At 56.4% G+C, this 57,671-nt stretch carries 44 protein-coding genes and 1 pseudogene (2 of these 45 only partly in view); 19 read left to right on the forward strand and 26 right to left on the reverse strand.

Going from position 1 to position 57,671, the window contains the following annotated elements:
• The 8 genes from arnF to ACTJI7_RS11475 form a co-directional block, all read right to left on the reverse strand.
• On the reverse strand, window positions 1-100 hold the beginning of the coding sequence (gene arnF / locus ACTJI7_RS11440; RefSeq protein ID WP_440670414.1) for a 4-amino-4-deoxy-L-arabinose-phosphoundecaprenol flippase subunit ArnF. Its footprint begins 281 nt before the window's first position; the window shows 100 of its 381 coding nt (coding positions 1-100); its start codon is at window positions 98-100; the stop codon falls past the left edge of the window.
• Complete coding sequence (arnE, locus tag ACTJI7_RS11445) at window positions 97-432, reverse strand: 4-amino-4-deoxy-L-arabinose-phosphoundecaprenol flippase subunit ArnE (protein ID WP_048957393.1); 336 nt, start codon at window positions 430-432, stop codon at window positions 97-99. The genes arnF and arnE overlap by 4 nt, the downstream gene beginning before the upstream one ends.
• On the reverse strand, window positions 432-2,087 hold the full coding sequence (gene arnT, locus ACTJI7_RS11450) for a lipid IV(A) 4-amino-4-deoxy-L-arabinosyltransferase (protein WP_192979069.1): 1,656 nt from the start codon (window positions 2,085-2,087) through the stop codon (window positions 432-434). Before arnT ends, arnE begins: the two co-directional genes overlap by 1 nt.
• Window positions 2,084-2,986 carry a 4-deoxy-4-formamido-L-arabinose-phosphoundecaprenol deformylase gene (arnD, locus tag ACTJI7_RS11455; protein ID WP_045259391.1) on the reverse strand — a complete coding sequence of 301 codons (903 nt, stop codon included), beginning with the start codon at window positions 2,984-2,986 and terminating at the stop codon, window positions 2,084-2,086. The genes arnT and arnD overlap by 4 nt, the downstream gene beginning before the upstream one ends.
• Complete coding sequence (gene arnA / locus ACTJI7_RS11460) at window positions 2,983-4,965, reverse strand: bifunctional UDP-4-amino-4-deoxy-L-arabinose formyltransferase/UDP-glucuronic acid oxidase ArnA (RefSeq protein ID WP_041911877.1); 1,983 nt, start codon at window positions 4,963-4,965, stop codon at window positions 2,983-2,985. The genes arnD and arnA overlap by 4 nt, the downstream gene beginning before the upstream one ends.
• Window positions 4,962-5,945, reverse strand: coding sequence for an undecaprenyl-phosphate 4-deoxy-4-formamido-L-arabinose transferase (gene arnC, locus ACTJI7_RS11465; protein ID WP_440670435.1), 984 nt, complete (start codon window positions 5,943-5,945; stop codon window positions 4,962-4,964). Before arnC ends, arnA begins: the two co-directional genes overlap by 4 nt.
• Before the next feature lies 1 nt (window position 5,946).
• A complete protein-coding gene (gene arnB / locus ACTJI7_RS11470; protein ID WP_063155486.1) occupies window positions 5,947-7,086 on the reverse strand; it encodes a UDP-4-amino-4-deoxy-L-arabinose aminotransferase in 1,140 nt (379 codons plus the stop codon).
• A gap of 323 nt (window positions 7,087-7,409) precedes the next feature.
• Window positions 7,410-7,916 (reverse strand): phenolic acid decarboxylase, encoded by a 507-nt coding sequence (locus ACTJI7_RS11475; RefSeq protein WP_028014722.1) that lies wholly within the window; start codon window positions 7,914-7,916, stop codon window positions 7,410-7,412.
• A gap of 99 nt (window positions 7,917-8,015) precedes the next feature.
• Here ACTJI7_RS11475 and ACTJI7_RS11480 point away from each other — a divergent pair, with 99 nt between their 5' ends.
• Window positions 8,016-8,897 (forward strand): LysR family transcriptional regulator, encoded by an 882-nt coding sequence (locus ACTJI7_RS11480; RefSeq protein ID WP_063155485.1) that lies wholly within the window; start codon window positions 8,016-8,018, stop codon window positions 8,895-8,897.
• Between the two features lie 32 nt (window positions 8,898-8,929).
• Complete coding sequence (locus ACTJI7_RS11485; RefSeq protein ID WP_028014724.1) at window positions 8,930-9,724, forward strand: SDR family NAD(P)-dependent oxidoreductase; 795 nt, start codon at window positions 8,930-8,932, stop codon at window positions 9,722-9,724.
• Between the two features lie 5 nt (window positions 9,725-9,729).
• On the opposite strand, the gene ACTJI7_RS11490 is transcribed toward ACTJI7_RS11485, so the two are convergent.
• Window positions 9,730-10,257, reverse strand: coding sequence for an NlpC/P60 family protein (locus ACTJI7_RS11490; protein ID WP_028014725.1), 528 nt, complete (start codon window positions 10,255-10,257; stop codon window positions 9,730-9,732).
• Between the two features lie 240 nt (window positions 10,258-10,497).
• On the opposite strand from ACTJI7_RS11490, the gene ACTJI7_RS11495 reads away from it, so the two are divergent.
• Window positions 10,498-11,160, forward strand: a complete 663-nt coding sequence (locus tag ACTJI7_RS11495) for an HAD family hydrolase (RefSeq protein WP_028014726.1) — start codon at window positions 10,498-10,500, stop codon at window positions 11,158-11,160.
• A 60-nt stretch (window positions 11,161-11,220) separates the two neighbouring features.
• On the opposite strand, the gene ACTJI7_RS11500 is transcribed toward ACTJI7_RS11495, so the two are convergent.
• Window positions 11,221-12,246, reverse strand: coding sequence for a TerC/Alx family metal homeostasis membrane protein (locus tag ACTJI7_RS11500; RefSeq protein ID WP_028014727.1), 1,026 nt, complete (start codon window positions 12,244-12,246; stop codon window positions 11,221-11,223).
• A gap of 576 nt (window positions 12,247-12,822) precedes the next feature.
• Here ACTJI7_RS11500 and ACTJI7_RS11505 point away from each other — a divergent pair.
• The 5 genes from ACTJI7_RS11505 (at window position 12,823) to ACTJI7_RS11525 (ending at window position 19,647) form a co-directional block, all read left to right on the forward strand.
• On the forward strand, window positions 12,823-13,377 hold the full coding sequence (locus ACTJI7_RS11505; RefSeq protein ID WP_028014728.1) for a fimbrial protein: 555 nt from the start codon (window positions 12,823-12,825) through the stop codon (window positions 13,375-13,377).
• A gap of 55 nt (window positions 13,378-13,432) precedes the next feature.
• Window positions 13,433-14,116 carry a fimbrial biogenesis chaperone gene (locus tag ACTJI7_RS11510; RefSeq protein WP_041911869.1) on the forward strand — a complete coding sequence of 228 codons (684 nt, stop codon included), beginning with the start codon at window positions 13,433-13,435 and terminating at the stop codon, window positions 14,114-14,116.
• Window positions 14,117-14,153: 37 nt separating this feature from the next.
• A complete protein-coding gene (locus ACTJI7_RS11515; RefSeq protein WP_074148001.1) occupies window positions 14,154-16,661 on the forward strand; it encodes a fimbria/pilus outer membrane usher protein in 2,508 nt (835 codons plus the stop codon).
• An 11-nt stretch (window positions 16,662-16,672) separates the two neighbouring features.
• Complete coding sequence (locus tag ACTJI7_RS11520; protein ID WP_047367220.1) at window positions 16,673-17,716, forward strand: fimbrial protein; 1,044 nt, start codon at window positions 16,673-16,675, stop codon at window positions 17,714-17,716.
• Window positions 17,717-17,823: 107 nt separating this feature from the next.
• Complete coding sequence (locus ACTJI7_RS11525) at window positions 17,824-19,647, forward strand: integrin alpha (protein WP_063155484.1); 1,824 nt, start codon at window positions 17,824-17,826, stop codon at window positions 19,645-19,647.
• Window positions 19,648-19,700: 53 nt separating this feature from the next.
• On the opposite strand, the gene ACTJI7_RS11530 is transcribed toward ACTJI7_RS11525, so the two are convergent.
• Window positions 19,701-20,897, reverse strand: coding sequence for an NAD(P)/FAD-dependent oxidoreductase (locus tag ACTJI7_RS11530; protein ID WP_063155502.1), 1,197 nt, complete (start codon window positions 20,895-20,897; stop codon window positions 19,701-19,703).
• A gap of 228 nt (window positions 20,898-21,125) precedes the next feature.
• On the opposite strand from ACTJI7_RS11530, the gene pitA reads away from it, so the two are divergent.
• Window positions 21,126-22,625 (forward strand): inorganic phosphate transporter PitA, encoded by a 1,500-nt coding sequence (gene pitA, locus ACTJI7_RS11535; protein WP_063155483.1) that lies wholly within the window; start codon window positions 21,126-21,128, stop codon window positions 22,623-22,625.
• Window positions 22,626-22,678: 53 nt separating this feature from the next.
• Here the strand turns inward: pitA and uspB are convergent, their stop codons facing one another.
• On the reverse strand, window positions 22,679-23,014 hold the full coding sequence (gene uspB / locus ACTJI7_RS11540; RefSeq protein WP_003861224.1) for a universal stress protein UspB: 336 nt from the start codon (window positions 23,012-23,014) through the stop codon (window positions 22,679-22,681).
• A 283-nt stretch (window positions 23,015-23,297) separates the two neighbouring features.
• On the opposite strand from uspB, the gene uspA reads away from it, so the two are divergent.
• Window positions 23,298-23,735 (forward strand): universal stress protein UspA, encoded by a 438-nt coding sequence (gene uspA, locus ACTJI7_RS11545; RefSeq protein WP_003861223.1) that lies wholly within the window; start codon window positions 23,298-23,300, stop codon window positions 23,733-23,735.
• Window positions 23,736-23,795: 60 nt separating this feature from the next.
• Here uspA and rsmJ read toward each other — a convergent pair whose 3' ends face one another.
• Both rsmJ and prlC read right to left on the reverse strand, forming a co-directional pair.
• Window positions 23,796-24,548, reverse strand: a complete 753-nt coding sequence (gene rsmJ / locus ACTJI7_RS11550) for a 16S rRNA (guanine(1516)-N(2))-methyltransferase RsmJ (RefSeq protein WP_063155482.1) — start codon at window positions 24,546-24,548, stop codon at window positions 23,796-23,798.
• A gap of 7 nt (window positions 24,549-24,555) precedes the next feature.
• On the reverse strand, window positions 24,556-26,598 hold the full coding sequence (gene prlC / locus ACTJI7_RS11555) for an oligopeptidase A (protein ID WP_063155481.1): 2,043 nt from the start codon (window positions 26,596-26,598) through the stop codon (window positions 24,556-24,558).
• 179 nt (window positions 26,599-26,777) lie between these two features.
• Between prlC and ACTJI7_RS11560 the strand changes: the two genes are divergently transcribed.
• The 3 genes from ACTJI7_RS11560 to ACTJI7_RS11570 all read left to right on the forward strand — a co-directional run bounded on the left by ACTJI7_RS11560 (window position 26,778) and on the right by ACTJI7_RS11570 (window position 30,877).
• Window positions 26,778-27,620, forward strand: coding sequence for a 23S rRNA (adenine(2030)-N(6))-methyltransferase RlmJ (locus tag ACTJI7_RS11560; RefSeq protein WP_046889498.1), 843 nt, complete (start codon window positions 26,778-26,780; stop codon window positions 27,618-27,620).
• Window positions 27,621-27,691: 71 nt separating this feature from the next.
• Window positions 27,692-29,044 carry a glutathione-disulfide reductase gene (gorA, locus tag ACTJI7_RS11565; protein WP_440670408.1) on the forward strand — a complete coding sequence of 451 codons (1,353 nt, stop codon included), beginning with the start codon at window positions 27,692-27,694 and terminating at the stop codon, window positions 29,042-29,044.
• A 183-nt stretch (window positions 29,045-29,227) separates the two neighbouring features.
• A complete protein-coding gene (locus ACTJI7_RS11570; protein ID WP_028014741.1) occupies window positions 29,228-30,877 on the forward strand; it encodes an alpha,alpha-trehalase in 1,650 nt (549 codons plus the stop codon).
• 47 nt (window positions 30,878-30,924) lie between these two features.
• Here the strand turns inward: ACTJI7_RS11570 and ACTJI7_RS11575 are convergent, their stop codons facing one another.
• Complete coding sequence (locus tag ACTJI7_RS11575; RefSeq protein WP_063155479.1) at window positions 30,925-32,517, reverse strand: STY4199 family HEPN domain-containing protein; 1,593 nt, start codon at window positions 32,515-32,517, stop codon at window positions 30,925-30,927.
• Between the two features lie 147 nt (window positions 32,518-32,664).
• Between ACTJI7_RS11575 and ACTJI7_RS11580 the strand changes: the two genes are divergently transcribed.
• Window positions 32,665-33,204 carry a GNAT family N-acetyltransferase gene (locus ACTJI7_RS11580; protein ID WP_063155478.1) on the forward strand — a complete coding sequence of 180 codons (540 nt, stop codon included), beginning with the start codon at window positions 32,665-32,667 and terminating at the stop codon, window positions 33,202-33,204.
• A 71-nt stretch (window positions 33,205-33,275) separates the two neighbouring features.
• Complete coding sequence (locus ACTJI7_RS11585) at window positions 33,276-33,614, forward strand: lysozyme (protein ID WP_028014744.1); 339 nt, start codon at window positions 33,276-33,278, stop codon at window positions 33,612-33,614.
• Here ACTJI7_RS11585 and ACTJI7_RS11590 read toward each other — a convergent pair.
• Window positions 33,593-34,193, reverse strand: a pseudogene (locus ACTJI7_RS11590) (response regulator transcription factor). The gene ACTJI7_RS11585 and the pseudogene ACTJI7_RS11590 sit on opposite strands and share 22 nt — an antisense overlap.
• 173 nt (window positions 34,194-34,366) lie before the next feature.
• A complete protein-coding gene (locus tag ACTJI7_RS11595) occupies window positions 34,367-35,125 on the reverse strand; it encodes an SDR family NAD(P)-dependent oxidoreductase (protein WP_028014746.1) in 759 nt (252 codons plus the stop codon).
• A 119-nt stretch (window positions 35,126-35,244) separates the two neighbouring features.
• Here ACTJI7_RS11595 and ACTJI7_RS11600 point away from each other — a divergent pair, with 119 nt between their 5' ends.
• From ACTJI7_RS11600 to ACTJI7_RS11610, 3 genes are all read left to right on the forward strand, one after another.
• The gene (locus ACTJI7_RS11600) at window positions 35,245-36,144 is read left to right on the forward strand and encodes a LysR family transcriptional regulator (protein WP_028014747.1); all 900 of its coding nucleotides are present in this window, start codon (window positions 35,245-35,247) and stop codon (window positions 36,142-36,144) included.
• A 51-nt stretch (window positions 36,145-36,195) separates the two neighbouring features.
• Complete coding sequence (gene yhjD / locus ACTJI7_RS11605; protein WP_048960793.1) at window positions 36,196-37,221, forward strand: inner membrane protein YhjD; 1,026 nt, start codon at window positions 36,196-36,198, stop codon at window positions 37,219-37,221.
• A 261-nt stretch (window positions 37,222-37,482) separates the two neighbouring features.
• On the forward strand, window positions 37,483-38,805 hold the full coding sequence (locus tag ACTJI7_RS11610) for an MFS transporter (RefSeq protein ID WP_028014749.1): 1,323 nt from the start codon (window positions 37,483-37,485) through the stop codon (window positions 38,803-38,805).
• 50 nt (window positions 38,806-38,855) lie between these two features.
• Here ACTJI7_RS11610 and ACTJI7_RS11615 read toward each other — a convergent pair whose 3' ends face one another.
• Window positions 38,856-40,898 (reverse strand): AsmA family protein, encoded by a 2,043-nt coding sequence (locus ACTJI7_RS11615; protein ID WP_047367228.1) that lies wholly within the window; start codon window positions 40,896-40,898, stop codon window positions 38,856-38,858.
• 65 nt (window positions 40,899-40,963) lie between these two features.
• Entirely contained in the window at window positions 40,964-41,737 is a 774-nt protein-coding gene (gene pdeH / locus ACTJI7_RS11620; protein ID WP_041911854.1) for a cyclic-guanylate-specific phosphodiesterase, read from the reverse strand.
• Between the two features lie 229 nt (window positions 41,738-41,966).
• Here pdeH and ACTJI7_RS11625 point away from each other — a divergent pair, with 229 nt between their 5' ends.
• Window positions 41,967-42,896, forward strand: a complete 930-nt coding sequence (locus ACTJI7_RS11625; RefSeq protein ID WP_063155476.1) for a sugar kinase — start codon at window positions 41,967-41,969, stop codon at window positions 42,894-42,896.
• A gap of 47 nt (window positions 42,897-42,943) precedes the next feature.
• Here the strand turns inward: ACTJI7_RS11625 and ACTJI7_RS11630 are convergent, their stop codons facing one another.
• The 7 genes from ACTJI7_RS11630 to bcsA form a co-directional block, all read right to left on the reverse strand.
• Entirely contained in the window at window positions 42,944-44,437 is a 1,494-nt protein-coding gene (locus ACTJI7_RS11630; protein ID WP_041911852.1) for a M16 family metallopeptidase, read from the reverse strand.
• 226 nt (window positions 44,438-44,663) lie between these two features.
• The gene (locus ACTJI7_RS11635) at window positions 44,664-45,950 is read right to left on the reverse strand and encodes a dicarboxylate/amino acid:cation symporter (RefSeq protein ID WP_028014754.1); all 1,287 of its coding nucleotides are present in this window, start codon (window positions 45,948-45,950) and stop codon (window positions 44,664-44,666) included.
• 159 nt (window positions 45,951-46,109) lie between these two features.
• The gene (gene hmsP, locus ACTJI7_RS11640; protein WP_028014755.1) at window positions 46,110-48,116 is read right to left on the reverse strand and encodes a biofilm formation regulator HmsP; all 2,007 of its coding nucleotides are present in this window, start codon (window positions 48,114-48,116) and stop codon (window positions 46,110-46,112) included.
• A gap of 119 nt (window positions 48,117-48,235) precedes the next feature.
• Window positions 48,236-51,718 (reverse strand): cellulose synthase complex outer membrane protein BcsC, encoded by a 3,483-nt coding sequence (bcsC, locus tag ACTJI7_RS11645; RefSeq protein ID WP_041911851.1) that lies wholly within the window; start codon window positions 51,716-51,718, stop codon window positions 48,236-48,238.
• Window positions 51,700-52,806 (reverse strand): cellulose synthase complex periplasmic endoglucanase BcsZ, encoded by a 1,107-nt coding sequence (gene bcsZ / locus ACTJI7_RS11650; protein WP_047363559.1) that lies wholly within the window; start codon window positions 52,804-52,806, stop codon window positions 51,700-51,702. Before bcsZ ends, bcsC begins: the two co-directional genes overlap by 19 nt.
• 6 nt (window positions 52,807-52,812) lie before the next feature.
• Window positions 52,813-55,233 carry a cellulose biosynthesis cyclic di-GMP-binding regulatory protein BcsB gene (bcsB, locus tag ACTJI7_RS11655; protein ID WP_049000466.1) on the reverse strand — a complete coding sequence of 807 codons (2,421 nt, stop codon included), beginning with the start codon at window positions 55,231-55,233 and terminating at the stop codon, window positions 52,813-52,815.
• Between the two features lie 10 nt (window positions 55,234-55,243).
• A protein-coding gene (gene bcsA / locus ACTJI7_RS11660; RefSeq protein ID WP_028014759.1) for a UDP-forming cellulose synthase catalytic subunit crosses the window boundary here: on the reverse strand, window positions 55,244-57,671 show its 3' portion. The gene runs 188 nt beyond the window's last position; only the last 2,428 of its 2,616 coding nucleotides appear in the window; its start codon lies beyond the right edge, outside the window; it ends in the stop codon at window positions 55,244-55,246.

The following is a 57,671-nucleotide window of genomic DNA, read 5'->3' on the forward strand; positions in this document are numbered from 1 at the left end:
AATCGCTGACCGGCGGCAGAGCCTGCATGGCATCGCGCAGCAACAGCTGTGCGGCGCTGACTAACAGCACGCTGCATAACGCCCAGAACGCGCCTTTCACAGGCTTCCTCCCAGCACGATAATCCCCATGATAATGAACCCGACCCCCAGCCAGTGGTGCACAGCAACGTGCTCGCGCCAGAAGACCTTCGCCGCCAGCGTCACCCAGACAAAATTGAGGCTCAGCATAGGGTAAGCTACGCCGACGGGCAGGCGCTGCAGCACCATCAGCCAGACCAGCATTCCGCAGCCCAGTGCCAGCATCGCCAGGCCAAGCCACCGCATGATGTGCGCGCCACGCCGTCCGACTTTCGCCGGACGGGTAGCCTGTTTCTGGCACAGCTGTCCCGCGCAGCTCAGCAGGCTTGCCAGTATCAGCCAGGTCCAGGTCATCACTTCGGCAGATACTCCAGCAGGGCCAGACGCCCCTGGATATAGAGATTGTCCGGCTGCGGTAAATTCGCCTCTGCAATATCGTCACGTTTAGACAGCAGCATCACCAGCGACACGCTTCCCTGCTTACGATGCGTTGCCAGCCACTGCGCGAAGTCGTCTTCACTGACAAAGCGATCTTTCGCATCGGGATAATCCAGCCCGTAGCGCAGCTCGCCGCTCTGAGCAAACAGCGTGATGTCACTGCGCTTCAGCTCCCACGCCAGGCCCGCGGCCACGCCAACGTTATTGGTCAGCACAAAGCGGCTGCCCTGTAGCGGCTCGCGCACGGTATCCACCAGCGACTGCGGCTGCTTGGAATCCACCACCAGGTTCGGAATGGCAAAACCAATCAACAACGCCAGACCCGCAGGACACAGCGCCGCCAGCCACCAGCGCCGCTGGCTCTGCCGCAGCGTAAACCAGCCTACCGCGCCCCAGATGAGGAACGCCACCACCGCGCAGAAGACTTTATACAGTTCGACCGATGTCCAGACCGGATGCTTAGCCAGCCCCCACGGCGAGACCGCCAGCGCCGCCACCACGCCGATAGCGCCAAACGCCAGGTTAATGCCGCCGTTAATGCGCAACGCTTTGGCCCCTTTTTCCGCCGCGAGGCAAGCATAGCGCGCCATCAGGATAGCCAGCGGGGCAAAACAGGGCAGGATATAGGTCGGCAGCTTGCCTTTAGCGATGCTGAAAAACAGCAGCGGCATCACCACCCACCCCAGCAGGTAGAACCCGCCGCCCGCGTTTTGTCTGTCATTCCAGCCAAGACGCAGCGCGCCTGGCAACAGCGCCAGCCACGGCAGGCTGCCCGCGAGCAGGAACGGCAGGTAATACCAGAACGGAGCTTTATGCTGCGCGTCGCTCTGGGCAAAACGCTGAATATGCTCAACCCAGAAGAAGTAGCGCCAGAAATCAGGCTCGCGGTGCGCAATGGCCAGCCCCCACGGCAGAACAATCAGCACGCAGCTCAGGACCGCGAGCCAGCCAAAAATCAGCACCTCTTTCCAGCGCTTTTGGGCAATCACCCACGGCAGCACGCCGATCACCGGTACCGCCAGCGCCAGAAAGCCTTTGGTCATCACCCCCATGCCGCAGGCCAGCCCAAGCAGCACATAGCCGCCCGCTTTTCCGGCCACGGTGCGCGCCTGTGAGGCGAGCCAGAAGCTGCACATCGCCGCCACCAGCCACAGGGTGACGATGGGGTCCAGCACCGCATAGGTGCCGATGCCATACACCAGGAACAGGGTCAGGAAGATCAGGCCGGAGAAAATGGCCGTACGCTTATCCCGCCAGAGACGCCAGGCCATCCAGATCACCAGCAGCGCCGCGAGCCCGGTGGAGAAGATCGACCCGGCGCGTACGGCAAAGTTCGTGTGCCCGAACAGCCATTGTCCGATAGTGTTGATCCAGTAGCCGGCAATCGGCTTTTCAAAGTAGCGCAGCCCGAGGAAATGCGGGACAACCCAGTCACCCGATGCCAGCATTTCGCGGCTGATTTCCGCATAGCGCGTTTCATCAGGCTGCCACAGCAGGCGAATATCGACCGGAATGAAGTAATAAACGATAAACAGTGCGAAAAGCGCTACGCCATAACGGGCTGTTTTCATGGGACCGGACTCACGGTTTGTTGATAGCCAAGCCAGCCTTCCCGGCCAGCCAGTTCATTACGGACGACTTTACCCACGGGCAGAGTGCTGAGGTCGTCCGGCAGCAGCTCGCTCATCGGACAGAACGCAATGCCTTCCTGAGCGGCCATCGTCAGCAGTTCATCGAAATCATGCTGCCAGGCAATCCCTTCCACTTCGGCATGGATGGTATAGACCGGCGTTCCGGCGTCACGATGGATGCGGTCCAGAATGTAGCGATTAAATGCTTCCGCCTTCACCTCGCGCCCCACCACTTCATCCCACGTAGGAAGCGTGACCGGAATCTGCACCGTACCGTAGCGATTTTCGCCCAACAGCGGCAAAAACGGCCCGGTTCCACGACAGTCGCTATTGTAGCGAAACGCGAAATGCTCTTTGGCTTTGACCACCCGCTGGTCGGCACGCCATCCCGCCACGGCGGAGCAGCGCACGGGCTGACCGATGATGGCCTCAAGCTCCAGCATTCCACGCTCGACCTCACGGGACAGGCGCGGGATATCCCAGACGCCCGCCCACGCCTGCCAGGCGTGATGATCCCAGGCATGCAGGCCGACCTCGTGTTGCTGCGCCGCCGCGCGGATAACCGCTTCATTACCCGCGCCGATGCGTCTGCCGGGCCAGGCGGTGCCGGCCAGCAAAATATCCCAGCCGTAGAGGGATGCCGCGCGCGAGCGCAGCATTTTGAACAGAAATGCCGGTTTAACCAGACGCCATAAATGGCGTCCCATGTTGTCAGGCCCCACGCTGAAGAAAATGCTGGCACGCACGCCGTGCCTGCTCAGCAGTTCCAGCAGTCTGGGCACGCCGTCACGCGTTCCCCTGAAGGTGTCGACATCAATGCGTAAACCGACTTTTTTCATGAGGCCTGTTCCGATAGCTCCACGGTGCGCAGGAAGAAGTCGAGCGTCTCATCAATGGTCTGCTCCATCTTCACCGTCGGCGTCCAGTTCAGGCAGCGCTTCGCGTTGCGGATGCTTGGCTTACGGTGCTCGACGTCCTGGTAGCCCTTTCCGTAGTAGCTGCTGCTTTCCACTTCGCGGAAACCGGCAAACGGCGGGAAGCGATCGCGCAGCGGGTGGCGCTCAAAGCTGGCCAGCAGCATCTCTGCCAGCTCGCGAATGCTCGCCTCGTTTTCCGGGTTACCGATGTTAATGATCTCACCGTTGCAGCGGTTATCTTTGTTCTCAATGATGCGGAACAGGGCTTCGATACCGTCGCTGATGTCCGTAAAGCAGCGTTTCTGGCTCCCACCTTCAATCAGCTTGATAGGCGAGCCTTCGACCAGGTTCAGGATCAGCTGAGTGATCGCGCGGGAGCTGCCGATTCGCGCCGCGTTCAGGTTATCCAGACGTGGTCCCATCCAGTTAAACGGACGGAACAGGGTAAAGCGCAGACCCTCTTTCTCGCCGTAGGCCCAAATCACGCGGTCCAGCAGCTGCTTGGAGACAGAGTAGATCCAGCGCTGCTTGTTGATCGGCCCGACCACCAGGCTGGAGGCATCCTCATCGAAGTTTTTGTCGGTACACATGCCGTACACTTCAGAGGTGGACGGGAAGATGATGCGCTTGTCGTATTTCACGCAGTCGCGGATGATCTTCAGGTTCTCTTCGAAATCCAGCTCGAACACGCGCAGCGGGTTACGGGTGTACTCGATTGGCGTGGCGATGGCGACCAGCGGCAGCACCACATCGCATTTTTTAATGTGATATTCGATCCACTCAGAGTGAATGCTGATATCCCCTTCCACAAAGTGGAAGCGCGGGTTGTTGAGGAAACGGCTGATGGCGTCAGAGCCAATATCCAGACCGTAAATCTCGTAGTTATCGTCTTTGAGCAGACGTTCGGTCAGGTGGTTCCCGATAAAGCCGTTCACGCCGAGGATCAGCACGCGCGTGCGGCGCTTGATGGCAACCACCGGCGCGCTGGTGATCAGCGCCCCGGCCACCAGACCCAGAGACTGCGCCAGCTGCGTGCCCTGAACGTACAGGCCGTTGTCGGTCTGCCCGGTGACGATCTCCAGCGCCTGCTCGCCGCAGCTCACAATCAGCGGGGAGACGGAGACGACGGTGCCCGGCTTAGCGGCCGGGATATCGTCACGCACGCGGGATTTCCAGACGATAAATTTGCTTACGCCCGCAAAGCTGTACGCGCCCGGCCACGGGTCGGTCACGGCGCGCACCAGGTTGTGCAGCTGGCGGGCGGGTTTATTCCAGTCCAGGCGACCATCTTCCGGCGCGCGGCGGCCAAAGCAGCTGGCCTTGCTTTCGTCCTGCTCGGTTTCGCTGAAGGTGCCGTTGAGGATGGCTGGCAGCGCGTCACGCAGCAGGCTTTGCGCCGCGGTGCAGAGTTTATGATGCAGCTCAAGCGCGGTTTCATCCGCGTCGATTGCCACGCGCTGCTGGGCGACGATGGCCCCGGCATCCGCGCGGCGCACCATGCGGTGCAGCGTCACGCCCGTTTCCGTTTCGCCGTTGACCAGCACCCAGTTCAGCGGCGCGCGTCCACGGTAGGCGGGCAGCAGAGAGCCGTGAAGGTTAAACGCCCCTTTTGCGGCCAGGCCTAAGATCTCGTCGCAGATCAGGTTGCGATAGTAGAACGAGAAAATGACATCAGGCGCGAGCGCGCGGATGCGATCCACCCACAGCGGGTGGTTGACGTCGTCCGGGGCATACACCGGAATACCGCGCTCGGCGGCGATACGCGCCACGGAGCCGAAGAAGTGATTCTCCCCCGCCGCGTCCGGATGGGTAAAGATTGCAGCAATGTCATAGCCCGCTTCCAGCAGGGCCAGCGTGCCCGCGCACCCCATATCGTGATAGGCAAATACAACGGCTTTCATGGGTGGTTTTCCTCTTGAGATGCTTTGTGTTCCTGACGGACAACACGTTGAATAAAGTAGCGCGGACGTGCGCGAACATCGTTATAGATACGGCCTATGTATTCACCGAGCAGGCCCATTCCGACGAACTGGGCGCCGATGAACATAAACAGCACGGCAAAAAGCATGAAGACCCCTTCCGCCGCCCACTGCGGGCCAAAGACCAGCCTCAGCACCACCAGCAGGACGGACAGCGTAAAACCGGCCAGGGCGATGATGCTGCCGAACACGCTCAGCAGGCGCAGCGGCGTGGTGGTCAGGCAGGTGACGAGGTCGTACATCAGGTTGATGAGACGCATAAAGCTATACTTCGATTCCCCGTGCTCGCGCTCGGCGTGCAGGACCGGAATTTCCGTTGCCTTGCGGGCAAAGGTGTTGGCGAGGATCGGAATAAAGGTGCTGCGCTCATGGCAGTGCAGCATGGCGTCGACAATATGGCGGCGGTAGGCGCGCAGCATGCAGCCGTAATCGCCCATTGCTTTACCGGTGGTGCGCTGAATAAGACGGTTGATGGTGCGCGAGGCCAGCTTGCGGAACAGGCTGTCCTGACGGTTCTGACGCACCGTGCCGACCACGTCATAGCCTTCGTCGGCTTTCGCCACCAGGCGCGGGATCTCCTCCGGCGGGTTTTGCAGATCCGCGTCCAGGGTGATAATCAGATCGCCCGTAACGTGGCTGAACCCGGCCATAATGGCGGAGTGCTGGCCATAATTACGGTTGAGCAGCACGGCGATAATATGGCTGCCTTCGGCCTGGGCGGCTTCGGTCAGCATCAGCGCGGAATCATCACTGCTGCCGTCGTCCACCAGCAGAATTTCATAGGCTTTGCCCAGCGTATCGCAGGCGGCCGTGGTGCGGCGGATCAGCTCGGGCAGGCTCTCCTGCTCGTTATAAACTGGGATGACCACAGAAACTTTTTGTACAGGCGGTGCGCTGAACATATCAATGTCCTGCAAGCTGATGGAGCGCGGTAATGACGCGGGTTGTGTCGTCATGAGTCATGTCCGGGAAAAGAGGGAGAGAACAAATACGCGCGCTGTTCCATTCCGAATTCGGAAGCGATACATCAGGAAAACGCTCGCGGTAGTATTTTTGGGTGTGCGCCGCGCGGAAATGAAGGCCGGTGCCGATGCCTTGCTCCTTCAGCGCCGCCATCAGGTTGTCGCGTGAGATCCCGCAGCGCGCTTCATCAACGCGAATAATAAACAGGTGCCAGGCGTGAACGTGCGGCCATGACGGAATGCTCAGCGGCAGGAACGGCGTATCGGCAAGCTCGCGCAGGTAGCGTTGCGCGATTGCCTCGCGGCGTAGGTTGGCCTCTTTCAGCTTACCCAGCTGTACCAGCGCCAGCGCGGCGTTGATATCTGCGAGGTTGTACTTAAAGCCCGGGGAGATCACTTCGGCCTGCGGCGCGCGGCCGTGCGTCTGGCGGTCATAGGCATCCACGCCCAGGCCGTGGAATTTCAGGCTGCGGATCCGCGCGGCAAGCCGGGCGTTATCCGTGACGACTAAACCACCTTCCGCGCAGGTCATGTTTTTGATGGCGTGGAAGGAAAAAATCGCCGTGCCTTTCCAGCCCACGTGACGGTTCTTGTAGTACGTTCCGGCGGCATGGGCCGCGTCTTCAATCACCGGAATACCGTGACGCTCACCGACGGCATGAATGGTGTCGATATCACACGGCGCGCCGGCGTAATGCACGGGAATAATCGCTTTGGTACGCGGGGTAATGGCGGCTTCAACCGCTTCCGGCGTCACCATCAATGTCTCGTTGTCCACATCGATCATGACCGGCGTGGCGCCCAGCAGCACGATCATATTCAGCGTGGAGACCCAGGTTTGGGAGGGGGTAATGACCTCATCGCCCGGACCAATATCCAGCGCCATCAGCGTGACGTGCATGCCCGCCGTCGCCGAGCAGACGGCAATCGCGTGCTGGTTCCCCGTCAGCTGACAAAATGCCGCTTCAAGTTCCTGATTTTTAGGCCCTGTGGTGATCCAGCCGGAGGTTAAAACCTCCTGCAACGCCGCTAATTCCTCACTACCCATCGACGGGCGGGAAAAAGGCAAAAAATCACTCATCATTAATTTCCTTGCAATAAGAATGGCACGCGCTTGATATTAACCAATTACTTTTTCGTTTATTTCAACGAACCATAAACTCATATCAAGGTATCGTTCATTTCTTAGGGAAAAATTAAGATGCGTAATTTAGTTGTAACTAAATCAATATTAATTCATTTGTAAACAATAGCTTATGTAATTATGAATTATTTATTTCGTGATCAGACTCAATTTTTACAAAATGTTATTTTAAACCGAACATCAACAAACAAAAAAAAACCCGGTTATTTCTGTAAAAGCAGAAATAACCGGGAACTTTTCTTTTTAGTTAATTGTCGCGCTTATTTTAAGTTATCGGGAAAGTTTTTCGGTAACTCGCTGGCTGCACAGGCAATCACGCTTTCGTTGTTCGCACCGCAGTCGCGTACAAAGGTGATGGTGGCAAATTCGTCAATCACTTCTGTTGGATATGCCGGCCCCGCATCGCGATAGCTGTTCATCAGCGGAATATGGTCGTTCTGGAAGCAGACGGTTTTTTCCGGGTTGTTCATGACCCAGCGCGGGAAGAAGATGGTGCCGTGGAACAGTTTGTCGCCCAGGTTCACAATCAGGCTAACGTCCGTACCGGTTGGCTCGGTCCAGGAGATTTTATAGATGCTCTCCCCTACCCGCACGATGTAAGCCTGCTGATCTTTAACCCAACGGTTCGCCACCAGACCGCTGTGAATACGGTAGTCGAGAGTAGTCTCGTTTTTGACGTAAATTTCGTAATTCCAGCCGTTGTCATAGGTATAAACCAGATGTTTGCCAACGAAGCCGCTTAAGTCGTGTTTGTCGAATGTGTTCATAAGATGTCTCCTTCGTTTTGATAAGACGATCTTAAGCCTTCAAAAAATGAATGAATAACGCTATGTTTTAATCAAATTCATCCAAATTTTAGATAAATTATGCACAAGACGACGCTGGAACAGTGGGCCTTACTGGAAAAAGTGGTGGATGCGGGCAGCTTTGCCAAAGCTGCGGAAGAAACCCACCGCAGTCAGTCCTCGGTGAGCTATAACCTGTCGCTGCTGCAGGAGCGGCTGGGCGTGGCGCTGCTGGCGCCGGAGGGGCGCAGGGCGGTATTGACCCCGGCCGGAGAACTGCTTCTCGGCCAGGTGAAACCGCTGCTGAAAGCGTTTTCGTATGTCGAGACGCGCGCGGCGACACTTCGTAACGGGATGCGCACGCGGCTGGACCTGGTGGTGGACTCGATTTTCCCACGCCGCCGCCTGTTCGCCATTCTGCGTCAGTTCCAGCAGCAGTATCCGCAAACTCAGGTCCGCCTCACGGAGGTGCTGGAAAATACCCGCGCCGATGCCATGAACAACGAGGCCGATGTGATGGTTTTAACCCGCCGCCAGGACATTACCGGGCTCGGCGAATGGCTTATGAACATTGACTTTGTCGCCGTGGCGCATCACCGGCATCCCCTCTTTAGCCTCGACGCGCCGCTGAATGATGAGATGCTGCGCCCGTGGCCGCTAATCCAGATTGCGGACAGCCAGAACGCCGCGCGGGCTGCAGGCGAGTCGTGGACGTTCTCGACCATCGACGCTGCCATAGAGGCGGTCGTCTCGCAGGTCGGCTACGGCTGGCTGCCAGAGGAACGCATTCAGCCCCAGCTGGAGCAAGGCGTACTGAAAATCCTCCCGCTGAGCCACGGTGTTCGTCGGGCCACGCCGCTGCATCTGATCGTGAAGCGCACCCTCGCCCCACTGGATGAGCAGGTTGAAACCCTGCTGCGCCTTTTTAGCCAGGAGCCGTCATCATCACCTGCTACGCTTTAAGGTCCGAACGTTAAAACGATAAGGAGCTGATGATGAAAATCGACTTTGCAGGGAAAGTGGCCCTGGTCACCGCCTCAACCGGCGGGATCGGGTTTGCCATTGCCAGAGGCCTGGCAGAAAGCGGCGCGGAAGTGATCGTTAATGGCCGCAGCACCGACTCGGTGAACAAAGGTATTCAGCAGCTGCAGCAGGTTGTGCCTGGCGTGCAGGTGCGTGCAGCCATTGCCGATCTCAGCACCGCGGAAGGGGTTGAATCGCTGCTGAAGGTCGCGAGCGACGTCGATATTCTGGTGAACAACGCCGGGATTTACGGCCCGCAGGATTTCTATGGCACCGACGATGAAACCTGGGAGCGCTACTGGCAGACCAACGTGATGTCCGGCGTGCGCCTCTCCCGCGCCCTGCTGCCGGGCATGGTGAAAAAAGGCTGGGGCCGCGTGGTGTTTATCTCCTCCGAGTCAGCCTGCAATATCCCGGCAGACATGATCCACTACGGGGTGACCAAAACGGCACAGCTTTCGCTGGCGCGCGGGCTGGCGAAGTTCGTGGCGGGAAGCGGCGTGACGGTGAACAGCGTGCTGCCGGGCCCGACGATGTCCGACGGTTTCGCTGAAATGATGAAAGATGAGATCGAGAAAACCGGTAAATCGCTGGAGCAGCTGGCGAAAGAATTTGTCATGACCAACCGCCCCAGCTCGGTTATCCAGCGCGCCGCCACCGTTGAAGAGGTGGCTAATATGGTGATTTATGTCTGTTCGACGCAGGCCTCCGCCACCTCAGGCGCGGCATTGCGCGTCGATGGTGGCGTGGTGGATGACATTATTTAATGTCGTCAGGCGGCGCTGCCCGCGACACGACGGGCGGTAATGTAACGATCCTGCCAGTAGTCATCAGTCAGGGTTGAGACCGTTACGCCCTGGCTGCTGGAGGCATGAATAAACTGGCTGTTACCGATATACACGCCAACGTGCCTGCGGTTCGGGCCCGTCTGGAAGAAGACCAAATCTCCCGCCTTCAGACGGTATTGCGCTACCTGTACACCGCGATGGATCTGCTCGCTCGTCGTGCGCGGCAGATAAAGATGCGCCGCATCGCTGAACAGATGCTGCATAAGCGCGGAGCAATCCACTCCGCGGTGCGTGGTGCCGCCCCACTGATAGTGAGTCCCTTTCCATTTCTGGTATTGATCCAGTATCCGGGAGCGGAGTGGGCCTGTCTCCTGGTGAAGCAGGGCCGACTTCACCGGCGATTCCGCAAATGTGCTATCGGCGGAGATCATCGATGCGGGCAACTGAAAACTCAGTGCGGAAAACGAAGCAAAACTTAACGTGAGGATTGAAATAAGCGATCTGAATGTCATATCTAAACAGGAGCTAAGAATGAATTTTTCCTTACCTGTGGAGGCCAACGTTCCCCCGAAATATCTTTCGATGTGGCGATAATATAGACTGCTCACTTTTTCACCAATCATTATTGAGGCCAAAATTGGACTCACTTTCAGATCGCAAGATTGAGAAAAAAAAGGGTGGTGATGTAAGGACTGTTCAGATAAAGCAGGTAAACTGATCGACAGAATGTGTAATTCAGCTAAGACGTATTTATGACCAATATGATTGCCGACGAGACGGTGGCGAAATCCAGCGTGCTCTCTGTCTTTGACTTTGACGGGACGCTCACGCACCACGACAGCTTTATCCCTTTCCTGCGTTTTGCCTTTGGGAAACGCTACTTTGCGGGTCGTCTGGTGCGCATGGCGCTGCCCACGCTCCACTGCGTGCGCCGCAAGCTGACGCGTGATGAGCTGAAGGAAGTGCTGATTAAAACGTTCCTGACGGGCGTGGACGAACACTGGCTACGCCAGCAGGCGGAAGCCTTTTGCGAAAAATACTGGAACAAGCTGATGCGCCCCGAAGGGGTTCTGGCGGTGGCAGCTGAGGTGAATTCCGGCGCGGAAGTGACGATCTGCTCTGCGTCGCCGGCGCTGGTGCTCCAGCCGTGGGCGGACAGGCTCGGCATTAAGCTGATTGGCACGCAGCTGGAAGTGAAGGACGGCAAGCTGACGGGACGCATTACGGGCAATAACTGCCGCTGCGCCCAGAAAGTGGCAAGGCTGGAGAAGGTGTATGGCGATCTGAACGACTATCATCTGCGAGCCTGGGGCGACACCCGCGGCGACCACGAACTGCTGGCCGCGGCGCAGGATCCACACTGGCGGCACTTCCATCACCCGCGCAAGCGTCGGAATTCACCGATTAAGGGTTAGGTGCGGTCTGTTGCCCTCACCCCAGCCCTCTCCCACAGGGAGAGGGAGAAAAGCGGTGCATCAGGCCTCACGTTTCCCCGGGAACATCACGCTCGCAATAATCCCCAGCGCCAGCACACCTAACACCACAAACAGGCTGGCCGTCGCGCCAATGCTGTAACCGTGGTGCCAGAAGTGATCGGTCGCATTCAGACCCAGCTTGAACGCCACGAAGAACAGCAGCAGCACCACCGCTTTCTCCAGGTGCACCAGATACTGCTTGAGTGCTTCCAGCACAAAATAGAGGGTACGCAGGCCGAGAATGGCGAACATCATGGCGCTGTAGATAATCAGCGGCTCGCGGCTTACCGCAATAATCGCCGGTACGGAGTCAAACGCGAACATCACGTCAGAGAGTTCCACCACCGCCACGCAGAGCAGCAGCGGCGTTGCATAGCGCTTCGCCTTCTTCACGCGGCCAACCGTTACGTCCTGGTTTTCCGGCTTTTCAAGCTCCGCATCCACCTCTTTCTGCGTCAGGATAAACGCGTTGCTGCTGATTTTGGGCCAGACGGGATAGAAGCGTTTCACCAGGCGATAGGCAAGGTGACCCGAGTAATCTTCCACTTCGTCACTCTCTTCATTGCGCTTGAGCATCATCACCGCCGTCCAGCCGACGACCAGCGCAAAAATAACCTCCACGTACGGCCCCAGGCTCAGCAGGCTGGTGCCGATCGCCACGAAAATACCGCGGAAGACAATCGCCCCCAGCACGCCCCAGTAGAGCACACGGTGACGGTACTTATCCGGCACGCCGAACCAGGCAAAGATCGCCATCATCACGAACAGGTTATCGATGGAGAGCACCTCTTCCAGCGCGTAACCGGTGAGGAACAGGCTCGCCATCTCGGCGCCGTGGTGGATGTACAGAAAACCGGCGAAGGCCATCGCCATCGAGAACCAGAAAACGGACCACATGGCCGCACTTTTCAGCGAAACAGGTTTATCGTGACGGTGCATGAAGAGGTCGATAAACATCGCCCCAACGGCCATCACCACAAAGACAACAACGGTTTCAGTCGGGAAACCGAGATGAGCAGAAGCCATGAATCTATCCTTAACCTTCATCTGCGCGCTGGCAGAGGCAACGTTTGCAACAAAAAAAAGAAAACGCCCGTATCACCGGGCAAGAGAATAATAATAACACTTCTTGACGCCAGCCCGGCAATGTAAATGTGATGTTAAAAGCGCCAGGATTCCCCTTACATCTTCCGGGAAGGCAACGTGTTCTTCCGGAGATTATTCTTTCATTATTATGAAAGTTTTATTATCTGAGCTGAACCTGACATACGGCAAGTAGTAAATAAGCCGTAAAATTCTCACACTGAATTGCTGATAAAACCCTGATAAAAACAACCTAACTCATTGATTTTAAAACAACCAAAGACAAATCATGACGTTCTCACTTTATTTTTTTTAAACGCTTGTTAACCTGACCCAGAAAAATATTCAGACTTCTTGTGATGGAAGTTTTTCACATGGACTGATAAGCGATGATGAATATCCACCTTAATGTTTCATATTAGCGGAATATCCACATCCCGTGACCACAACAACGCTTTCGAGTGACTAACCCGAAATAATACTGTTCTACCTTTTACACACTGAGGAATATTTTAAAAAATGAATAAATCCGTTATTACCATGGGATTTTTATTGGCTGCAATTGCCAGTCCTTCCAGCCATGCAGCGCCAGGTAAAGGCGCAGGGACGATTGAATTCACGGGTATGATTACCGCGAGCACCTGTGATGTCGATATTAACGGTCAGGGCGGGAACCCAACGATCGATATGGGTACCATCTCGTCTTCAGCATTTAAAGAAAAAGGTGACGTTGCGGGTATTCACCGTATCCAGATAGAACTGTCTAACTGCGATACCGCCGTCCTTAAATCAGCCGGAGCACGATTTGGCGGTGCCTATGATGCTAATGATAATAATCTGCTCGCGCTTAAAACCGGTGGCGACGCCGCAACGGGTTTGGGTATTGAATTCCTGAATGAAGATGGAACATCGTTAAAACTGGGCGACAACCCGAATAAATTTGTTCCTATTACCGGTGATGGCACCACGGGGGCAGCCACCCTGCTGTATTCAGCCCGTTATAAATCATCCCTGGATGCTGTGACCGCCGGTAAGGCAGATGCGGTTGCGGATTACACCATTATCTATAAATAAATCATTCAACTCAGTTCCGGGCAATGAATAACAGCCCGGAACGCAAGGACGTTTTATGTTAAGGAAACGCTATCTGACGCTGCTGGCTCTGCTCTTTGGCTCTTGTATGTCACACGCCAGTGTGACCTTATCCAATACGCGAGTGGTATATCATGCGGACAAGAAAGAGAGCAATATTACAGTCAGAAATAATACTGCCAGCCCGTTCCTGGTACAAAGCTGGGTACAGGGCAAAGATTCACAGGGCACCAAAGCCCCGTTTATTGTGACGCCACCGCTTTTTCGCATGGATGCAGGTAAGTCCAACGCGCTACGTATTATCTATAACGGCGCGCCTTTACCGCAGGATCGCGAGTCGCTTTTCTGGATCAACGTAAAATCGATCCCCTCCTCTTCCAGAGAGGACATTAATAAACTGCAGATAGCGGTAAATACCCGAATCAAATTATTTTATCGTCCGTCAAATTTAATGGATGAACCCACGGATATTAGTAAGAATGTGCAATGGTCTGTTAAAAATAACGAACTCATTGTACGCAACAACTCGTCTTATTACATTTCCTTTGCGGAGGTGAAGATCAATAACAAAGCATGGTCAGAGATTGACATGCTCGCGCCTAAAAGCAGCACAACATTCACGCTCAGGAACACGCTTTTGAAAAACAATGCCACCGTACAATGGAAATATATCAATGATTACGGCGGCAACAGCCAGTTAATCACACAAAAAATAGAATAACGATTTTAAAACAATAACCTCACAGGGGTATTTTTTCATGACTATATTTTGGGGCATTCGTCCAGCGCTTTGCTTTGCCTGGATATTACCCAGCGCATTATACGCCAGTGATTACTTCGACCCGGCCTTTCTGGAAACGGGTGGCGCGCCGCGTACCGCCGTCGATCTTTCTCTCTTTGAGAACAAAGAGAGCCAGACACCCGGCGTTTATCGTGTTGACCTGTTTCTTAACAATAAAATGTTCGACACGCGCGATGTCACGTTTCGACTCGAAGAGAACGCGCAGCATAAAAATATCCTCGCACCGTGCCTCAGCGAGGAGACGCTCCAGTCGTTTGGTGTTAAAACGGCGGCATTCCCGTTGCTCCGGGACGATACTCAGGGCTGCGCGAATCTGTCGGCGATCCCTCTCGCAAGCAGCGAATTTGACTTCAGCGAGCAGGCGTTAAGGCTCAGCATTCCCCAGGCGGCCCTGGACAGCCACGCTCACGGCTACATCGATCCTGCGCGTCGGGAACAGGGTATTCCGGGCCTGATGCTCAGCTACAACTACAGCGGCGCCACGTGGACCTCGCACAACGGGACGGGAACCGATAGCCAGTACCTCAGCCTGCGTCCGGGACTGAACGTTGGACCCTGGCGTTTACGCAATTTCTCGACCTGGAGTAACAGCCAGGGACAAGCTGGGCGCTGGGAATCGGTTTATACCTATCTGCAGCGTGATATCAGCGCCCTAAATAGCCAGCTGATTGTCGGGGATAACAGTTCTACCGCAGAAGTCTTTGATAGCACCCCGTTTCGCGGCGTTCAGCTTTACTCGGATGAACAGATGCTTCCGGGCAGCCTGCGAGGCTATGCGCCGGTGATCCGCGGTATTGCTCGTACTAATGCCCAGATCACTATTTTTCAGAACGGCTACAGCATTTATCAAAGCTATGTCCCGCCCGGTGAATTTGTCATCAACGATCTTTACCTCGGCAGCAGCGGCGAGCTGAAAGTTGTGGTGAAAGAGGCGGATGGCAGCGAACAAGTCTCTTTAGTGCCTTACGCGTCGTTAGCGGTTATGCAGCGGGAAGGGCAATACAAATATGAAGTCATTAGCGGCAGCTATCGTTCCAGCAGCAGCGATGCTGAGAATGCCCTGTTTTCACAAGGGAGCCTGATTTACGGTCTGCCGTGGGAAACCTCGATATACGGAGGCATGCAGGCTGCCAGCCAATATCAGTCCCTGCTTTTTGGCATGGGTAAAAACATGGGCGATTTTGGTGCACTGTCATTTGATATTACCCAGGCCTGGGCCACCACTAAACAGGCAGAAAAAAACCGGGGACAGTCGCTACGCCTGCGCTATAACAAAAATTTGCTGTCTACCGGCACTAACGTTGCGATTGCGGGCTATCGCTACTCGACGTCCGATTTCTACACGCTCGGTGAAACCCTGAGCAGCTATCACTCGCAACCCTCGCGCCTGGATCGACGCCGTAGCCGTACAGAACTGACGCTAAACCAAAACCTGGGAGAAAACCTCGGCTATCTCTCCGCCATGCTGGTCAGCGAGGACTACCACACGAGCCAAAAACGCACGACCTCCGCCACGCTGGGCTATGGCAACAGCTGGAACGGGATCAGCTATAGCCTGAATTACAACCACTATCTGAACGTGACAAAAGAGGATAACCAGCGTCTCTATAATCAGGACAATCTGTTCAGCCTGAGCGTGAGCGTCCCTCTGGACAAATGGCTCCGCTCCACGCGTGCCGGTTACACCTTCTCTGCGGCGGAAAAACGCTCGCCAGGCCACAGTGTTTCCCTGAGCGGCAGCGCCCTTGAGGACAATAACCTGAACTGGAGCGTACAGCAGAATATCAACCCAGGGAGCCAGGCAAACAGCAGCGATGCCTCGCTTAGCTATAACGGACGCTATGCGCAGGTTGGCGCCGGGTATGGCTATAGCCGGGACGCGCAGCGGCTGAATTACAGCCTGCGCGGGGGCGTGCTGGTTCATCCTCATGGCGTCACGCTGGCGCAGTCGCTGGGTGAAACGGTCGCTCTGGTTGAAGCGCCGGATGCCGCAGGTGTCAGCGTCCGTAACCACACTGGCGTGCGCACCGACCCCTGGGGCTATGCGGTGGTGCCTTACCTGACACCTTATCAGGAGAGCAATATCCAGCTGCGTCCCGATACATTACCTGACGATGTCGAGCTGGAAAGTAACAGCCATAAAGTCGTTCCTACCCGGGGGGCTATCGTTCGGGCACGTTTCACCACGGCGGTGGGTAAACGCCTGATGATGACGCTGAAAGATGCGCAGGGCAAACCCGTTCCGTTCGGTGCCATTGTTTCTCAGAATACCACCACAAGCATTGTGGGTGATGAAGGCAGCGTATTCCTCACCGGGATGGCAGAAAAAGGGACGTTAGACGTGAGCTGGGGTAAGAAATCCGATCAGCGTTGCCAGGTTCACTATCAGCTTTCTGGCCAGGAACCCACGATTAGCGGAATTGTGCAGTTAACGCAGACCTGCAAATCATCCGTTAATAAATAAAGGAATTAAAAATGAAAAAATTAACGTTACTCGCGTGCCTGGCAGCAGGGGGATTGATGGGCGCGCCAGCTTATGCTGATGTTGTAGGAAGCTGCTGGCCGACATCAACCGTATCTGGCCAGGCGCACAAGTTTGATATTATCGAAAACCTTACTGCTGACGACGTACCCGGCACAACCCAATCCACATGGAATAATAAAGGTAATTTTAATGGTATCTGCCTCTGTCAGGACTCCAGCGTGCCAGAAAGTATCTTATTTCGATTTACCAGTACGAAACTGGGCACAGGAGGCGGCAAACGTAACGCAGACTTTATCTATTATCCTCTGGATGCGGAAAAGGGTATTAATATCGGTATAAATGTCGTTCTTGGTGGCGAGGATGAATTGCGGTATATCCCGGTTGATTTGAGTAATACCGCCGGCGTTGATAATGGACGTCCTGCGACAAATAACTGTGATGATAAAAACGACCATACTCTGTTCGCAACCGGCTCCAGCGGGACTGTCTCTCTGGAATTAACTAAACCGCTTCCTTCAGGCCGCATTGATATTCCTATGCAGGAATTAGTGACCATTTTTGCCAAAAAACAGACGGGGAGTTATGACACCTCCAGACCTTTTGTCACACTTAATTTCCAACTGTCAATTGATATTCCACCACAATGCATGATTAATGACGGGCAAACCATCAAGGTCCCGTTTGGCAGTATTACCGCGAATGAATTTAAGCCCGAGGCCACCGGTAAGCAAAAAAGCGTGGATATTCGTGTGACTTGCAAAAATCCTGAAGATGAAAGCAAGGTGAGTATTAAGTTCCGCGCGTCCGATTTTAATGGCTCTGGTTTTATCAAGACCCATAATGATGAAGGTGAGCGCAATGATTTAGGGATAAAACTTGAACACAACGGGAATAAAATTGATGGCAGCAGTTCGGCCGTACCAACGCAGGAGGGGAATGTCACTATTATAGCAACACCTGTCCAACAAGGAGAAAAGTCTCCACAACCGGGAAAATTTGAAGCCACATCCACGCTGGATTTCGAGTTTAAATAAAGAAAAAACTTAATACAGCGTAGAAACCTCTTATTTCCCGGCAACACATAGCGCTATACAAATGAGTTGCCGGGTATGAAAAATGGATTTGTATAAGGATATATACTATGAAACTCAAAACGAAAACGCGTGTAGCGCTTTGCGTTGCAGCTTTATCAGGTACTGGCATCACGGCATCACAGGTTATCGCCAGCGATATCGAGCCTTATTCTGTCCCTGTATCTATTAAGGGTGAAAAACAAAAAGACTATTTCGGTATGACGATGACCACGATCGGTAAGTTTTCCGATAAGGACAATGGTTCGCATATCGCGGGTGAAGATATTGTCATTACGGCCCCCTGGGGGGATGGCGCAAAAGGGATCGCGTACGTCATTTTCGGGACTTCCGGTGGGAAACCCATGCAGCAAGTCAATAACGTAGGTGAATTCGATCCGCAAAACGCGCTTAAAATTATCCACAGCAATAAAGCGAATAAGCCTGGCTCAGTGACGACAAAATGGATGGGCGTCGCGGTACGTAAAATCGGTGATATTAACGGCGATGGATATGATGATTTAGTCATCGCCTCCCACTGGCATGATCAGGTCTATATTATCTGGGGCGGACCGCATCACCGTACCGGCGCGCGTCTTTCTAATCAGATTGACCTCAATGATATCGACAACGGCGACGCTCGCCTGGGTATTCGCATCCGTACGGTGAATTCTTCAGGCAATGCGAATACCGGCGGCTGGTTTGGCGCCGCGGTAGGCCCAATTAAATATAAAAATTCTGCAGTGGCTAACAAGATGGTCGATCTTGCTATCGGCGATATCGAAGGCACGGGCGGACGCGGCGGCGCCATCATTATCTACGGCGCTCAAAAGCCAGGCGATCAGTGGCGGAACATTGATATTAAGCGCAACAACCTGGGCGACTGGGAGATCCCTGCCGCGACCGGTGCCTATATTCGTCCGCAAATGACCGCCACCAACGGTCCGGATAAACCCCTTAACTACAACCTTGGGCAGCAGATCAGCGATGTCGGGGATATTAACGGCGACGGCTTCAGTGATTACCTGATCGTCGACCCGGAATCGGTCAATGAAGGCCGTAAATCAGAGAACAGCGGCACTGATGGACGCGGCACGGCCTATCTCGTCTACGGCAGCAGCTTCAACCAGGGGAATCTCGACATCGCCTCGCTAAACGCGACGCAGGCAACCCGCATTCACGGTATGGGGGCGGCTTTCCTGGGTGGTCAGTCCGGCGGAGGTGAAGGAAGTAACGATCATAGCGCGTATACGCAGGATAAGCCCAATAACGGCACCATTACGCCATTAGGTAATTTCCTGAATGCTCACGCTAACGCTTTTGCGATTAGCGCCCCTGCCGACATGGGTATTGATAAAAAACGTTCCGGGCTGGTCTGGATTATTAAAGGTAAGGCCGACGGCAGTAAGCTGCCATCGTCTCTGTTCCTCGATGCGGCGCACACCCGGCTGAACTACAACAAAACATTTAGCGTACATGATGGCTATGCTATTTACGCCGACAGGCCTGGCAGCAAGCTGGCAGGGTTCGGGAACAGCATTCTCGGTAATGTGGACTTGAACGGCGACGGTAAAAAAGACCTGGTGATCGGCGATCCGAATGCGGTGAACGGCAGCGGCACGCAGGTGGGCGCCGTGTACGTCATCAACGGCGGTAAAAGCCTGGATGACTACGCTGACGATGAAGAAGGCATGATCAATATTAATACGCTGGTGAGAGAAGGCGTTGCGAAAGTCTACTGGGGTAAAAATCAGTATGAAAAATTCGGCGCGTCCATTGCGGCCGGGAGCTTCAATGGCTTCACTCAGGACAGTCTCGCCATTGGTTCTTACCGTGATAACACCTGGACAGGTAAGGTCACCTTCCGCATTGCGGATTACGCTATACCGGATTAATGCTTACATCATCTGAATGGGCAACACCGCCGGGGAGGAGACTCCCCGGCAATTTATTGCGCATTTTGCAGCGCCTGCGCGCACGCCCAGGCGCTCGACCACGCCCACTGGAAATTGTACCCGCCGAGCCAGCCGGTTACGTCCATTACTTCGCCAATAAAGTAGAGCCCCGGCACGTTGCGCGCTTCCATCGTGCGTGAAGAAAGCTCATTCGTGTCGACACCGCCCAGCGTCACTTCCGCCGTGCGATACCCCTCGGTGCCGTTTGGCTGAACGCGCCAGTTCGTTAGCGTATCCACCAACGTCTCCTGCTCGCGGCTGTTAAGCTGCTTGAGCGACACGTCGGGGATCTGCCCCAGTCCCTGCAAACACTCCACCAGACGCTTCGGCAGCTGCATCGCCAGGGTATTTTTCAGGCTCTGATTCGGGTGCGCGGCGCGCTGTTCGTTGAGGAACGCGTCCAGATCGCTGTCCGGCACCAGATTCACCGAGACAAATTCCCCCGGCTGCCAGTAGCTGGAGATTTGCAGGACCGCCGGGCCGGAGAGACCGCGGTGGGTAAAGAGCAGGTTTTCGCGGAATACCGTCCCGTCTTCGGCAGTAATAACGGAGGGAACAGAGACGCCGGACAGCGTCTGAAGCTGCTCCAGCAGCGGCTTATGCAGCGTGAACGGCACCAGCCCGGCGCGGGTGGGCAGCACCTTCAGGCCAAACTGCTCGGCAATCTTGTAGCCGAACGGTGACGCGCCCAGCCCGGGCATCGACAGACCGCCGCTGGCGATGACCAGATTATCGGCGCTGACGGTGTCACCGTTCAGCAGCAGCGTGTAGCCCTGCTCGTCGCGGGCGACCTCCAGCACTTCAGTGCGCAGGCGCATGACCACGCCGCCCTTCTCGCACTCGGCCACCAGCATATCGACAATCTGCTGCGCGGAGTCGTCGCAGAAGAGTTGCCCGAGCGTCTTTTCATGCCACGCGATCCCGTGCTTACCCACCAGGTCGATAAAGTCCCACTGGGTGTAACGCGCCAGCGCAGATTTGCAAAAATGGCGGTTCTGGCTCAAATAGGCCGCGGGTTCGACATAAAGATTGGTGAAGTTGCAGCGCCCGCCGCCTGACATCAGGATCTTGCGGCCAGGCTTTTTTCCGTTGTCCAGCAACAGCACGCGACGACCCGCCTGTCCGGCCATCGCCGCACAAAACATACCCGCCGCACCGGCGCCAATAACCACGGCATCAAACCTTTCCACGTCAAAACCCTCTTCGTTAACTGCCTCGGATTGTAAAGTTTCCTCTGTGGTCACACCAGCGTAAAAAGATATTACAAAGCCATTCCATTGAAATTTAACGATTATCCTTTCAGGCACTTTTCCCAAATCAGGTGGTATGTCAAAAAAAGTCTATATTTCACTTTGCCCGTTGCGCATTTGTCCTGGATAATGCGCCGCGTTCATGTCCTCAAAATGGCGTAACGTCCTATGCTACATTTGTTTGCCGGCCTGGATTTACATACCGGGCTTTTACTATTGCTTGCTCTGGTTTTTGTACTGTTTTACGAAGCGATCAACGGCTTCCACGACACTGCAAACGCAGTAGCAACGGTTATCTACACTCGCGCAATGCGATCGCAGCTTGCGGTTGTTATGGCGGCGGTATTTAACTTTTTTGGTGTCCTCCTGGGCGGACTGAGCGTTGCGTATGCGATCGTGCATATGCTGCCAACGGATCTGCTGCTTAACGTGAGTTCCGGTCATGGCCTCGCCATGGTGTTCTCAATGCTGCTTGCTGCCATTATCTGGAACCTCGGTACCTGGTATTTTGGCCTGCCTGCATCCAGCTCTCACACCCTCATCGGCGCGATTATCGGTATCGGGTTAACCAACGCCCTGATGACCGGGACATCGGTTGTTGATGCGCTGAATCTGCCTAAAGTACTGGGCATTTTCGCTTCTCTCATCGTCTCCCCTATCGTGGGTCTGGTGGTTGCGGGTGGATTGATTTTCATCCTGCGTCGCTACTGGAGCAACACGAAGAAACGTGCGCGTATACACCTGACGCCAGCAGAGCGTGAGAAGAAAGACGGCAAGAAAAAGCCGCCATTCTGGACGCGTATCGCCCTGATCATTTCCGCTATCGGCGTGGCCTTCTCTCATGGCGCGAACGACGGGCAGAAAGGCATTGGTCTGGTGATGCTGGTTCTGATCGGTGTCGCACCGGCGGGCTTCGTGGTGAATATGAACGCCTCGGGTTACGAAATCACCCGTACCCGTGATGCGGTCAACAACGTTGAAACCTATTTCCAGCAGCACCCTGAGCTGCTGAAAAAAGCGACCGGCGTTGACCAACTGATCCCTTCTCCGGATGCCGGTGCCACCACCGCGCCTGGCGAATTCCACTGCCATCCGGCTAACGCGATTAACGCGCTGGAACGTGCCAAAGGTATGCTGGGCAACATCGAAAGCTACGATAAACTGGCCGTTGAACAGCGTGGTCAGCTGCGTCGTATCATGCTCTGTATCTCCGACGTGACCGATAAAGTCGCGAAGCTGCCAGAGGTGAATGGTGACGACAAGCGTCTGCTGAAGAAACTGAAAAGCGATATGCTCAATACCATTGAGTACGCGCCAATCTGGATCATCATGGCCGTCGCGCTGGCGCTGGGTATCGGTACGATGATTGGCTGGCGCCGTGTGGCGACCACCATCGGCGAGAAGATCGGTAAGAAAGGCATGACCTATGCGCAGGGTATGTCCGCGCAGATGACGGCGGCAGTGTCTATCGGTCTGGCGAGCTACACCGGTATGCCGGTATCCACCACCCACGTACTCTCCTCGTCCGTGGCAGGTACCATGATTGTTGACGGCGGCGGTCTGCAGCGCAAAACCGTGACCAACATTCTGATGGCCTGGGTGTTTACGCTTCCGGCTTCTATCCTGCTGTCAGGCGGGTTGTACTGGATTTCGCTGAAGCTGATTTGATTGGCTGAAGGCGACAAAAAGCGGGTCAGGAAACTGACCCGCTTTTTTTATGCTCAGTGCCAAATCATCAACGCAATCATACTGACCACGACCAGCCCACACAGGGCGCTGGTCAAAATGAACTGACGACGCAGACGCTCGCAGCGACGGATAAACTCTTCATCGTGATGATCGCGGTAGCGCTGGTAGTAGATATACCCCACCAGACGCATCTGCTTGCTGGGCTGTCCATGCGAGGTGAAGAACCCTCCACCGTCCACATACTGATACAGCAACGGATCGCAACCACGAAGTACCACTAACAGCGCACGTAACGATGAGAAGTAGCGCGCCATATTCACTATGCAAACTACGCATAACGCCCAAAACAATGCGACGGTGCTAATCATACATCCTCCCCGGCGTCCACCCACGAAGCAAGGCTCCTGAGCTACCGCACCCCAATGCCCTGACAGACAGTTCAGTGAAAGAATGACTAAAAGTCGATCCGGTTCGCGTTTTAATATCCGAACGGCTCATTAAATAGTGTAGGAGATCCGTTAATTTTTTTGCCACAAGGTTAATCGTTATCAACACCAAAGCTTGAAAAATATGTTTAACTGGGCCGTAATGAAAGCATCAGACGACGGCTTTCCCATTTAGTCATCGATAACTTAAGGAAGGAGTAACACTATGGCTTACAAACACATTCTTATCGCGGTAGATCTCTCCCCGGAGAGCAAAGTGCTGGTTGATAAAGCGGTATCTATGGCACGTCCCTACAACGCGAAAGTCTCCCTGATTCACGTTGATGTGAATTACTCCGACCTCTACACCGGTCTGATCGACGTCAATCTGGGCGATATGCAGAAACGCATCTCTGAAGAAACGCATCACGCGCTGAGCGAGCTCTCCACCAACGCGGGCTATCCGATCACCGAAACCCTGAGCGGCAGCGGCGACCTGGGTCAGGTGCTGGTTGATGCGATTAAGAAATACGATATGGATCTGGTGGTATGCGGTCACCATCAGGACTTCTGGAGCAAGCTGATGTCTTCAGCACGCCAGCTGATTAACACCGTTCACGTGGACATGCTGATTGTTCCGCTGCGCGACGAAGAAGACGAGTAAGTGCAAAAAAAGCGGCACTGAAAGTAGGCCGGGTAAGGCGAAGCCGCCACCCGGCTTTTTTTATTCTGGCGTACCCGAATAAATATCAAACCGATGCCCTTTCGTGGTCACCGCGTTAGTAGTCGCGACGTCCGCCAGCGGCGGCGCGTAATCCGGACGCTTCACCACGACCCGCTTCGTCGCGAGCTGACGAGCCGGCTCCAGCAGGCCGTCTGCGTCTAAATCCGGCCCCACCAGCGACTGAAATACCCGCATCTCTTTCTTCACCAGCGCGCTTTTCTGCTTATGCGGGAACATCGGGTCGAGGTAGACCACCTGCGGACGCGGGGTGATGTCCGTCAGCGCCGTCAGGCTTGACGCGTGGATAAGCTGCAAACGCTCCTGCAGCCACGGGCCGATTTCCGGGTCCGCATAGCCTCGCGTCAGCCCGTCGTCGAGCAGCGCGGCAACAACCGGATTACGCTCCAGCATCCGCACCCGGCAGCCCACCGACGCCAGCACAAACGCATCGCGTCCCAGCCCCGCCGTGGCGTCCACCACGTCCGGGAGATAGCTCCCCTTAATGCCGACCGCTTTGGCCACCGCTTCGCCGCGACCGCCGCCGAACTTACGCCGGTGCGCCATCGCGCCGCCAACGAAGTCGACAAAAATCCCGCCGAGCTTCGGTTCATCGCGCTTGCGTAATTCGAGATGTGCTGACGTCATCACCAGCGCCATCAGGTTCTCTTCATCGTGCTCCAGCCCCCAGCGGGCCGCCAGAACAGATAAGGCGCCGTCTCCGGCGCCCGTTTCATCCACTAAGCAGATCTTCACGTAACAATCAGCCTTTGATCCCGTAATGCTCAAGCATCGCATCCAACTGCGGCTCGCGGCCACGGAAGCGTTTGAATAGCACCATTGGCTCTTCAGAACCGCCGCGGGTCAGGATGTTGTCAAGGAACGACTGGCCGGTTTCGCGGTTGAAGATCCCCTCTTCCTCGAAGCGAGAGAAGGCATCCGCCGCCAGCACGTCGGCCCACAGGTAGCTGTAATAGCCCGCCGCGTAGCCGCCCGCGAAAATGTGGCTGAACGCGTGCGGGAAGCGTCCCCAGGTTGGGCCTGGAATAACGGCGACCTGCTTTTTAATCTCGGCCAGCGTTTCGAGGATTTTCGCCCCCTGCTCCGGGCTGAACTCGGCGTGCAGGCGGAAATCGAACAGGCCGAACTCCAGCTGACGCAGAATGAACATCGCCGCCTGGTAGTTTTTCGCTGCCAGCATTTTATCCAGCAGCTCTTTCGGCAGCGGTTCGCCGGTCTCATAGTGGCCGGAGATAAACGCCAGCGCGTCCGGCTCCCAGCACCAGTTTTCCATAAACTGGCTTGGCAGCTCGACCGCATCCCATGGCACCCCGCTGATACCGGCGACGCCGGCGGTTTCGATGCGGGTCAGCATGTGGTGCAGGCCGTGACCGAACTCGTGGAACAGGGTGATCACTTCGTCGTGGGTGAACAGCGCAGGTTTGCCGCTTACCGGACGGTTGAAGTTACAGGTCAGATAGGCGACCGGTTTTTGCAGGGAACCGTCTGCTTTACGCATCTGGCCCACGCAGTCGTCCATCCACGCCCCGCCGCGCTTGTTCTCACGCGCGTAGAGATCGAGGTAGAAGCTGCCGCGCAGTTCGTTTTTCTCGTCATACAGTTCGAAGAAGCGTACGTCCGGATGCCAGACGTCAATATCAGTACGCTCTTTAGCGGTAATGCCGTAAATGCGTTTCACCACTTCAAACAGGCCGTTGACGGCTTTGTTTTCCGGGAAGTACGGGCGCAGCTGTTCGTCGCTGATGCTGTAGAGGTGCTGCTTCTGTTTTTCGCTGTAGTACGCGATATCCCACGGCTGCAGCTCGTCCACGCCAAACTCCGCTTTCGCGAAGGCGCGCAGCTGGGCCAGCTCTTTCTCACCCTGAGGACGAGCACGTTTGGCCAGATCGGTCAGGAAGTCGAGCACCTGCTGCGGGTTTTCGGCCATTTTGGTGGCGAGGGATTTATCCGCGTAGCTGTCGAAGCCCAGCAGCTGAGCCAGCTCGTGACGCAGGGCGAGGATTTCCGCCATGACCGGGCTGTTGTCCCACTTACCGGCATTCGGCCCCTGATCGGAGGCGCGGGTGCTGTAGGCGCGGTACATCTCTTCACGCAGGGCCTGGTTGTCGCAGTAGGTCATCACCGGCAGATAGCTCGGGATATCCAGCGTTAACAGGAAGCCTTCCTGCTCTTTCGCTTCGGCCTGGGCTTTCGCCGCCGCCAGTGCGCTTTCCGGCATACCCGCCAGCTCTGCTTCGTTGGTAATCAGCTTCGTCCAGCCCATGGTGGCGTCAAGGACGTTGTTGCTGTACTGGTTACCCAGTTCGGACAGGCGCGCAGCGATTTCACCGTAGCGAACCTGCTTCTCTTTTGGCAGACCGATACCGGACAGCTCAAAGTCACGCAGGGCGTTATCAACCGATTTTTTCTGCGCCGTGTTCAGTGCGGCATAATGGTCGCCGTCGCGCAGGTCGCGGTAGGCTTTGTACAGCCCTTCATGCTGGCCGACCCAGGTGCTGTACTCAGAGAGCAGCGGCAGGGTTTGTTCGTAGGCTTCACGCAGTTCCGGGCTGTTTTTCACCGAGTTCAGGTGGCTCACCGGGGAGAAGATACGCCCCAGCACGTCGTCCACTTCGGCCAGCGGCTGACACAGATTCTCCCAGGTGTACGGCGCGCCCTGCGCAACCACGCTTTCTACCGCCGCGCGGCAGTTGTCCAGCGACTGGGTAACGGCTGGAACCACATGCTCAGGGAGGATTTTAGAAAACGGTGGCAACGAAAAAGGCGTCAGTAATGGATTGGTCATAAACGCTGTCCTGTTGAAATAGGTGAATGAAGCGCGCATCCGGCGCTGTGCATATTGTTTTCAGTAATGGGGTTAAGTGTAGAGGATTTCAATAGCTGCGCTTACCGGGCCTGCGGGTAATCTGTGCCGTTCTGCTGTAAACTGTGGCAAATCGTCAATTCAGCGGAATACCATTACCCATGCTCAGTTATCGCCACAGCTTCCACGCTGGCAACCATGCCGACGTCCTCAAACACACCGTTCAGAGCCTGATCATTGAATCGCTTAAAGAGAAAGAGAAGCCGTTTCTCTATCTGGACACCCATGCGGGCGCGGGCCGTTATCAGCTGAGCGGCGAGCATGCCGAGCGTACCGGCGAATATCTTGAGGGCATCGCCCGCATCTGGCAGCAGGACGACCTGCCCGCCGAGCTGGAGCCTTACATTGGCGTGGTGAATCACTTCAACCGCAACGGCCAGCTGCGCTACTACCCTGGCTCACCGCTGATTGCCCGCCAGCTGCTGCGCGAGCAGGACAGCCTCCAGCTGACCGAACTGCACCCGAGCGACTTCCCGCTGCTGCGTTCGGAATTTCAGAAAGACAGCCGCGCCCGCGTCGACAAAGCCGACGGCTACCAGCAGCTGAAAGCCAAGCTGCCGCCGGTTTCCCGTCGCGGCCTGGTGCTGATCGACCCACCGTACGAAATCAAAACCGACTATCAGGCGGTGGTGACCGGCATCAACGAAGGCTACAAACGTTTTGCGACCGGAACCTATGCCCTGTGGTACCCGGTGGTGCTGCGCGCGCAGATCAAGCGCATGATCAAAGACCTTGAGGCGACCGGCATTCGTAAAATCCTGCAGATTGAGCTGGCGGTACGCCCGGACAGCGACCAGCGCGGCATGACTGCTTCCGGCATGATCGTCATTAACCCGCCGTGGAAGCTCGAAGCGCAGATGAACAACGTGCTGCCGTGGCTGCACAAAACGCTGGTGCCAGCCGGAACGGGCCACGCCACCGTCAGCTGGATCGTGCCGGAGTAATTGCAGCCATCGGTGGAAACTATTGATTTCAGGTATACAATCGCGGCAATTCACGATTAAGGACAAAAGCTATGACTAAGCATTATGACTACATCGCAATCGGCGGCGGCAGCGGCGGCATCGCCTCCATCAACCGCGCGGCCATGTACGGCCAGAAATGTGCGCTGATTGAAGCCAAAGCGCTGGGCGGCACCTGCGTGAACGTGGGTTGTGTACCGAAAAAGGTGATGTGGCACGCGGCGCAAATTCGTGAAGCGATCCATATGTACGGTCCGGACTACGGCTTTGACACCACCATCAACAATTTCGACTGGGACAAGCTGATCGCCAGCCGTACCGCCTACATCGACCGCATTCACACCTCGTACGACAACGTGCTGGGCAAAAATAACGTCGACGTGATTCACGGCTTCGCCCGCTTTGTGAACGCGAAAACGATCGAAGTGAACGGCGAGACGATCACCGCCGATCATATCCTGATCGCCACCGGCGGCCGCCCGAGCCACCCGAATATTCCGGGCGCGGAATACGGTATCGACTCCGACGGCTTCTTCGAGCTGCCTGCTCTGCCTGATCGCGTGGCCATTGTGGGCGCAGGTTACATCGCGGTTGAGCTGGCTGGCGTGATTAACGGCCTGGGCGCAGAAGCGCACCTGTTCGTGCGTAAACACGCACCGCTGCGCAGCTTTGACCCGCTGATCGTCGATACGCTGGTTGAAGTGATGAACACCGAAGGCCCAACCCTGCACACCAACGCCGTGCCTAAAGCGGTCATTAAAAACGCGGACGGCAGCCTGACCCTTGAGCTGGAAGATGGCCGCAGCCAGACCGTTGATTGCCTGATCTGGGCGATTGGTCGTGAACCGGCGAACGACAGCTTTAACCTGGCGGTGACTGGCGTGAAAACCGACGAAAAAGGCTACATCGTCGTCGATAAGTTCCAGAACACCAGCGTACCGGGCATTTACGCCGTCGGTGATAACACCGGTGCGGTTGAACTGACGCCGGTGGCCGTTGCGGCGGGCCGTCGTCTCTCCGAGCGCCTGTTCAATAACAAGCCGGACGAGCATCTGGACTACAGCAACATCCCGACCGTGGTCTTTAGCCACCCGCCAATCGGCACCGTCGGCTTAACCGAGCCGCAGGCGCGCGAGCAGTACGGCGACGACCAGGTGAAAGTGTATAAATCCGCGTTCACCGCGATGTATACCGCCGTCACCTCTCACCGTCAGCCGTGCCGCATGAAGCTGGTCTGCGTGGGCCCGGAAGAGAAGATTGTCGGTATCCACGGCATCGGCTTCGGCATGGATGAGATCCTGCAGGGCTTTGCGGTGGCGCTGAAGATGGGTGCGACCAAGAAAGACTTCGACAACACCGTGGCTATCCACCCGACGGCGGCGGAAGAGTTTGTCACCATGCGATAATGCAGAAGCCCCTCTCCGGAGGGGCTTTTTTTATTCACATACATAAATCGTTGCAAAACGAATGCTCCGAAAAGAGTGATCTACCGCACATATCCCTCCACATCTACCGAAGCGAATGTCTACGCTTATAGGACGCCCGGAGAAACCTGTCTTCAGAACACACAACCGGAGGTCCCTATCACCATGTTCAACCAGAAACTACAGGCTACCGAGAACATCGAATTCGAGATTGCAGAAGAGCTGCGCTACGAGACCGATCCCTGCGAGTTAAAACTGGATGAGATGATTGAGGCGGAGCCGGAACCCGAAATGATCGAGGGGCTACCCGCCTCCGATGCCCTGACGCCCGCCGATCGCTACCTTGAACTGTTCGAACACGTCCAGTCGACGCGGCTGTTTGCGGACAGCAAAACCTTCCCTGACTGCGCGCCGAAGATGGATCCGCTGGATATTCTGATCCGCTACCGTAAGGTCAGACGGCACCGGGATTTCGACCTGCGCCAGTTCGTTGAGAACCACTTTTGGCTGCCTGAAACCTACAGCACGGAATATGTCTCCGACCCCGGACTGTCGCTGAAAGAGCACATTGATAGCCTGTGGCCCGTCCTGACGCGCGAACCGCAGGACCATATTCCCTGGTCGTCCCTGCTGGCGCTGCCGCAGGCCTATATCGTGCCCGGCGGGCGATTCAGCGAGACCTACTACTGGGATTCTTACTTCTCCATGCTGGGGCTGGCGGAAAGTGGCCGTAACGATCTGCTGAAGTGCATGGCGGATAACTTCGCGTGGCTGATCGAACGCTACGGCCATATCCCTAACGGCAACCGCACCTATTATCTCAGCCGCTCGCAGCCGCCGGTCTTTGCCCTGATGGTGGAGCTGTTTGAAGAGGACGGCGTGCGCGGCGCGAAGCGCTACCTCGACCACCTCAAAATGGAGCACGCCTTCTGGATGGACGGCGCGGAGTCGCTGCTGCTTAATCAGGCCTACCGCAGCGCGGTGCGCATGCCGGACGGCTCATTGCTGAACCGATACTGGGACGACCGTGACACCCCGCGCGACGAATCGTGGATTGAGGACGTGGAAACCGCCCGCCACTCGGGCCGTCCGCCGAATGAAGTCTATCGCGATCTGCGTGCGGGAGCAGCGTCTGGCTGGGACTACTCCTCCCGCTGGCTGCGCGATCCGGCGCGGCTCGCCAGCATCCGCACGACGCAGTTTATCCCCATCGATTTGAACGCCTTCCTGTTTAAGCTGGAGAGCGCGATTGCCAATATCTCGGCGTCGAAAGGGGATAAAGAGACGGCCGAGCTGTTCCGCCAGAAGGCCACCGATCGCCGCGCGGCGGTGAACCGCTATCTGTGGGACGAGGAGAGTGGCTGTTACCGCGATTACGACTGGCGACGCGAGCAGATGGCGCTGTTTTCTGCCGCTAGCATTGTGCCGCTGTATGTTGGAATGGCGACGCACGAGCAGGCAGAACGTTTATCTGACGCGGTAAAAGCGCGTCTGCTGACGCCGGGTGGGATTCTGGCAACCGAGTACGAAACCGGCGAGCAGTGGGATAAACCCAACGGCTGGGCGCCGCTGCAGTGGATGGCGATTCAGGGGTTCAAGCAGTACGGCAACGACTCGCTGGGGGATGAAATCGCCTGGAGCTGGCTGCATACGGTGAACCACTTCTACAAGACGCACCACAAGCTGATTGAGAAGTACCACATCGCCAGCAGTACGCCGCGCGAAGGGGGCGGCGGGGAGTATCCGCTGCAGGATGGCTTCGGCTGGACGAACGGCGTGGTGCGACGGTTGATTGGCTTGTATGGGGAGCCTTGAGAGGGGTGCGATCTGGCCCCTCTCCCCTCTGGGGAGAGGGGAAAACGTTAGCGAATCACCTCATAAATGGCGGTCTGAATAGACTGCCATTTTTTCGTGGTGGCATCCGGCTGTGACTGCGCGCGTCGCATTGCCATCTCAAGATCGTGCTTCTGGCGCTTCACCACGGCCGGCACGGTGCAGAACGCTTTCAGATACTCTTTACGTATTGACGTCAGGGACTCGCCGTTTGACATGGCGTGGCTGAGCGTATTGATGAAACGACGACACGGCTTCTCTTCTGCCATGTTCTGCCGATAGCGCAGCATAAGCTCCAGAACGTCGTCATAGCCTGCCGACATCGCCTCTTCGGTCCATGACAGCTTCCAGTCCATCCCACCCTGCAAAAAGAGCAGCGCCACGCGGGTATCGTTGCGGTTAATCGCCGAACGGAAATTACTCTCGTCCCAGGTCACTCCCATGCGCGTCAGCGTCTCGCGCGAAGAAGGGGTTTCGCGCATCTCCTGCGGCGGAGCCGCCGCTTGCGCCGTATTTTCGGCCGCAGGCTGCGGTTTGCTGCTGGTCACCAGCCAGAAGCCGCCTACCACGATGGCAATCACCATCACGCCGACCGCTCCCCATAGCGCACCGGAGATAAGCTGCTCACGCTGTTCGGGCGTGCGCGGGGCGCGCTGGGTCGGCTTTTCAATCGTGTCGCGGACTTCAAACAGATCCCCACCGGTAACCCGATCCATTTTTTGCGCCTTTTCCCAGAACGCGTGCAGCTCGCTGGCATCCACCGCCATGAATCCGGCCGGGTTGACGCGCGTTCTCCCCTCTTCAAACGCGCGTTGAACCGGACGGGAGATCTGCATGTAGTAGTTATCCAGCAGCTGAATTTGCGCCGAACTTAACGTTTTCTGCACCGTAATGCTGTTGCGGATTTGCCGGATGTCGTCGAGGAAGGTTTGCAGCGTTTTGCGCGGCTCCACCAGGAGCGTCAGCATGGACGGGTCGTTAAACAGCGAGGCGTAATAGCGGCTGAACTCTTTTTTATCCACCAGCATTTGCGCCAGTTCACTGAACATCATGCCGCTCAGGACATCGTTGATTTCGCCATGCTTCAGCCAGCGCCGTACGCGGTCAGCGTTAAATAAGGTTTTAAGATGATTATTGAGCCGCAGCTGATCGGGCCAGGCCTGCTGAATGAGGCCTTTAATCATTAACTCAATTGCGCGTACCTGCTTGTGCGCCTGCTGTTGCTGGAGTTCGCTTCCCGGGGCCAGCTCGGTGCTGTAGGTCAGAAGCGGCTGCTGCAGACGAAGATGTTCCAGCGTAGTCACAAACCGCATCGCCGCAATAAGCTGGTTTTCACTGACATCCTGCCCGCTTTCGTACTGCGGGACGCGCTGCTGCAGCAGGCGCAGCTGCAGCGTAAATTCCGACATCTCGGCATCATTCAGGTTAAGCTTCTTCGCAACCGTAGCCCATCCCCCGAGGCCTAAACGCGCGCTGTCCAGCTGTTCCAGAAACCAGCGTGGATCTTTCCCCTCAGAAACATGTACATTCAGAAGAAGCAAGATTTCCACCGACGCCTGGCGAATGACCGCCAGACAGTGTTCAAACTGTTCGCGGATATGATGTGATGTGCTGAGAGTCATTGTTTTCCTTAAGCGACAGCGAAGACATCCGGAATGGGCACTAACGGCCGTTTTTCTTTTTATTTATACGCGCTTAACCATACCTGACTTTCTGTTGAAATAAAGTGACAACCCTAAAATCATTTAAAATGCTTCAGGAGAATCTTAATGCCAGTTTTAATGACCTCACGCCTGAACTGCTCGCCCCTGCAGGAGCAAGACTGGCCCTTTTTTCTGGCGTTGCAGCAACACCCCGAAGTCATGCGCTTTGTGGCGGAGAACCGCTCCGTCGCAGCGATCCGGGAGGCGTTTGATTCGCGCCTGACGCCCTGGACGCCAGGCAGCGCGCACTGGCTGTGCCTCGTCGTACGTGATGCCCTCTCACAGGCCCCGCTGGGCGTTACCGGGTATATTCATCGGGAAGAAGATTGCGCCGAAGTGGGCTTTCTTTTTGCCCCCGAGGCGCAGGGCAAAGGTTACGGCTTCGAATCCCTGCAGGCGCTTTGCGATTACGCCTTTCATCAGGGCGGTATTCGTCGGCTCACCGCCACCGTCACCGCGGGAAACGTCGCCTCCAGGCGCCTGCTGGAAAAAGCTCGCTTCCAGCTGGAAGGCGAGCTACGTGAAAGCTATTACCTTTCCGGTCGCTGGCAAAATGACTGGTTATTTGGGTTATTACGGCAGGAATACCTGAACAATAATTCCTGATCAACAGCCATTTGGCGGATATTGCTCATACCGCGATTCCTCTACAGTATCGCCATTAAGAGGAAACAAATATGAACGGTCATGCGCTAAATATATCTTCTGCCGCCATAGAATTAATAAAGAAACATCAAGGGCTTTCACTAGAGAAATATCGTGATGAAAAGGGTGTATGGGTTATCGGCTATGGGCATGTGATCCGCGAACGGGAAAATTTTCACGGCCTTATCACGCCTCTTCAGGCGGAATATTTACTCCATGAAGATATTCAGCTGTGTGAAACGCTGCTGCGGGAAAAGTGTATACATCCATTAACCCAGCAGCAGCATGACGCGCTGGTACTGATGATACTGAGTTTCGGCGTGACGTCTTCACTCCCGAAAGCGCTGCTTCAGGCCGTCGCCCGGGTGTAGTACATGGCTGCCTGGGTTCGGTTTTTTACCTCCAGCCGGCGAAAAAGCGCTTCCAGATGCGCTTTTACCGTGGCCGCACTGATGTTGAGATTGCGACCAATTTCTTTGTTTGATTCGCCCGCCGCCAGCAGCTTCAGCACCTCACGCTGACGCTCGCTTAAGGAAAGTAACGCCTGCGCTGACGATTGCTGGCTGACCCACTCAGCGGGAAAGCAGACCATCCCTCTGGACACGGAATCCAGCACGGCGGCAAACCGCTCAGGGTTGGCGTTACGGGGGATAATAGCCATCACGTTTCGCTGCATGAGTTGTTCAACCCATCGGGTCTCTTTTTTTGCCAGAACCATCATCACCCGTACCAACGGGAAGCGATGCATGATTTCATCCAGGAAAGAACTCCCCTCATCCTGAATTAAATTGCCGTCAATCATGACGATAGCAGACGGTGACGCGGATATTTGCGTCCATAAATCGTCTGCCTGACAAGCCCCCGTTATATTTATTTCAGGAATTAATTTCTGCAAACCGTACCGCTCCATGAATAAATATCGACTGCCTGTCAAACATGATTACTCGCATCGTATTTCTCCCTCTGAGAATAGCGAAGGGGGATTCTACATAGGCGCTATTTAAGAAAAAACTCAATGAATGGAGAGGTTACAAATCCGCCAGTGGTTTTTATATTTACCCGCATTTTGACACATCCATATTAAGGATTTCCTTAAGGGGTTCCCTCCCCTTAACATCAGACATCACAGAAACATACCGCCTGATACTTCAATACGTTGCGCATTCATCCAGCCAAGCTTATCGCTAAGCAACGCCGCAATGGCATCCCCGATATCGTCCGGCAAACCTACCCGCCCCAGCGCCGTCTGCGACGCCAGCATCTGGTTAAGCTGCGCGTTGTCGCGCACGCGCCCACCGCCAAAGTCGGTTTCGATCGCGCCTGGTGCGATAATATTGACGGAGATACCGCGCGCTCCAAGCTCCTTCGCCTGATAGCGGGTGAGCACTTCCATCGCCCCTTTCATGGCCGCATAGGTTCCTGAGCCTGGCTGGGTGAAGCGGGCCAGTCCGCTGGAGACATTGAGGATCCGCCCCCCGTCGTTAAGCAGAGGCAGCAGGCGCTGCGTCAGGAAGAAAGGCCCTTTGAAGTGAATGTTCAGCGCCTCATCAAACTGGGCTTCCGTCGTTTCGGTATAGGGTGCGTATAAACCCGTTCCGGCATTGTTTAATAAATAATCAAATGTTTCGCGCTGCCAGACGCTCTTCAGGATCTCCTGAAGCTGTTGAGCAAAATTTTCGAAACTGGCGATATCCCCGACGTTGAGCTTTAATGCCGCCGCCTTGACGCCTTTTTCCTGAATTTCGCGCACAACTTCCAGCGCTTCCTGCTGGCTACGATTGTAGGTCAGGATAATTCCCGTGCCGTCAGCAGCCAGCTTTAACGCAGCGTTTTTACCTAAGCCGCGGCTACCACCCGTCACTAATGCGATACGTTCAGTCATCATAAACCTCGTTTTGGCTGTTATGGAGATTGAGAAAGAGCTTATTAGGTGATAGAAGATCAATAAAGATGGGTAATAACGCTTCACTGTTTCAGTGCAAACAACAATGAGCTTCATCTATGGATAAAATTCACGCAATGCAGCTGTTTGTTCGCGTCGCGGAACTGGAGAGTTTTTCCCGCGCGGCAGAGACATTAACGCTGCCTAAAGGCAGCGTTTCCCGGCAAATTCAGGCACTGGAAAACCGGCTTGGCACCCAGCTACTGCACCGTACCACGCGCCGCGTCAGCCTGACGCAGGACGGCATGGTCTATTACGAACGGGCAAAAGATCTGCTGGCGAACCTGGATGAGCTGGACGGTATGTTTCAGCACGATCCCTCCAGCATCAGCGGAAGGCTGCGCGTGGATATGCCCGTTGGCGTTGCTCGAAATGTCGTCATCCCCAAACTGCCTGCGTTTTTACAGCAGTATCCGGGTATCGAACTGGAGCTCAGCAGCAGCGATCGTCTGGTGGATGTGGTCCGGGAAGGGTTTGATTGCGTGGTCCGCGTGGGTTCCCTGAAGGACTCAGGGCTGATAGCCCGTCCGCTGGGCAAGCTGTCGGTGATAAACTGCGCCAGCCCGGATTATCTGGCGCGTTTTGGCTACCCTGACACGCTGGACGATTTAGGCTCGCACGCCGTGATTCATTATGCCGCGATGCTGGGAAGCCGCCCTCAGGGCTTTGAATTTTATAACGGCAGCACGACGCAGTGGATAAAAACGGGCGGGGTGCTAACCGTCAACAGCACGGAAACTTACCAGGCCGCCTGCCTTGCCGGGCTGGGGATCATTCAGGCCCCGCGCGTTGGGGTGCGCGACCTGCTGCGCGCCAAGAAACTGATTGAGATCCTCCCGCAGTATCGCGCGGAACCGATGCCTGTCTCCCTGATTTACCCCCACCGGCGCAACCTCTCTCGCCGGGTTCACCTGTTTATGGAGTGGCTAACCGAACTCACAAAAGCTTACGTGGACTAGTCGCAAGCTATAATTCAATAACATCCAGCCAAACGAAAAAGGAAAAGACGCGTGACGCCGGAAAATAACCCGCAACGACCCACCCAACATTTAGATTATGAACCCATCAAGAAGATGGAAACCGAGCCGGAAGAGGCTAAAGCCCCTGGTACCGCCAGCAAGGCGCTGGGCACCGTCACCAGCCTGGCGGAGAGAATTCAGCAGTTTCCCATGGTTGCGCATCTAATACGTGCGACCGAGCGCTTTAATGACCGCATGGGGAACCAGTTCGGTGCCGCGATCACCTATTTTTCGTTCCTGTCGATGATCCCCATCCTGATGGTGTCGTTTGCTGCGGCCGGTTTTGTACTCGCGTCGCATCCAACGCTGCTGCAGGATATTTTCAATAAGATCCTGAATAACGTCAGTGACCCAACCCTCGCCACCACGCTAAAAAGCACGATTAACACCGCCGTTCAGCAGCGCACCACCGTCGGGATCGTCGGTTTGCTCATCGCCCTTTACTCCGGCGTTAACTGGATGGGCAACCTCCGCGAAGCTATTCGCGCCCAGTCGCGCGAGGTGTGGGAGCGTAAACCGCAGGATCAGGAGAAAATTTGGGTTAAATATTTCCGCGACTTTGTTTCGCTTATAGGCCTGCTTATCGCGCTCGTCGTCACGCTCTCCATTACCTCCGTGGCGGGCTCCGCGCAGCAGATGATTATTTCTGCGCTCTATCTTGATTACATCGAATGGCTGAAGCCCGCCTGGCGCGGTATCGGGCTGGCGATTTCCATCTTCGCCAACTACCTGCTGTTCTTCTGGATTTTCTGGCGCTTGCCTCGGCATCGTCCGCGTAAGAAGGCGCTACTCCGCGGCACATTGATTGCGGCGATCGGCTTTGAAGTGATTAAGATCGTGATGACCTACACCCTGCCGTCGCTGGTGAAATCCCCATCCGGCGCGGCATTTGGCTCGGTGCTGGGGCTGATGGCGTTCTTCTACTTCTTCGCGCGTTTAACCTTGTTCTGCGCGGCGTGGATTGCCACCGCCGAGTACAAAGGCGACACGCGAATGCCCGGAAAAACACACCGTTAATTCCGCTCTCGGGCTGATATTTCAGCCCGACTCATCATTTCAGCATATAAATCCAGTCCGTAACTTTTATTTAACCGAAAACCAGTTTTATCCACCAATATTTAAAAAACGTGAAGCATTTCATGGAAGCATTTTGGCTGGCCTGAACATTATCCGCTTTTTGTTGATTTTATAATCAGGAAGCGACTTTGTTACAGATTGAAATGTCGCTTTTGCTGTGCGTAATATGGCCTTTCGTTCGACAAAAAATAAGAAAATATTATGCAATCAACAGCCACAACACTCGACTCTGGTGCGGAAAACGTCCCGGTAAACTCGCGCAATAAAGTTGTCGTCGCATCGCTGATTGGCACCGCCATTGAGTTCTTCGACTTTTACATTTACGCCACCGCAGCGGTCATCGTTTTCCCGCATATTTTCTTCCCGCAGGGAGACCCGACGGCGGCGACGCTACAGTCTCTGGCGACCTTTGCTATCGCGTTTGTGGCGCGTCCGATTGGCTCCGCGCTGTTTGGACACTTCGGCGATCGTATTGGGCGTAAAGTCACCCTGGTGGCCTCGCTGCTGACAATGGGCATCTCCACCGTGGCGATCGGCCTGCTGCCGACCTACGAAACCATCGGCATTCTGGCGCCGGTCCTGCTGGCGCTGGCGCGTTTTGGTCAGGGTCTGGGGCTGGGCGGTGAATGGGGTGGCGCGGCGCTGCTGGCGACCGAGAACGCCCCGCCGCGTAAACGTGCGCTGTACGGTTCATTCCCGCAGCTTGGCGCGCCGATTGGCTTCTTCTTTGCCAACGGGACCTTCCTGCTGCTCTCCTGGCTGCTGACGGACGAACAGTTCATGAGCTGGGGCTGGCGTATTCCGTTTGTCTTCTCGGCCGTGCTGGTGCTGATTGGCCTGTATGTGCGTGTTTCCCTGCATGAGACGCCGGTGTTCGCAAAAGTAGCCGCGGCGAAAAAACAGGTAAAAGTGCCGCTGGGCACCCTGCTGACCAAACACGTGCGCGTGACCGTGCTGGGCACGTTTATCATGCTGGCGACCTACACGCTGTTCTACATCATGACGGTGTATTCCATGACCTACAGTACCGCTGCCGCACCGGTTGGGCTTGGCCTGCCGCGTAACGAAGTGCTGTGGATGCTGATGATGGCGGTGATTGGGTTTGGCGTGATGGTACCGATTGCCGGCCTGCTGGCGGATAAGTTTGGTCGTCGTGCGAGCATGATTACGATCACCACGCTGATCATTCTGTTTGCTCTGTTCGTCTTCCCGCCGCTGCTGAGTTCAGGTAGCCCGGCGCTGGTGATGGCGTACCTGCTGATTGGCCTGAGCCTGATGGGGCTGACCTTCGGCCCGATGGGTGCGCTGCTGCCGGAGCTGTTCCCGACGGAAGTGCGTTATACCGGCGCGTCGTTCTCCTATAACGTCTCGTCTATTCTGGGCGCATCCGTGGCACCGTATATCGCCACCTGGCTGCAGGCAAATTATGGTCTGTTCTACGTGGGCGTTTATCTGGCGGCCATGGCGGCGCTGACGTTGATTGCGCTGCTGCTGACGCATGAGACTAAGCATCAGGCGCTGTAAGCTAATGCCGGGTGGCGGCTACGCCTTACCCGGCAATAACAAACCGCACCTTACTTCTTCATCTGCGACAAAATCGTCCGGCATTGATTCGCCTCGCCTTCTGACGGCGAAATCAACGCCAGCAGCGCGGCGGCCGGGGTGACCAACGTCGCGAGGGCTGCGGCCACCGCGCCACGCGCAATCAGCGGCCCGGGCTTGACGCCCGCCTGCGGATTTTTGAAGGTCCCACGCACGTAAAGCGGCGAGCGCAGGGTAATAATACGAATCCCCTTACTTTCCGGATCGATGGTCAAATCCAGCTGCTCGGAGGCCATGCTGGCGGTACCGGTCACGTTAATCACCGCGTTTTCCGTGTCGAAGGCAAAAATCTGCGGACGCGCCACCCCGTTAACCAGATCCACATTCGCCGCCGCGCAGTTCACCCGCACCTCGTCATCGCCAAAGATTTGCCCGATGATAAAGTTACCGACGTTCAGCCCCAGGATCTCCATCAGGTTGCGGCTGACCAGACCGTCGTTCATTAGCAGTTTCAGGTTACCGTTGCCGCTGCCCAGCAGTGCCGCCACGGAATTCCCCACCCCGCGAATGTCCGCATCGCCGTTCATTTCACCGAGGGTTTTCTGCATCAGCTCCACGTTCGGCATCAGCTCTTTCAGCTTCAATCGACGCGCCTGGATCTCCGCCCGCCCCTGCATCGGCTTTTTATCGCCTTCCAGGTGAATGTTGGAGGAAATCGTCCCGCCCGCCATGCCAAACTTCAGCGGCTGCAGGCGCAGGTCGGCATTTTTCAGGATGATATGCGTCGAGAGATCGCTCAGCGGCAGCGTGCTGCCATGCTCAATCTTGCGCCCTTTGAAGCGCACATCTGCGTCCATCACGTCCCACTTATCGGTTTCAAAGCGATCGTAAGGCAGCACTTTTCCCGCAGGCTGAACGTCCTTTTTGACCTCTTTTGACTTTGTCCCTTTACCCGAATCCACGCCTATCAGCGGGCCAAGATCGGCCAGACGCAGCTGGCGGGATTCGACATCCCCTTCCAGTTTTGGCCGTGGTTTTCCGGTGGTGTAGGTCAGCGTGCCGTGAATATCGCTATCGCCGATGCGGCCGTTGAAATCCCGGTAGTCAAAAACGGACGATTTTTCGGTATCAATTTTGGCAACCAAATGCCCGTCCGTTTCGAACGGCGGGGTATCCGGCAGCAGTACGCCAGTCAGTTCATACAGTTCGCCAAGCGAGTCACCGGCGAACTTGAGCTGCAGGTCGACGCCCCCCATGTTCATCGGGTCGTTGACCGTCCCCACAAACGCCACGCGCGTATTCCCCGAGCGGAAATCCGCCTGCACCGGGAATGGCGTGCCTTCGCTCCGGAGCGCCAGCATGCCGCCGATTTTCCCTTTCCCGTTAAGCGGCTGGCCGTTGTAGCGCCCTTTTGCCGTCAGGCCGAAGACATAATCACCCGCTTTGGCGCTATCGCCTTTCGCTTTATTGCCCGTGACTTCGCTAAACGGCAGCGGTTTACCCAGCGGATCGACCAGGATCTCCACGTCTGCCTTGCTGACCTTATCGTCGATGGCGATCCGCCCGCGATCGAAAAGAATATTGTCCAGACGGAATGACCACGAAGAGGGCTGGGCATTCGGATCTTTTTCGCCGTCGCTGGCAAGGTTAAACGTCCAGTTATTGTTTTTTTCAGAGAGGCGGATCAGGCGCGCATCGGGCTGCTGGAGCTTGATCCACGGCAGATAGACGGTTTTGGTCAGGAGCGCTAGCGGCGCCAGCGTGGCTTCCACGCGCGGCAGATGCACCATGGTCACTTCGGGGATATCCGGCGGGTTGCCGAGAATAATGTCGTCGGCGTGGACGTGCGGCCAGGGGATCCAGCTTCGCCAGCCGGTCTCCTCTTTCTGACGCTCCCATACCACACCCAGATCGCCACGAATGGCGAAGGGACGGTTCAGCTCAGTTGAGACTTTCTGGTTGATGGTCGGCTTAAGGCGGTTCCAGTCAAACGTCGCGATAATGATGACGACGATCGCGATCAACAACAAGAAAATCCCTGTAATCCAGGAAATGACCCTGGTTGTTTTTGTCATTGTTATCCCCTTTCCTGATGACCTGTCCTGTAAAACTATAGTCCAGACAAAGGGAAACGGGGCTATCAGAGGGTCGTTCTGGCGCTTTCGAGGAGATCCATCGGCACGGGGCGAGAGAGGAAATAGCCTTGCGCCGCCGCTGCGGGAGAGTTTTGCACATCACGCCACTCTTCCAGCGTTTCCACGCCTTCAACGATCACCCCCTGGCAATAGCGATTCATCAACTGCAATAACAGCGTAAACAGATTCCGCCCTTCCGGGGTCTGGCGCAGCATGATGAACAGATCGCGAGCCACCTTGATGTAGTCATAGCGCACTTCGCTGAGGGCCGAGAAGTTCGCCATACCGGTGCCAAAGTCATCCAGCCACAGCGGGCCAAATTCACACATTGACGCAAACGAGGAATCCTGCGGCAGGCGCACGTGCTCCACCAGCTCAAAGCGCAGCCACGGCAGGGTGGCGATCAGCTCCTGCAGCTTCGCGTTCTGACGCAGTGCCAGCAGAGTTGGGCCATCCACGTTCACCGAGGCGAGGATCGTATGCTGCTCGAAAAAAGCCTGTTTCGTCGCCAGCATACGGAGCTGCTCTTCCAGCACGTCCAGACGCTGGCGAACGGCAACTTCGGCAAAATAGCGATCCGGCGCGATGCGCTGAGTAGGGTTTGAGGGATGCGTAACGACGGTCAAAATCTCAATTGCCATCAGCCGACCGTCCGTTCGATAGATCGGCTGCCAGGTGTACGCGCGCTCACATTGCAGCCAGTAGCGATGCTCCTGCAAGTTCTCAATACTTGCCTCAGGCGTAGTGCTCAGCCGCTGGATAACCTGCTCTGACTTCATTTCAGATGTCCTGTTGTTGGGATAGCCTTTCTGGACTCGTCACAGGATTATCGGCGCGATAATTGAGAACTTTATGTTCAATTCACCGTGAAAATGAAATTAAGATGACAGAAATTTGCCGGAACACGCGCTGGCTCAAATAAAATAATGGAACACCGTTTTAATATAGTTGACCATCTAATTCACTCGGCGCACACTGCTGAAAATTCTTCTGTTCAGGTTCACGACTATGTCCAAAAAAATTGCCGTGATTGGCGAATGCATGATTGAGCTGTCACAAAAAGGCGCGGAAGTCAGCCGCGGATTTGGTGGCGATACGTTAAACACCTCGGTTTACATTGCCCGTCAGGTTGCGCCTGAGGCACTCACCGTGAACTACGTCACCGCCCTTGGTACGGACAGCTTCAGCCAGCAGATGCTGGAAGCCTGGCAAAGTGAACATGTTGACACCTCGCTTATACAGCGTATGGAAAACCGCCTGCCTGGGCTTTACTACATCGAAACTGACAGCACCGGCGAACGCACGTTTTATTACTGGCGTAACGAAGCCGCGGCCAAATTCTGGCTGGAGAGCGACGCCGCTGCGGCCATCTGCGAAGAGCTGGCGACGTTTGACTATCTCTATCTGAGCGGCATTAGCCTGGCGATTTTAAGCCCGGTCAGCCGCGAAAAGCTGCTCTCGCTGCTACGCGAATGCCGCGCCAACGGCGGGAAGGTGATTTTTGATAACAACTACCGCCCGCGCCTGTGGGCCAGCCGCGAAGAGACGCAGCAGGTTTATCAGCAGATGCTGCAGTGCACGGACATCGCCTTCCTGACGCTCGATGATGAAGACGCCCTGTGGGGTGAAAAGCCGGTTGAGGACGTGATTGCCCGCACGCACGCAGCAGGCGTGAGCGAAGTGGTGGTTAAGCGCGGCGCGGAGTCGTGCCTGGTCGCGATTGCGGGTGAAGCGGTGGTTGAGGTCCCTGCGGTGAAGCTGGCCAAAGAGAAAGTGATTGATACCACTGCGGCGGGGGATTCCTTCAGCGCGGGCTACCTGGCGGTACGCCTGACGGGGGGAACGCCGGAAGCGGCGGCACAGCGTGGGCACCTGACGGCCAGCACCGTGATTCAGTATCGCGGGGCGATTATTCCGCGCGAGGCGATGCCTGTTTAGTTTCCCCTAACCCTCTCCCCAAAGGGGAGAGGGCCAGCGTGAGGGGGTTACTGCCCCTGCGGAATATCCGACGCGTCCTGGTGTAGATCATCAGCCGTTGCAGCCTGCGCCGGCTGCGACGCGGTGGCCATAATGGAATCCCAGGTCTTCTGAAGTTCCTTCATGTCATATTCCGGCTCGCCTTTCGGCTGCAGAAGGATCAACGCCATATCCTGCGACAACTGCTGACGTAAATCCTGATTCAGCATATTCACAGTCAGACCGTTCAGGAAGTCCTGACGCAGCTTCTGGTACTGCTCAGGCGCGATGTCGACAACCTGATTCTGCAGGGAGCGAATCCGCTGGCTGATCAGAATGTCGGTATCGGCGCGAGCGTAGGTGGCAAACAGTTTCTGCAGCTCCAGTTTTTTCTGGGCCAGCAGCGCGTTGAACTCCTCTTCAGAGAGCCCCTCTTTACGCACTTTTGCCAGCTCTTTCGCCACCACACCCAGGTTCGCATTCAGTTTATCGCCAGGCGATTCAACGTTAATGGCACATTGCGCACGCTGGAACAGCACGCGGCAGTCAAAGCCAAGGCCAATGTTCTTCACGTTGTTTTTGCTGAGCGTCTGCTGAACGTGCCAGAACAACGCTTCACGCGCCAGATCGGCACGCCAGTAGCGCAGCAGCGCCGCAGACTCGCGAATAGGCTGCCAGGCGTTATCCCACATCACGGAGAGCCTGTCCTGGCGCACGGTGTCCGTCATAATGCTGACAGGCTCGGCGCGCAGCGGAGAGAGCGTCGGGACAGGGGCTGGCGTTTCGCGTTTGCCCTTCAGATCGCCAAACGCTTTGTTGATCTGCTCAACCACCGCGCGGCTATCCACATTGCCGACGACGATCAGCGTCATCGCGTCCGGGGTGTACCATTTCTGGTAGAACGATTTTACCTGTTCGACGTCCACCGGCTGCTTCAGCGGCTCTGCCGGATCGTGCCCCAGCAACGTTGAGCCTTTCAGACGGTAGCGCCACCAGCCCTCTTTGGTATCCGCAGGCCAGGTCGCCACCATGTCGCCGTTGCTCAACGCATAGTTCACGGTGTCCGGCGTAATCGCCAGGTTGCCAGAGGCATCGGAGAGATAGGTAAGGGCTTCTTTAAGCAGGTCGTTACGGTTATTTGGCAGGCTCAGGTTAAACATGGTGTAGTCATAGGAGACCACAGCCGGAGGAAGGGGGCGTTTCGGATCGATGGCCTGTTGCCACAGCGAACGCACCTGTACTGCCTGCAAGCTGCCGCTCTGCGTGAGCGCCAGACGGGGAATAAAATGGCTAAAACCGGTTTGCTGAGTGCTTTCCGTAAGGGAGCCGGTATTTACGGACAGACGGATTTCAATACGATCGCTGGGACGCTGTGGAGTAGATAACACCTGCCACTGAAAACCGTTCGCTAGCGTGCCTTGTTGCCAGGCCGGGTCTGGCTGGAGCGCATCTGCCTGCACATAACTGGCTGCTGCCATCATCAGCAAACCGCCGGTTAAGAGTCGAATTTTTGTGCCCTGCATGTGAACCCCTGATCAACATTCCTGGTTAAAAAGAGTGTCTCGCGACGCGCTGCACTCTAAAAGATGACGATGAAAACACGTCGATTAGACCGCGCGTTCGGCAAAACGTCACGGTCCGAAGTGAAATATACCCAAAAAAAATCTTGTCGAATTATGACAGGTATGAACAGTTATTATGCGCAGGAGCCCGCATCCCGACAAGGGAATGCGGGCAATTGTGACAAGATTAGGAGGTTAAACCAGGATTTTTGCTATCAGACGCGCGATTATTCAGCGTATCGTTGAGCTTCTTGTGATCCAGCTCTTTCACCCATTTCGCGACCACCACCGTGGCCACGCCGTTACCCACCAGGTTGGTAAGGGCACGCGCCTCAGACATAAAGCGGTCAATACCAAGAATCAGTGCCAGACCCGCCACCGGCAGATGCCCCACCGCAGAAATGGTGGCTGCCAGCACGATAAAGCCGCTGCCCGTCACGCCCGCCGCCCCTTTAGACGACAGCAAGAGCACCACCAGCAGGGTGATTTGATGGAAAATATCCATATGGCTGTTGGTCGCCTGGGCGATAAACACGGCCGCCATCGTCAGGTATATCGAGGTACCGTCAAGGTTGAAGGAGTACCCCGTCGGGATCACCAGGCCGACCACCGATTTACGGCACCCGAGCTTTTCCATCTTGTCGAGCATACGCGGCAGCGCCGATTCTGAAGAGGAGGTCCCCAGAACAATCAGCAGCTCTTCACGGATGTAGCGGATGAATTTGAAAATGCTGAAGCCTGTCGCACGGGCGATGGAGCCCAGCACCACCACCACGAAAAGAATACAGGTGATGTAGAAGCAGATGATCAGCTGACCCAGCTGCACCAGCGTGCCAACGCCATACTTGCCGATGGTGAAGGCCATCGCACCGAAGGCACCGATCGGCGCCAGGCGCATGATCATATTGATGATGCCAAAGATGACCTGCGAGAAGCTTTCAATCACGTTGAAGATAAGCTGGCCTTTGCTGCCCAGACGGTGCAGGGCGAAGCCAAACATCACGGCAAACAGCAGCACCTGCAGAATGTTTCCGCTGGCGAAGGCGCCGATGACGCTGCCAGGGATGACGTCCAGCAGGAAGGCGACCACGCCCTGATCCTTCGCCTGTTCGGCATAGACCGCAACCGCTTTGGCATCCAGCGTAGAGGGATCAACGTTCATACCCGCGCCAGGCTGTACCACGTTGACGATGACCAGACCAATAATCAGCGCAAGGGTACTGACCACTTCAAAGTAGAGAAGCGCCACTGCACCGGTACGGCCCACCGCCTTCATGCTTTCCATGCCAGCGATGCCCGTTACCACCGTACAGAAGATCACCGGGGCGATGACCATTTTAATGAGCTTAACGAACGCGTCGCCAAGCGGTTTCATTTGCGCGCCCAGCTCCGGGTAATAGTGACCCAGCAGAATACCGATGGCGATGGCTGTCAGGACCTGGAAATAAAGACTTTTGAAGAGTGAGGTTTTCATAGGGTGTCCTTGGGAAGAAAAACCACAGGCTTTGTAAGGTTATGGTTAACCTGCGGCTCTAAAATAACACCCGTATAACAGGACAGAAATAAACCCGGTTCAAATTTGAAACACAAATGTTAAGAACTTTGAACTGGCTCGCACAAGCCAGCAACAAAATTACACTTTTGCGTTATGGTCAGCGCCAGAAAGGTATCGCTGCTCGAAGACATCCGGCGGCACCGCGGGGGCAAAAAGGTAGCCCTGGCCACTCTCGACGCCCGCCTCTGCCAGCCAGACGCGTTGCGCTTCGGTTTCAATCCCCTCGGCAATAAGATGCACCTTGAGGCTGCGCGCCATCTGGACGATGGCCTGCACCATGCTGCTGTCCTCCGGCAGCCCGTCGACAAACGATTTATCGATTTTGAGCACGTCCACCGGCAGGGCTTTCATGTGCTGAAGCTGGCGCAGCCCGGCGTACCCCATACCAAAATCGTCCAGCGCGATGCGAATGCCAGCATTGCGCAGCGGCTTCAGGATGGCCACCGCGTCGTTAGGATCGTCAATGCGCCGGCTCTCCGTCACTTCCAGCGTCAGCGTATCAGGCTTGATCCGGTAGCGGTGGATCAGCTCCAGCATCTCGGAGACCATCGTCGGATGCATAAGCTGCAGGGCAGACAAGTTGACCGACAGCGGCAGCGTTACGCCGCGCTCCTGCCAGGCGGCAAGCTGGCGGCAGGACTCCTCCAGTACCCAATAGCCAACGGTGACCATCAGGCCGCAGGATTCGATGCGCTCAATCAGCCCCTCCGGCAGCTCCCATGAGCCATCCGGCTGCTGCAGGCGGAGCAGCGCCTCGGCACTTTTCACTTCCCCCGTCTGTAAATTCACCTGCGGCTGTAGCCAGAGGGCGAACTGACGGTTATCCAGCGCGGTCAGGATATCGCTCTCTTCCGTCAGGCGCTGCTGCGCCTTTTCCATCTGCTCCGGGTCGAAGAACTGGATCTGATTTTTCCCTTTGCGCCGGGCGGTAAACGCCGCCGAGAACGCGCGGCGATACAGCTGTTCCGCCGTTAAATCACCGTAGTACATGGCGATACCGATACTGGCGCTCGGACGAAGCTGGATGCCCTGCACGGGCAGCCGCTCATTTATGACAGTGAGTACTTGCTGACCTAATGTGATGGCGTGCCACGGCTCTTTCACGCCGTTGGCAATCACCACCAGGTCGTAACCGCTGACCTGTGTCAGTACCATGCGCGGAGCAAGGACAGACTTCACCTTTTCCACCAGCGTCAGCAGCAGCATTTCACGCTGGCTCTCCTTGAGCACGCCCGCCGTGTCCTGCAGGGTTTCACAGGCAATCACCATCAGCGCCGTGGTTTGCTGCCGCGCAACGGTCTGCTCCAGCATTGCCATCAGAAACGCTTTATTAGGTAGCTCCGACACCGGGAAGCGCGTGGCGCTGTTGTTTAGCTCATCCTGATGACGCTGGATGCGCTGCTGGTTGAGGTTGTAGCTGCGCACCAGCATACCGATCTCATCGTCTTGATGCAGACGCGGCAGCTCAAGCTGGTGCCCCAGTTGATCCTGCGGCGAAAGCCCATTCAGCTCGCGGGCGATACGGCGCAGCGGGTGAACAATGAGGCGGTTTATACACCACGTCAGCGCTACGCTGATGATCAGGGTCATAAGTAAGCAAGTGGTCACTAACGTAACCACCCAACTCATGACGAATTTATACATCCGGTACGAGTCCGCCTGCAGAACCAGGTAGGCCAGTGGCTGCGGATTGGCAGGACGTTCCAGCGAATAGAGAGGCAGAGAAATTTGCACCGGCAGCTCAAACAGGCGCATCACCATCATCGGGACGGGACGCTCCGGGATAAAACTCATCCGCAACGCCTGGAACTGGTTGGGTAAGACGACATCGGCGCGGCTAACGACCCCGGCAGGCTGAATGCGCTTTAAGATGGTTTCCGCTTCGGGAATGTCCCCTTTCAGGATCGAGGCGGAGAGCGGGCCGCGCACCGAGCGGGCGATACTTTCTAACTGCGAAGCCGTGTTATAGCGATTCTGCTGTACGGAATGAAACAGCAAAATTACGCAGAAGAGCAGTACAAACAGCATAGTGACGGCAGAGACCATCGCCATTTGTTTGATCGTTAAGGAACGGCTGACACGCAAAATGACTCTCCACAAAACTCGAAGCGCAGGGCGCGCCAGGGTGTAAACCTGGCGCGCCTGAGTATACCCGATTGCCGCGCTATTAAGAGAGACTTACAAATGGATTAAGGAAAATCCGATTACCAGTCCGCATAAGGAATAAGCGGCTGCGGCGGTAAGTCCATATCGCCCTGCCAGCCTGCAGCAGAGTAGCGCACATAAATTAGCGCATGGCTTGGGGTGTAATCTTTCGCTTCCTGAATATCCACGCCCATACCCACAAACCAGTTGGAGGTGACCCGGCGTTCGATAATTGCCCGCGCGGTATAACCCGTCCCGGAGGAGGAGCTGCCGGTTTCCATCGCGCCACGGTCGGTATAGCGGCCTGGCTCATCGGTCGGGATCAGGCTCTGGATCGGGTAACGCAGCTCGTCTTTGGTTTTGGAGTGGGACCAGGACACCGAGCCACCCAGCTCCCAGGACCAGTTTTCCGTACGCTTACGCCAGGTCACCGGCAGCGCGAAGGAGACATACTCCTGCGGGCTGTAGTAGCCGCCCTGACCGAGGGAATAGCCGCTCAGATCCTTATCGTAGTGCCAGAGCATATTGGAGACGCCGACCGTCAGGCGCTCGTTGTTTTTATTAATGAGCTTGTAGTAATAACCCGTCATCCAGCGGACGCGCCAGTTATCTTCCACATTTTTACCGGTCAGCGTTTCCGCGTTCAGGCTTGACCAGACGCCGTTCGCCTCGCCTTTGTCATAGCTGATGCTTACCCCGCCGCCCGTCGCGCGCACGCCGCCCCAGGTGGTGCCGGTATTGGTATCTTTTTGCCCGGCGAACGCCAGCAGAGAGCTGGAGATAGGCCGACGATGGGCGTTGACGGTATAGCCGATGGGGCCTAAATCGCTGCTGTAGCTGATACCGCCCACCACGTCGACGACGTCAAAGCCCATTGGCGTGGTACCAATATCCATCGCCCAGGTTTTATTCTGCCAGCCAACGGCGACGCTGGCGCCGCTGTCGCTCTGGCTGGTGTTGCCGCTACACGGCGTGTCGTAGCAGGTCCCCCATTTAGGGTCGTAGGTTCCGTTATTGTTATCAAAGGTGCCAGCGTCCATGTTGACCAGATCGCTTCTGAAGAACATGCGCCCGTCAGAGAGCGGGGCGTCCACCTGGAGCATGGTGGTATGCGCTTTCAGGTCAGAATAGCCACCCGTGCCGCTGGAGCCCCAGTAGTCGTGCTGCAGCGTGACGTTAACATCCTGCTGACGGTACAAATCACCGGCGTCACTGCGCACGCCGCGCTTCAGCCAGTCATCTTTTTCATCGTTACGCGTCAGACGGGTGAAACTGTCATTGTCCACCGGACGCGTCGTGGTGATGCCGGACGACACCATCGCATCTTTATACGTCTCCAGCGCCTGCTGCGGCTGGCCGTTTTGCGTCTGGAAGCGGGCAGCATCACGCAGCACCAGCGCGCTTTCCATGGAGGCGGGCTGCGATTTAGCCTGCGGAATGATTTTGCTGAAGGTCTGTTCTGCAGCAGCGGAATCGCCCAGACCTGCCTGCGCCATCGCGATCCGGCGCTGCATATTGAGCGACAGCGGCTGGCCGTTTTGCGCGGCGGGCAGTTTCGCGAGCTCCGCACGGGCGGCATCTTTGTTACCTTCCGCGCTGTAAATTTCGGTCAGACCGAGGATCGCGTCTTCGTTCTGCGGCTCACGCTGCAGGACGGCGCTGTACGTCGTTTTCGCCGCGTTCAGATCTCCACGCTGCTGCGCCCAGTCCGCCAACGTCAGGTCGATGCGGGTGGAGGCAGGCTGTTGACGCAGAAGATTTTCCGCCTCCTGCTCTTTGCCGCTGTCGCGCAGGCGGTTGGCGGTTTCCAGCACCTGATTGCTTTGCAGACGGTCGGCAAGTTCCTGAATGTTGCCGTTCCACTGGCTGCGCGGCAGGGTATTCAGATGCGCCAGCGCGGCCCGGTCCTGATCGTTTCCGGACAGGTAGAGCCCGTTGGCATACACCTGCTCCGGGTCAGACGGTTTCTGGCTGGCAAGCTGGCGCATCAGGGTATCCGCCTGGCTGCGCTGGCCCGCGCTGTAGAGATCGCGCGAGAGACGATACGTTATCCAGACGTCACCGGGCGAGAGTGCCAGACGGCGACGCTGAATTTCTGCCGCCTGAGCGTATTTCCCCTGACTCTCCAGCTGTTCTGCCTGGGCGGAAAGCTGCTCGTTAGTCAGGCTACGCTCAATATCATCAATACTCCGGCGCTGGCTGGCGGAGAGAGACTGGATAAACTGCGAGGCTTTCTCCGGGGACTGCGCTCGGTAAACATTGGCAAGGCCTCGAACCGCATTGCTGTTGCTGCTGTCCATACGTAACGCCTGGCGGTAATAACGCTCCGCCGCGTCGTTATCTTTACGCGCGGCGGCAGCATCTCCCAGCCCCAGCACCGCATAGCTGTCGGTATTGTCGACGTTGCGCGCCTGCTGATAGTAACGCTCCGCCTGCGCCGGGTTATTCGCCTTCAGCGCCGCATCCCCCTGCTGGATCAGCAGCCAGTAGCGGTTAACCTTCAGCAAGCTGTCCCATTTACCGCGGTTATCGCTCTGCGGATCGAGGGCAATCGCCTTTTCAAACTGTGCCACCGCGCGGGCGCGGTCGCCTTTCTGGGAATAGGCCTGCCCCAGAGCCCCCACCGCTTCACTGTCGGCATGGTTGGCGCTGACGGCTTTTTGCAGCTCCGCCACCGCCTTACTCCCCTGCCCGGCATCCACTGCCGCCAGCCCTTCCGCTTTCGCGCGGAACGCCGGGTCAGCGAGCTGCTTTTGCTGCGCCTCAAGCTGGGCGCGCGCCGCCGCGACGCTATCGCCGTCGCTGAAGACGGTCAGGTATTTTTGCAGCGCGGTGACGCTGGCGCTGCTGGCTGGCTGGTCTTTGATCTGCTCATACCACATGTCAGAGGCCTGGCCGCGGCCGCCGGTGGATTTAGCCATCTCCTGCAGCACCGCAAAGCCTTCATCACGGCGTCCGCTCTGGAACAGAAGCTGGGCCAGCGTCGTCTGGAGCTGGGTATTCCCGGGGCTGCTGCTGTTTATTTTTTTCAGTTGGTTGATGGCCGAAGCGCGACGGGCAGGATCTTTCGCCACCACATTCCAGTATTCCGTCGCCACGTCGCCGCCCGGCGGGTTGCCGTCAAAGAGCTTGTCATAGGCGGCAATCGCCTCCTGCGTGTGCCCTGTAGTAGCGAGTAAGCGCGCCTGCTGAAGCTGCTGGCGGCCATCCGGGGTGGAAAGCAGCATGGTATTGCGTGAGGACTGGTACGCGCCGGAGTCAGGGGCGATCCCCTTCAGGCGGTCCAGCTCTTTTTGCGCTCCGGCGTTATCGCCCTGGCGCAGCAGGTAGCGAAAGCGGGCGGCAATGACGTCAGGGTTGTTCGGATCGATCAGCTCAAGACGGTAGAGCGACTGACGAACCAAATCCTCGCGATGGGTCGATTCGCCCAGCCGAACCTGCTCCAGCAGCTGTTTCTGCTGCGGAGAGTTAACGGCCTGCGCCAGCGGCATCAGTGCCAGCCCAAGCGATAGAGTGAGTAGATTTACTGTGAACTTGCGCATTCCTGGCCCCAATCCGGTATTAATTCACCCTTAGCGGTGAAGCGAAAACGATGCTGATCCCATCCCTGACCAAAAAGAGTCAATACATAGCTGTAGTAGGCATTGTTATCGGGAAAATGATCTGCCACGCGCTGGCGCTGAACCGCCTGGGCATCGCGCTGCTGTAAAAACGGCAGCATCGCGGCAGAGAACCCGACCGGGCCATTGCCGGTGTGTTTACCCGTCGCCACATCCACTTTCTCCGGCGGCACGCCCTGTTTGATTGTCTTTGCCGCCATCGGCTGGAAGCGCGTCAGCAGCCGGGCTTTTTGAGGATCTTTATCGCTCATCATGCCCACCCAAAGATAGACACGGATGGCGTCATAGCCCCCTTCCAGCGTTTTATCCTGCTGTAGCTGCCAGCCTTTGTTTTTCTGATACTGCACCCAGTTCGGCGAGAATCCCTTCGGCGCGCTTTCCAGCAGCAGCCGCAGATTGGTTTCACGCAGCGTGGTCCAAGGGGCACCGTAGCGGGTGAAATAGCTCGCTAACTGTGGAGGAAGGTAGCTGGGGTTAAAGCGCCAGGCGTTTTCTTCGGCAAAACCGACTTTACCGGGAAGCAGCATTGAGCCGAGCCCCGGCACTTTCACCACTTCCTCGCTGGCAATGCGTTTTAGCAGTGCCTTGCCCGTTTGGGTATAGTCCGGGTCTTTCCATAACCGGCCCGCTTCGAGCAGCGACCAGGCAATCCAGACATCGGCATCTGAGGCGGAGTTGGTATCAATCACCCCCCAGTTTTCTTTGTCTTTCTGTCCCCAGAGCCAGGCGGGCAGACGATCGTTGAGATTGCCGCTGGCGAGGTTATCGCGCGTCCACGTCAGCAGCTGGTCAAACGCCTTGCGATCGTTAGCGGCCAGGGCAAAGAACAACGCATAGCTTTGCCCTTCCGACGTTGTAATTTTGCGCGTGTCGCTCGGATCGATGACGCGCCCGCCCTCGCTGATGTAATCCTTTTTAAACTGTTCCCAGGCAGGCCAGGTACAGGCGGCGCGAAGAGGGATCGCCGCCAGCATCAACGCTGCGACTACACACCAGCGAAAGGCTTTCATCACGTCTTACTCATCCGGGTTAAGGCGACGACGGCTGATGATGCGCAGCAGACGCCACAGCACCCATGCCAGCAAGACCACGCTGACCGCAGCCAGGATGGCGAGCAGAACCGGATGGTTCGACAGCGCATACCACAGGCGCTCGAACCACGGCAGATGGCCGACGTAATACACATCACCCACGCGCAGGCTGTTGACACCGGACTCGCGGATCACCGACACAGAACCAAACATCGCGGCACGTTTGCCGCTGTCGTTCATCGCGGTATTCAGCAGTTCATAGCCACGCGGGCTGTCCGCCAGCAGGGCTATCACGCTACGCTGATCGTTGTAAGGAGACTGGAAGCCCACCACCGCAGCCATCGCCCCCTGAGAGGTTACGGCCGTCTGCGCGCTGGCCTTACGGTCGTTCACGTCCGGCATAATGCTTGGGAACTCGGTCTGGCGAAGCGGCGTGTTAACCCACGACTCGGTGGCTTTCACCAGCAGGTCGATACGTTTTTCATCCTTCAGCTTGTCCGGGATGGTGCCGATCACCATGATATCCGCATCTTTGTTCTGGATCTGACTGCCATCGTCGGTCAACGTGACGTTAACTGCCGGTAATCCGGTTTGCGCGCCTACGGTTGCCATGGTGTCGAGCAGGGTCGTCACCTGGCCTTCGTTTGGCGCTTTTGGCATCACCACAATGGATTCAGAGAGATCGGCCATGCGGCTGAACGGGAAGCCCGCGTTAGCAAAGGCACGCAGATCCGGCATCGCCAGGAAATGGTAGTACTTCGAGAAGTCGATGGTCGACTCATCGCCGATCACAACGTGGTTTTGTACCGGCTGGAAGGTGATGCAGTTATCCACCGAACCGCCAGGCATCGGGTTCATGTACTGGAAATCAAAACGCAGTTGGTTGATCGCGCCAAGCTTCAGCGCCGGAATAGAGACGTCCGTTTTTCCGTCCAGCAGCCCCTGCAGCACCGGCAGGCGGAGCATCAGACGGTTGGTGTCCTGGGTACTTTGCAGGCTGAACGATTGCAGGAACTGGTTGTTCAGGCTGATATCCATGCGCGAGCTGTCTTTCGTCGCCGGCGCGGTATAGCGGTAGTTGAGATTGATATCAATGCCGTTGGTGCGCAGCAGGTACAGATCCGGCGGCAGGTTCAGCGACAGGCTAATCGGCGATGGCTCCAGCCCGGACGCCTGCAGCTGCTCTTCATAGGTTTTTAGTTCACCAAACGTCACGGCGCGGTCGGTACGCACCCAGTTTGGCGCGTCATAAGGTTTACGCGCCAGCAGCGGCTTAACTTCGTCCACCACCACGCTGTTGCCGCGGAAAAGGACGTTGCCCTGAGCAATCGCCTTCGCGGCCTGGACCAGATCTTTATCATCACGACCAAAGACCACCAGCAGCTTCACGTACGGGTTATCCGGGTGGCTTACCATCTCAATGGTTGGCGCTTTGACTTCCGGGTGGTCGCGCAGGAAGCCCGGACGCTTCGCGTTGGTTGCAAAGACAATCGCGTTCCTGTCCGGCATTTTGTCATACATCACCGGGAAGTTCTGACCGCGCCAGCCGGAGCGGGAGCCAAACCAGGAGGCCACAATGGTCGCCGCCAGCTGCTCGGTTACGTCAGGGGACGATGCAAACACCATCGGCAGCGTGAGCGGACGGTTATCACGCGGGTCGAAGAACGGAACCGGGAACGCCGACAGATCGTTTTTCAGCGCCAGCGGCTGGTAGGTCATCTGCAGCGAGGAGTTACGCCCGACGTCCAGCCACAGCGTGTTGCTGGCGGGGTTTTCGCAGACATCGCGGTAGTGACCAACAAACTCCAGACGGATACGGTTAAAGTCGGTGATGAACAGCGGGTTAATCGGCACCTGCGCCTGTGTTTTCTTACCCAGCTGCTCTTTGGTCACCGGCAGAACGTCCATCAGTTCATCGTTCAGGTAGACCTTCAGCTGAGACTGCGTCGGCAGCAGTGATGGCGACGGGGTGTATTCAAGGTTAAGTACCGCATTTGAAACAACCTCATCGCTGCGCATACCAAATTCAATGCTGCCGTTAGGGTTGACGCCGCGCAGCACCATGCTGCCCGGCGGCGGCGCGATTTGCGCGAAGGTCAGCTTCACGTCCCGCGACGGCACATTATCCGCGACAACGGGCGCGTTAGCCCCCCGCACGCCCGGCATCACCTGCCCGATGACCGGATTCTCGGCCGGCAGGGTGTTCCCCTCCGTTGGCTGGTTCGGAATGATGTTTTCTGTTTGACCGGGTGCCGCCGTAACAACCGGATCGGTTGCCTGCGCGACGACAGGGACCGTCGGCGCAGGCGTCGCCGCTGCGTTACCGGGTGCTGCGTTAGCCATTGTTGCGGGAAGTGCACTCACTCCCATTGCCACTGCACATAACCAGGAAAGTTTTGTTTTCATCGCGTTATCATCATTGTTGAGCCATAACCGGGTCCGCCTGCTTCGTCTCATCCCGCTCGGGACGACGAGGAATGAACGACACGACCCAGGAAACCAGCGAAGTAAGTGACCGGAAAATTAATTTCACCGACGACGGGGCAAATTCTGCAAGGTGACGATAGCCACGGAACCCCAGCTTCAGAATATCCAGCAGGCTTTCCAGTGGTTTATCTTCCGGGAAGCTGTCCTGCCAGAGAGCCCATGTATCCGCACGGGCAAACGTACACTGCACAAAATCAATGTGTTGCTTTTTGGTCAACGGCATCAGCTGCAGACCCACTTCACTGCCTGCCACACGCACAACCTGCGTCGGGAAGACATACTCCTGCTGACCGCGCTTAAGCAGCAGGTTAACCTTCTGCCCTTCCAGCACTTTCGCCTGGCCGTTGATTTTGATCCCCAGGCCACCGTCAGAGAAGTCGTGCACCGTACAGGAGAAGAGGTGACCATCTTCACGGGCGATCGCCGCAGGCATGCAGATTTCAACGCGATGCGCGCGACGAACCTGTTTACTCTCTACCGACACCGCCACCGCGCCGCCGAGGATAATCAGGTTGTAGAACACCCAGGCCATACTGACGAAGACGGTCAGGATTTCGTTTTCCGGGCCGTAGAAGTAGCGCCAGATACCGGCGATCACGCCGACAATATTCAGCAGCACGAGGAAGATATACGGGCGGGAGATCACCCAGTCGACGTACTCTTCTTCCACCAGACCGCCCTTCGCGGTGACGTTGAATTTCCCTTTGTGCGGGTTAATCAGCGCGACCATCGTCGGCGGCGCGATGTACCACGCCAGCACCGTTTCGTAGATTTCACTCCAGAAGGAGTGCCGGTATTTGCCCTGAATCTTCGAGTTCGTCAGGCTCGCGTGGATCATGTGCGGCAGAACGAACAGCGCAATCATCAGCGCGGGGGCGTAAATGATATAGGCGTGAAGGAGCAGGAACGCCAGCGGCGCGGTCAGGAAGATCAGCCGCGGGATGCCGGACAAGAAGTGGAACATGGCGTTGACGTAGCAGAGACGTTGCGCCAGCTTGAGCCCTTTGCCTATCAGCGGGTTATCGAGGCGGAAAATCTGCACCATGCCGCGCGCCCAGCGAATACGCTGACCGATGTGCGCCGAGAGAGATTCCGTCGCCAGACCGGCGGCCTGAGGGATACGCATATAGGCAGAGGTATAGCCGCGGCGGTGCAGGCGCAGCGAGGTATGCGCATCTTCCGTTACCGTTTCAACGGCTATTCCGCCAATTTCATCGAGCGGCTTACGGCGGATAACCGCACACGAGCCGCAGAAGAAGGTGGCATCCCACATGTCGTTCCCGTCCTGCACCAGCCCATAGAACAGCGTGCCTTCGTTCGGGGTTTTGCGGAAGCGGCCAAGGTTACGTTCAAACGGGTCCGGCGAGAAGAAGTGGTGCGGCGTCTGCATCATCGCCAGCTCTTTCTCTTTCAGGAACCAGCCCATGGTCATCTGCAGGAACGAGCGCGTCGGCACGTGGTCACAGTCAAAAATCGAGACGAACTCCCCGGAGGCATACTTCAGGGCGTTGTTGATATTCCCGGCCTTCGCGTGCTCGTGAGTCGGGCGGGCGATGTACTCAACGCCGACCTCTTCCGCAAACTGGCGAAACGCCGGACGGTTGCCGTCATCCAGGATCCAGACTTTGAGCTTATCTTTCGGCCAGTCGATGCCCAGCGCGGCATAGATGGTGTTTTTCACCACGCTCAGGTCTTCGTTGTAGGTCGGCACGAAGAGATCGACGGTCGGCCACTGCGTGGTGTCTTTAGGCAGCGGAACCGGCTGGCGGTTGAGCGGCCAGATCACCTGGAAATAGCCTAGCACCAGCACAATCCACGCGTAGGTCTCAGCAAACAGCAGCACCAGACCGCACACCAGGCTGACCGGGTCGTCCCAGTTCAGCGTTGAGGTGTAACGCCACCAGATGTAGCGGCAGGAAACCGTCAGCGACAGCACAATCAGCATCAGCGCCGAGAAACGGCCCGGAATACGACGAACCAGCAACGCCACGCCCCACAGCAGGATCAGGAAGATGAACTGCGCCAGCGGGTTGAAAGGTTGCGTAATACAGACCAGCGCCAGAATGAGCGAGAACACGACAATCACGCCGAGAATAAAACGCCGCAAGCCTGGGTGGAGATGCCCAAGCTCTTTATGGTTATCCAGATGGCTGGTCTTATCGCTGACGCTAGCGGGCAGTTTATCCAGCCACTGGTGATAGCGTTCACGTAACTGCTGTACGCGGGAATAGCTGCGCCAGTGCGGCGTTATTTTCTCCGTTCGGGATGACGATATTGCCAGCCAGACGGCCTGAATAAGATAGCGCGCCGGGTCCAAAGGCCGTGGTCGGTCGGGGTTAATGTGTGGGTATAATTCG

It is taken from the genome of Enterobacter sp. 22499 (assembly GCF_052044815.1).
In the GTDB taxonomy this organism is placed as follows: Bacteria; Pseudomonadota; Gammaproteobacteria; order Enterobacterales; family Enterobacteriaceae; genus Enterobacter; species Enterobacter bugandensis.

Coding starts and splice junctions, on each gene's coding strand:
- arnE (WP_048957393.1), bottom strand. CDS start 432: ATGACCTGGACCTGGCTGATACTGGCAAGCCTGCTGAGCTGCGCGGGA.
- ACTJI7_RS11610 (WP_028014749.1), top strand. CDS start 37,483: ATGCAATCAACAGCCACAACACTCGACTCTGGTGCGGAAAACGTCCCG.
- bcsZ (WP_047363559.1), bottom strand. CDS start 52,806: ATGAAAGCCTTTCGCTGGTGTGTAGTCGCAGCGTTGATGCTGGCGGCG.
- uspB (WP_003861224.1), bottom strand. CDS start 23,014: ATGATTAGCACCGTCGCATTGTTTTGGGCGTTATGCGTAGTTTGCATA.
- ACTJI7_RS11630 (WP_041911852.1), bottom strand. CDS start 44,437: ATGCAGGGCACAAAAATTCGACTCTTAACCGGCGGTTTGCTGATGATG.
- ACTJI7_RS11490 (WP_028014725.1), bottom strand. CDS start 10,257: ATGACATTCAGATCGCTTATTTCAATCCTCACGTTAAGTTTTGCTTCG.
- ACTJI7_RS11505 (WP_028014728.1), top strand. CDS start 12,823: ATGAATAAATCCGTTATTACCATGGGATTTTTATTGGCTGCAATTGCC.
- pitA (WP_063155483.1), top strand. CDS start 21,126: ATGCTACATTTGTTTGCCGGCCTGGATTTACATACCGGGCTTTTACTA.
- ACTJI7_RS11615 (WP_047367228.1), bottom strand. CDS start 40,898: ATGACAAAAACAACCAGGGTCATTTCCTGGATTACAGGGATTTTCTTG.
- ACTJI7_RS11570 (WP_028014741.1), top strand. CDS start 29,228: ATGTTCAACCAGAAACTACAGGCTACCGAGAACATCGAATTCGAGATT.
- ACTJI7_RS11600 (WP_028014747.1), top strand. CDS start 35,245: ATGGATAAAATTCACGCAATGCAGCTGTTTGTTCGCGTCGCGGAACTG.
- ACTJI7_RS11515 (WP_074148001.1), top strand. CDS start 14,154: ATGACTATATTTTGGGGCATTCGTCCAGCGCTTTGCTTTGCCTGGATA.
- ACTJI7_RS11485 (WP_028014724.1), top strand. CDS start 8,930: ATGAAAATCGACTTTGCAGGGAAAGTGGCCCTGGTCACCGCCTCAACC.
- ACTJI7_RS11625 (WP_063155476.1), top strand. CDS start 41,967: ATGTCCAAAAAAATTGCCGTGATTGGCGAATGCATGATTGAGCTGTCA.
- arnC (WP_440670435.1), bottom strand. CDS start 5,945: ATGTTCAGCGCACCGCCTGTACAAAAAGTTTCTGTGGTCATCCCAGTT.
- ACTJI7_RS11575 (WP_063155479.1), bottom strand. CDS start 32,517: ATGACTCTCAGCACATCACATCATATCCGCGAACAGTTTGAACACTGT.
- uspA (WP_003861223.1), top strand. CDS start 23,298: ATGGCTTACAAACACATTCTTATCGCGGTAGATCTCTCCCCGGAGAGC.
- arnD (WP_045259391.1), bottom strand. CDS start 2,986: ATGAAAAAAGTCGGTTTACGCATTGATGTCGACACCTTCAGGGGAACG.
- ACTJI7_RS11560 (WP_046889498.1), top strand. CDS start 26,778: ATGCTCAGTTATCGCCACAGCTTCCACGCTGGCAACCATGCCGACGTC.
- ACTJI7_RS11480 (WP_063155485.1), top strand. CDS start 8,016: ATGCACAAGACGACGCTGGAACAGTGGGCCTTACTGGAAAAAGTGGTG.
- ACTJI7_RS11510 (WP_041911869.1), top strand. CDS start 13,433: ATGTTAAGGAAACGCTATCTGACGCTGCTGGCTCTGCTCTTTGGCTCT.
- pdeH (WP_041911854.1), bottom strand. CDS start 41,737: ATGAAGTCAGAGCAGGTTATCCAGCGGCTGAGCACTACGCCTGAGGCA.
- ACTJI7_RS11585 (WP_028014744.1), top strand. CDS start 33,276: ATGAACGGTCATGCGCTAAATATATCTTCTGCCGCCATAGAATTAATA.
- gorA (WP_440670408.1), top strand. CDS start 27,692: ATGACTAAGCATTATGACTACATCGCAATCGGCGGCGGCAGCGGCGGC.
- ACTJI7_RS11500 (WP_028014727.1), bottom strand. CDS start 12,246: ATGGCTTCTGCTCATCTCGGTTTCCCGACTGAAACCGTTGTTGTCTTT.
- ACTJI7_RS11475 (WP_028014722.1), bottom strand. CDS start 7,916: ATGAACACATTCGACAAACACGACTTAAGCGGCTTCGTTGGCAAACAT.
- arnB (WP_063155486.1), bottom strand. CDS start 7,086: ATGAGTGATTTTTTGCCTTTTTCCCGCCCGTCGATGGGTAGTGAGGAA.
- ACTJI7_RS11580 (WP_063155478.1), top strand. CDS start 32,665: ATGCCAGTTTTAATGACCTCACGCCTGAACTGCTCGCCCCTGCAGGAG.
- bcsB (WP_049000466.1), bottom strand. CDS start 55,233: ATGAAAACAAAACTTTCCTGGTTATGTGCAGTGGCAATGGGAGTGAGT.
- arnA (WP_041911877.1), bottom strand. CDS start 4,965: ATGAAAGCCGTTGTATTTGCCTATCACGATATGGGGTGCGCGGGCACG.
- ACTJI7_RS11525 (WP_063155484.1), top strand. CDS start 17,824: ATGAAACTCAAAACGAAAACGCGTGTAGCGCTTTGCGTTGCAGCTTTA.
- bcsC (WP_041911851.1), bottom strand. CDS start 51,718: ATGCGCAAGTTCACAGTAAATCTACTCACTCTATCGCTTGGGCTGGCA.
- ACTJI7_RS11635 (WP_028014754.1), bottom strand. CDS start 45,950: ATGAAAACCTCACTCTTCAAAAGTCTTTATTTCCAGGTCCTGACAGCC.
- prlC (WP_063155481.1), bottom strand. CDS start 26,598: ATGACCAATCCATTACTGACGCCTTTTTCGTTGCCACCGTTTTCTAAA.
- ACTJI7_RS11595 (WP_028014746.1), bottom strand. CDS start 35,125: ATGACTGAACGTATCGCATTAGTGACGGGTGGTAGCCGCGGCTTAGGT.
- arnT (WP_192979069.1), bottom strand. CDS start 2,087: ATGAAAACAGCCCGTTATGGCGTAGCGCTTTTCGCACTGTTTATCGTT.
- ACTJI7_RS11520 (WP_047367220.1), top strand. CDS start 16,673: ATGAAAAAATTAACGTTACTCGCGTGCCTGGCAGCAGGGGGATTGATG.
- ACTJI7_RS11495 (WP_028014726.1), top strand. CDS start 10,498: ATGACCAATATGATTGCCGACGAGACGGTGGCGAAATCCAGCGTGCTC.